Annotated in this window: 53 protein-coding genes (2 of these 53 running past the window's edge); 31 read left to right on the top strand and 22 right to left on the bottom strand. The window is 69.1% G+C overall.

The window, feature by feature from the left end:
• The 5 genes from FHX50_RS06875 to FHX50_RS06855 all read right to left on the bottom strand — a co-directional run.
• Positions 1-977, bottom strand: partial view of a THUMP-like domain-containing protein gene (locus tag FHX50_RS06875; protein ID WP_183375900.1) — the 5' portion only. Its footprint begins 253 nt before the window's first position; only the first 977 of its 1,230 coding nucleotides appear in the window; it begins with the start codon at positions 975-977; the stop codon falls past the left edge of the window.
• A 20-nt stretch (positions 978-997) separates the two neighbouring features.
• Positions 998-1,930, bottom strand: coding sequence for a carbohydrate ABC transporter permease (locus FHX50_RS06870; RefSeq protein WP_183375898.1), 933 nt, complete (start codon positions 1,928-1,930; stop codon positions 998-1,000).
• A complete protein-coding gene (locus FHX50_RS06865) occupies positions 1,927-2,910 on the bottom strand; it encodes a carbohydrate ABC transporter permease (protein ID WP_343064055.1) in 984 nt (327 codons plus the stop codon). Before FHX50_RS06865 ends, FHX50_RS06870 begins: the two co-directional genes overlap by 4 nt.
• A gap of 81 nt (positions 2,911-2,991) precedes the next feature.
• Positions 2,992-4,311: an ABC transporter substrate-binding protein gene (locus tag FHX50_RS06860; RefSeq protein ID WP_183375896.1), complete on the bottom strand. Its 1,320-nt coding sequence runs from the start codon at positions 4,309-4,311 to the stop codon at positions 2,992-2,994.
• A 96-nt stretch (positions 4,312-4,407) separates the two neighbouring features.
• Positions 4,408-5,727: an ABC transporter substrate-binding protein gene (locus FHX50_RS06855; protein ID WP_183375894.1), complete on the bottom strand. Its 1,320-nt coding sequence runs from the start codon at positions 5,725-5,727 to the stop codon at positions 4,408-4,410.
• Between the two features lie 68 nt (positions 5,728-5,795).
• Between FHX50_RS06855 and FHX50_RS06850 the strand changes: the two genes are divergently transcribed.
• The 3 genes from FHX50_RS06850 to FHX50_RS06840 are packed head-to-tail and all read left to right on the top strand — an operon-like array spanning position 5,796 to position 8,039.
• On the top strand, positions 5,796-7,094 hold the full coding sequence (locus FHX50_RS06850; protein WP_183375892.1) for a molybdopterin molybdotransferase MoeA: 1,299 nt from the start codon (positions 5,796-5,798) through the stop codon (positions 7,092-7,094).
• A 20-nt stretch (positions 7,095-7,114) separates the two neighbouring features.
• Entirely contained in the window at positions 7,115-7,405 is a 291-nt protein-coding gene (locus FHX50_RS06845; protein WP_183375890.1) for a DUF6457 domain-containing protein, read from the top strand.
• Positions 7,395-8,039 (top strand): hypothetical protein, encoded by a 645-nt coding sequence (locus FHX50_RS06840; protein ID WP_183375889.1) that lies wholly within the window; start codon positions 7,395-7,397, stop codon positions 8,037-8,039. The genes FHX50_RS06845 and FHX50_RS06840 overlap by 11 nt, the downstream gene beginning before the upstream one ends.
• 96 nt (positions 8,040-8,135) lie before the next feature.
• On the opposite strand, the gene FHX50_RS06835 is transcribed toward FHX50_RS06840, so the two are convergent.
• Genes FHX50_RS06835 through FHX50_RS06820 form a run of 4 tightly spaced genes read right to left on the bottom strand, consistent with a single transcriptional unit; the run spans position 8,136 to position 13,925 of the window.
• On the bottom strand, positions 8,136-9,851 hold the full coding sequence (locus FHX50_RS06835) for an ABC transporter family substrate-binding protein (protein ID WP_183375888.1): 1,716 nt from the start codon (positions 9,849-9,851) through the stop codon (positions 8,136-8,138).
• A 23-nt stretch (positions 9,852-9,874) separates the two neighbouring features.
• A complete protein-coding gene (locus tag FHX50_RS06830; protein ID WP_183375887.1) occupies positions 9,875-11,974 on the bottom strand; it encodes a dipeptide ABC transporter ATP-binding protein in 2,100 nt (699 codons plus the stop codon).
• Positions 11,967-12,932 (bottom strand): ABC transporter permease, encoded by a 966-nt coding sequence (locus FHX50_RS06825; RefSeq protein ID WP_183375886.1) that lies wholly within the window; start codon positions 12,930-12,932, stop codon positions 11,967-11,969. Before FHX50_RS06825 ends, FHX50_RS06830 begins: the two co-directional genes overlap by 8 nt.
• Positions 12,933-12,935: 3 nt before the next feature.
• Positions 12,936-13,925 (bottom strand): ABC transporter permease, encoded by a 990-nt coding sequence (locus FHX50_RS06820; protein WP_183375885.1) that lies wholly within the window; start codon positions 13,923-13,925, stop codon positions 12,936-12,938.
• A gap of 325 nt (positions 13,926-14,250) precedes the next feature.
• Between FHX50_RS06820 and FHX50_RS06815 the strand changes: the two genes are divergently transcribed.
• A complete protein-coding gene (locus FHX50_RS06815) occupies positions 14,251-15,459 on the top strand; it encodes a HesA/MoeB/ThiF family protein (protein WP_246370830.1) in 1,209 nt (402 codons plus the stop codon).
• Here the strand turns inward: FHX50_RS06815 and FHX50_RS06810 are convergent, their stop codons facing one another.
• On the bottom strand, positions 15,460-15,714 hold the full coding sequence (locus tag FHX50_RS06810; protein WP_221187236.1) for a MoaD/ThiS family protein: 255 nt from the start codon (positions 15,712-15,714) through the stop codon (positions 15,460-15,462).
• A gap of 2 nt (positions 15,715-15,716) precedes the next feature.
• A complete protein-coding gene (gene moaA / locus FHX50_RS06805) occupies positions 15,717-16,814 on the bottom strand; it encodes a GTP 3',8-cyclase MoaA (RefSeq protein WP_375544863.1) in 1,098 nt (365 codons plus the stop codon).
• A 124-nt stretch (positions 16,815-16,938) separates the two neighbouring features.
• Here moaA and FHX50_RS06800 point away from each other — a divergent pair, with 124 nt between their 5' ends.
• The 6 genes from FHX50_RS06800 (at position 16,939) to FHX50_RS06775 (ending at position 21,252) form a co-directional block, all read left to right on the top strand.
• On the top strand, positions 16,939-18,270 hold the full coding sequence (locus FHX50_RS06800; protein ID WP_183375880.1) for a molybdopterin molybdotransferase MoeA: 1,332 nt from the start codon (positions 16,939-16,941) through the stop codon (positions 18,268-18,270).
• A complete protein-coding gene (gene moaC, locus FHX50_RS06795; RefSeq protein ID WP_183375878.1) occupies positions 18,267-18,818 on the top strand; it encodes a cyclic pyranopterin monophosphate synthase MoaC in 552 nt (183 codons plus the stop codon). Before FHX50_RS06800 ends, moaC begins: the two co-directional genes overlap by 4 nt.
• Positions 18,815-19,300 carry a MogA/MoaB family molybdenum cofactor biosynthesis protein gene (locus FHX50_RS06790; RefSeq protein ID WP_183375876.1) on the top strand — a complete coding sequence of 162 codons (486 nt, stop codon included), beginning with the start codon at positions 18,815-18,817 and terminating at the stop codon, positions 19,298-19,300. The genes moaC and FHX50_RS06790 overlap by 4 nt, the downstream gene beginning before the upstream one ends.
• Positions 19,297-19,800: a molybdenum cofactor biosynthesis protein MoaE gene (locus FHX50_RS06785; protein ID WP_415829872.1), complete on the top strand. Its 504-nt coding sequence runs from the start codon at positions 19,297-19,299 to the stop codon at positions 19,798-19,800. The genes FHX50_RS06790 and FHX50_RS06785 overlap by 4 nt, the downstream gene beginning before the upstream one ends.
• Before the next feature lie 147 nt (positions 19,801-19,947).
• The gene (locus FHX50_RS06780; RefSeq protein ID WP_183375874.1) at positions 19,948-20,385 is read left to right on the top strand and encodes a hypothetical protein; all 438 of its coding nucleotides are present in this window, start codon (positions 19,948-19,950) and stop codon (positions 20,383-20,385) included.
• Between the two features lie 9 nt (positions 20,386-20,394).
• Entirely contained in the window at positions 20,395-21,252 is an 858-nt protein-coding gene (locus FHX50_RS06775) for a metallophosphoesterase family protein (RefSeq protein ID WP_183375873.1), read from the top strand.
• A 187-nt stretch (positions 21,253-21,439) separates the two neighbouring features.
• Here FHX50_RS06775 and FHX50_RS06770 read toward each other — a convergent pair whose 3' ends face one another.
• The gene (locus FHX50_RS06770; protein ID WP_183375872.1) at positions 21,440-21,634 is read right to left on the bottom strand and encodes a hypothetical protein; all 195 of its coding nucleotides are present in this window, start codon (positions 21,632-21,634) and stop codon (positions 21,440-21,442) included.
• Positions 21,635-22,065: 431 nt separating this feature from the next.
• Between FHX50_RS06770 and groES the strand changes: the two genes are divergently transcribed.
• From groES to guaB, 7 genes are all read left to right on the top strand, one after another.
• Positions 22,066-22,362: a co-chaperone GroES gene (gene groES / locus FHX50_RS06765; RefSeq protein WP_183375871.1), complete on the top strand. Its 297-nt coding sequence runs from the start codon at positions 22,066-22,068 to the stop codon at positions 22,360-22,362.
• Between the two features lie 8 nt (positions 22,363-22,370).
• On the top strand, positions 22,371-23,960 hold the full coding sequence (gene groL, locus FHX50_RS06760) for a chaperonin GroEL (RefSeq protein WP_183375870.1): 1,590 nt from the start codon (positions 22,371-22,373) through the stop codon (positions 23,958-23,960).
• A 337-nt stretch (positions 23,961-24,297) separates the two neighbouring features.
• Positions 24,298-26,547, top strand: a complete 2,250-nt coding sequence (betT, locus tag FHX50_RS06755; RefSeq protein ID WP_183375869.1) for a choline BCCT transporter BetT — start codon at positions 24,298-24,300, stop codon at positions 26,545-26,547.
• A 143-nt stretch (positions 26,548-26,690) separates the two neighbouring features.
• The gene (locus FHX50_RS06750; RefSeq protein WP_183375868.1) at positions 26,691-27,353 is read left to right on the top strand and encodes a hypothetical protein; all 663 of its coding nucleotides are present in this window, start codon (positions 26,691-26,693) and stop codon (positions 27,351-27,353) included.
• Positions 27,354-27,371: 18 nt separating this feature from the next.
• On the top strand, positions 27,372-28,394 hold the full coding sequence (locus FHX50_RS06745; RefSeq protein WP_183375867.1) for a pseudouridine synthase: 1,023 nt from the start codon (positions 27,372-27,374) through the stop codon (positions 28,392-28,394).
• Positions 28,391-29,209 (top strand): hypothetical protein, encoded by an 819-nt coding sequence (locus FHX50_RS06740; RefSeq protein WP_183375866.1) that lies wholly within the window; start codon positions 28,391-28,393, stop codon positions 29,207-29,209. Before FHX50_RS06745 ends, FHX50_RS06740 begins: the two co-directional genes overlap by 4 nt.
• A 114-nt stretch (positions 29,210-29,323) precedes the next feature.
• A complete protein-coding gene (guaB, locus tag FHX50_RS06735; RefSeq protein ID WP_183375864.1) occupies positions 29,324-30,820 on the top strand; it encodes an IMP dehydrogenase in 1,497 nt (498 codons plus the stop codon).
• Between the two features lie 4 nt (positions 30,821-30,824).
• Here the strand turns inward: guaB and FHX50_RS06730 are convergent, their stop codons facing one another.
• Positions 30,825-31,553 carry an SRPBCC domain-containing protein gene (locus FHX50_RS06730; RefSeq protein ID WP_183375862.1) on the bottom strand — a complete coding sequence of 243 codons (729 nt, stop codon included), beginning with the start codon at positions 31,551-31,553 and terminating at the stop codon, positions 30,825-30,827.
• Between the two features lie 14 nt (positions 31,554-31,567).
• Between FHX50_RS06730 and FHX50_RS06725 the strand changes: the two genes are divergently transcribed.
• Positions 31,568-31,708 carry a hypothetical protein gene (locus tag FHX50_RS06725; protein WP_183375860.1) on the top strand — a complete coding sequence of 47 codons (141 nt, stop codon included), beginning with the start codon at positions 31,568-31,570 and terminating at the stop codon, positions 31,706-31,708.
• Positions 31,709-31,730: 22 nt separating this feature from the next.
• Here FHX50_RS06725 and FHX50_RS06720 read toward each other — a convergent pair whose 3' ends face one another.
• Positions 31,731-32,687: a hypothetical protein gene (locus FHX50_RS06720; RefSeq protein WP_183375858.1), complete on the bottom strand. Its 957-nt coding sequence runs from the start codon at positions 32,685-32,687 to the stop codon at positions 31,731-31,733.
• 357 nt (positions 32,688-33,044) lie between these two features.
• On the opposite strand from FHX50_RS06720, the gene FHX50_RS06715 reads away from it, so the two are divergent.
• Together FHX50_RS06715 and FHX50_RS06710 are read left to right on the top strand one after the other, a co-directional pair.
• Positions 33,045-33,746, top strand: a complete 702-nt coding sequence (locus FHX50_RS06715) for an exonuclease domain-containing protein (protein ID WP_183375856.1) — start codon at positions 33,045-33,047, stop codon at positions 33,744-33,746.
• A 135-nt stretch (positions 33,747-33,881) separates the two neighbouring features.
• Positions 33,882-34,994 carry a GuaB3 family IMP dehydrogenase-related protein gene (locus FHX50_RS06710; RefSeq protein ID WP_183375854.1) on the top strand — a complete coding sequence of 371 codons (1,113 nt, stop codon included), beginning with the start codon at positions 33,882-33,884 and terminating at the stop codon, positions 34,992-34,994.
• A gap of 102 nt (positions 34,995-35,096) precedes the next feature.
• Here the strand turns inward: FHX50_RS06710 and FHX50_RS06705 are convergent, their stop codons facing one another.
• Positions 35,097-36,308, bottom strand: a complete 1,212-nt coding sequence (locus tag FHX50_RS06705) for an acetate kinase (RefSeq protein WP_183375852.1) — start codon at positions 36,306-36,308, stop codon at positions 35,097-35,099.
• A 9-nt stretch (positions 36,309-36,317) separates the two neighbouring features.
• Positions 36,318-38,429, bottom strand: a complete 2,112-nt coding sequence (gene pta, locus FHX50_RS06700) for a phosphate acetyltransferase (RefSeq protein WP_183375850.1) — start codon at positions 38,427-38,429, stop codon at positions 36,318-36,320.
• 144 nt (positions 38,430-38,573) lie between these two features.
• On the opposite strand from pta, the gene FHX50_RS06695 reads away from it, so the two are divergent.
• The 4 genes from FHX50_RS06695 to FHX50_RS12355 all read left to right on the top strand — a co-directional run bounded on the left by FHX50_RS06695 (position 38,574) and on the right by FHX50_RS12355 (position 42,797).
• Positions 38,574-39,542, top strand: coding sequence for an SURF1 family protein (locus FHX50_RS06695; RefSeq protein WP_183375848.1), 969 nt, complete (start codon positions 38,574-38,576; stop codon positions 39,540-39,542).
• Positions 39,529-39,945, top strand: a complete 417-nt coding sequence (locus tag FHX50_RS06690) for a DUF3817 domain-containing protein (RefSeq protein ID WP_183375846.1) — start codon at positions 39,529-39,531, stop codon at positions 39,943-39,945. Before FHX50_RS06695 ends, FHX50_RS06690 begins: the two co-directional genes overlap by 14 nt.
• A 1-nt stretch (position 39,946) precedes the next feature.
• Complete coding sequence (gene guaA / locus FHX50_RS06685; RefSeq protein WP_183375844.1) at positions 39,947-41,581, top strand: glutamine-hydrolyzing GMP synthase; 1,635 nt, start codon at positions 39,947-39,949, stop codon at positions 41,579-41,581.
• Between the two features lie 286 nt (positions 41,582-41,867).
• Positions 41,868-42,797: a DUF559 domain-containing protein gene (locus tag FHX50_RS12355; RefSeq protein WP_183375842.1), complete on the top strand. Its 930-nt coding sequence runs from the start codon at positions 41,868-41,870 to the stop codon at positions 42,795-42,797.
• A gap of 112 nt (positions 42,798-42,909) precedes the next feature.
• On the opposite strand, the gene FHX50_RS06675 is transcribed toward FHX50_RS12355, so the two are convergent.
• Together FHX50_RS06675 and FHX50_RS06670 are read right to left on the bottom strand one after the other, a co-directional pair.
• Positions 42,910-43,944, bottom strand: a complete 1,035-nt coding sequence (locus FHX50_RS06675; RefSeq protein WP_183375840.1) for a GNAT family N-acetyltransferase — start codon at positions 43,942-43,944, stop codon at positions 42,910-42,912.
• A 161-nt stretch (positions 43,945-44,105) separates the two neighbouring features.
• A complete protein-coding gene (locus FHX50_RS06670) occupies positions 44,106-45,767 on the bottom strand; it encodes an MDR family MFS transporter (protein ID WP_246370828.1) in 1,662 nt (553 codons plus the stop codon).
• A gap of 132 nt (positions 45,768-45,899) precedes the next feature.
• On the opposite strand from FHX50_RS06670, the gene FHX50_RS06665 reads away from it, so the two are divergent.
• On the top strand, positions 45,900-46,553 hold the full coding sequence (locus FHX50_RS06665) for a TetR/AcrR family transcriptional regulator (RefSeq protein WP_183375838.1): 654 nt from the start codon (positions 45,900-45,902) through the stop codon (positions 46,551-46,553).
• A 432-nt stretch (positions 46,554-46,985) separates the two neighbouring features.
• Positions 46,986-47,891, top strand: coding sequence for a DUF2382 domain-containing protein (locus tag FHX50_RS06660; RefSeq protein WP_183375837.1), 906 nt, complete (start codon positions 46,986-46,988; stop codon positions 47,889-47,891).
• An 84-nt stretch (positions 47,892-47,975) separates the two neighbouring features.
• Here FHX50_RS06660 and FHX50_RS06655 read toward each other — a convergent pair whose 3' ends face one another.
• From FHX50_RS06655 to FHX50_RS06640, 4 genes are all read right to left on the bottom strand, one after another.
• The gene (locus FHX50_RS06655; RefSeq protein WP_183375836.1) at positions 47,976-48,704 is read right to left on the bottom strand and encodes a hypothetical protein; all 729 of its coding nucleotides are present in this window, start codon (positions 48,702-48,704) and stop codon (positions 47,976-47,978) included.
• Positions 48,705-48,991: 287 nt separating this feature from the next.
• Positions 48,992-49,738 carry a phosphoglyceromutase gene (locus FHX50_RS06650; protein ID WP_183375835.1) on the bottom strand — a complete coding sequence of 249 codons (747 nt, stop codon included), beginning with the start codon at positions 49,736-49,738 and terminating at the stop codon, positions 48,992-48,994.
• A 24-nt stretch (positions 49,739-49,762) separates the two neighbouring features.
• The gene (gene dtd, locus FHX50_RS06645) at positions 49,763-50,206 is read right to left on the bottom strand and encodes a D-aminoacyl-tRNA deacylase (RefSeq protein WP_183375834.1); all 444 of its coding nucleotides are present in this window, start codon (positions 50,204-50,206) and stop codon (positions 49,763-49,765) included.
• 13 nt (positions 50,207-50,219) lie between these two features.
• Entirely contained in the window at positions 50,220-51,914 is a 1,695-nt protein-coding gene (locus FHX50_RS06640) for a phosphotransferase (protein ID WP_183375833.1), read from the bottom strand.
• A gap of 48 nt (positions 51,915-51,962) precedes the next feature.
• On the opposite strand from FHX50_RS06640, the gene FHX50_RS06635 reads away from it, so the two are divergent.
• From FHX50_RS06635 to FHX50_RS06615, 5 genes are all read left to right on the top strand, one after another.
• Positions 51,963-52,451: a DUF3151 domain-containing protein gene (locus FHX50_RS06635; RefSeq protein ID WP_183375832.1), complete on the top strand. Its 489-nt coding sequence runs from the start codon at positions 51,963-51,965 to the stop codon at positions 52,449-52,451.
• Between the two features lie 149 nt (positions 52,452-52,600).
• Positions 52,601-53,038, top strand: coding sequence for a PadR family transcriptional regulator (locus FHX50_RS06630; protein WP_343064054.1), 438 nt, complete (start codon positions 52,601-52,603; stop codon positions 53,036-53,038).
• Entirely contained in the window at positions 53,035-54,114 is a 1,080-nt protein-coding gene (locus FHX50_RS06625; protein ID WP_183375831.1) for a hypothetical protein, read from the top strand. The genes FHX50_RS06630 and FHX50_RS06625 overlap by 4 nt, the downstream gene beginning before the upstream one ends.
• A 75-nt stretch (positions 54,115-54,189) precedes the next feature.
• Positions 54,190-55,497 (top strand): adenylosuccinate synthase, encoded by a 1,308-nt coding sequence (locus tag FHX50_RS06620; protein WP_183375829.1) that lies wholly within the window; start codon positions 54,190-54,192, stop codon positions 55,495-55,497.
• Positions 55,498-55,602, top strand: the beginning of a protein-coding gene (locus tag FHX50_RS06615) for a sterol carrier family protein (protein ID WP_183375827.1). 363 nt of this gene lie beyond the right edge of the window; only the first 105 of its 468 coding nucleotides appear in the window; the start codon lies at positions 55,498-55,500; the stop codon falls past the right edge of the window. It abuts the gene before it with no gap.

Below are 55,602 nucleotides of genomic sequence, written 5' to 3'. Positions count from 1 at the left end.
TCCACCCGCGCATCCGCCGTCAGGTAGGCGATGGACTCATCGATCAGGTCCGCATCGAGCCGGCGGGCGAGGGTGCCGATCAGGCCGGCGCGGATCACGGCTCCGTCCGGCTCGTACAGGTGGTCGCGGACCCCGTCGGCGGAGAGGTCGGGGTCGTCCGCGGCGTGGGGGCTGTCGGGGGAGGGGCCGACGGAGTCCGGATCGAGCCGGTGCACCTGGGACCCGTCGGCCCCCGTGAACAGCAGGGCGGAGCGGGCCACGCCCTCACGGGCGAGCGGCCCCAGATGCAGCACCGCCTCCAGCACCTGGCCCCGCCAGGAGATCCACTGTGTTTCGGAGCCCGTCGGCAGGTGGGCGTGGTCGATCGCGGGCGCCAGCTTCGCCGCGGTCGCGGGGGTGCGGCGAGCGAAGTCGAGGATGGTGGACAGCGGCGGAAGCGCCTGCTCCGGATCGTGGAGGCGGGCGCGGCCGGCCCGGCGCGCCGGGTCGAACCAGAGGCCCTGCACCCGCGCGGGGTCGAACGCCGTCAGGTCGCCCAGTTCGATGCGGGCGGTGGGGAACAGGCGCAGGTTCGCGGTAGCGACCGCGGCTGTCTCCTCGTCCTTCTCCACGCCGATCACCTCGAGCCCGAGGCCGGCCTTCGCGAGGGTGTCCCCGCCGATGCCGCAGCCGAGGTCCGCGACGCTGTCGATGCCGGCGTCGCGGAACCTCTGCGCGTGGTGGGCTGCGATCGGCAGGCGGGTGGCCTGCTCCAGGCCGTCCGGGGTGAACAGCATCTGGTCCGCGAACTCGCCGAACTTCTCGTGCGCCTTCGCCCGCAGACGCGACTGCGTCATCACCGCGGCCACCGTCTCCGCGCTGTGTCCGTCCCGCCGCAGCGCCTCGCCGAGCTGCAGGACGCGGGACTCGTCGTAGGCGGGCAGGGAGTTCAGCAGGGCGAACCCCTCGGGCGTGAGGACGGGGGCGAGAGCGGACATACCCGCAGTCTAGCGGCGCCTCACTTCAGCGAACCGGCGCTCAGACCGCCCACGATGCGGCGCTGGAACACCAGCACCATCACGATCAGCGGCACCGTCACGATCAGACCCGCCGCCATCTTCGTGCCGTACGGGGTGTCGAACTGCGAGGAGCCGGTGAACTTCGAGATCGCCACGTTCGCGGTGGTCATCTCCGGGGAGTTCACCATCGTCAGGGCGATGAGGAACTCGTTCCACGCCGCGATGAACGTGATGATCGCGGTGGTGAACACGCCGGGGGCGCTCAGCGGCAGGATGACGCGGAAGAACGCTCCCATGCGGGTGGTGCCGTCCACCATCGCGGCCTGTTCCAGCTCCACCGGCAGTTGGCGGAAGAACGCGTTGAGGTTCCACACCGCCAGCGGCAGCGCGAAGCTCATCGTGGGCACGATCATCGCCTGGTACGTGTTGATCCAGTTGAACGGGAACCAGTCGAAACCGCCGGAGAACATCTTCAGCAGCGGCACCACGAGCGTGATCACGGGGAACATCGACGTGGCGACGATCGCGAACATCACCAGCACCTTGCCCCAGAACTCCAGCCGCGCCAGTGCGTACGCACCGGCGATGCCGAGGATCAGCACGAGGATGGTGGTGCCGCCGGCGACCACCAGGGAGTTCAGCAGCGCCCGAATGAAGTTGTTCGACGGGTCGAACACGGCGCGGAAGTTCTCGAAGGAGACGGGGTTGGGGATGAGGTCGGTGGAGCGGCCCTGCGTGGGCAGGCGCAGCGCCGAGACGGTCATCCAGTAGAACGGCGCGAGGCAGTAGATGAGGATGAACGCGATTCCGAGGCCCACGATGATCTTCGCGCCGCGCTCGCCCTTGCGCTTCTCGGGTCGGGCGGGGGCGGCGGGGCGGCCGGAGGAGGCCGACGGGTTCTGCGCGGACGCGGTCGAAGCGGCGGTGCTCATGCCATGCTCCCTTCACTGGTGGTGACCAGGCGCTTCGGCTTCGAGCCCTTCGCGCGCTTCTTCTTCGTGCGGGTGGACGACTCGCCGAGGACATCGGCGCCGAGCAGCCTGATGAACAGGAACGCCACCAGGCAGATGTAGCAGAACAGCACCATCGAATACGCCGATGCCATGCCGTAGTCGGTCTTCGTGGCGGCGTCCTGCGCGAGCATCGACAGGGTCTGGCCGCTGCGGAGCTTGCCGAGCAGCACGTAGGGCAGGTCGAACATGCGCATCGCGTCCAGCAGGCGGAACAGGACCGCGACCACGAGGACGGGACGGATCAGCGGCAGGGTGATCGACCAGAAGGTGCGCCAGCGTCCGGCGCCGTCCACCTTCGCGGCCTCGTACACCTGCTCGTCGATGGTCTGCAGGCCCGCGAGGGTCAGCAGGCCGATGTAGGGCGCGGTCTTCCAGATGTCCGCGATGAGCACCGCGGCCTTCGCCTGCCAGCCCTCCGTGGTCCACAGGACCTGGTAGTTCAGCAGGCGGTTCGCGATGCCGTTCGCATCGAAGATCAGCTGCCACATGAGGGCGGACACCACGGTGGGGATGGCCCACGGGATGAGGATGGAGGCGCGGATCAGGCCGGTGGCGCGCAGGGCGCGGGCCATGATCAGGGCCATCGCCACACCGAGCACCGTCTCGATGCTGACGCCGACCACGGTGAACAGGGTTGTGTTCCAGAACGCGTTCCAGAACCCGGCTCCGGCGCCGGAGGAGGTGAACGCGTCGGCGTAGTTCTGCAGGCCCACGAAGGTGTCGCCCTGCTGCAGCAGGCCGGTCTCGGGGTCCACGCCGTCGTCGGCGCGGAAGAACGACTGCCAGATCGACAGCACCAGCGGGAAGCCCACCACAACGGCGAGCAGGATCAGGGTGGGCAGGAGCAGCAGGTACGCCATTCTGCTCTCCGCCCCGAACAGACGGGACTTCACAGCCACATCGGGCCTTCTTTCATCGGGGGAGGGGAGAGGAGGGCGGGGTGCCGGCCGCTCTGCCGGCGTCCCCGCCCTCCGTCACGGTCAGGACTCGAGGGATTCGAGCTGCTTCTGCAGCTCGTCCATCGCGGCCTTCGCTTCCTTCTCACCGGAGAACACGGCGTAGCCGGCCTCCTGGATCGCCTGGGTGACATCCCCGTACTTCACGACCTGCGGGCGCGGCGTGCCGCCGTCGATCGCTTCCTTCAGGGTCGGGAAGAACGGGAACTTCTTCAGCACTTCCTCGTCCTCGTAGACCGCGGCCGACGCCGGGGCCTGAGCGGTCGCGATCGCCCACTCCTTCTGCTGCTCTTCGGCGGCCATGAAGGCGATGAAGTCCACCGCCGTGCCCTGGTTCTTGCCGAACGCGGAGATGGCGTAGTTGAGGCCGCCGAGGGTGGAGGATCCGGGCTTGTCGCCGACGCCGGGGATCGGGGCGACGTCGATCTTGCCGTTCACCGAGGAGGAGCCGTCCTCGTTCTGGGCGAGCTCCCACACGTACGGCCAGTTCTGCAGGAACGCGAGCTTGCCGTCCTGGAACGCCTGGCGGGACTCCTCCTCCTTGTAGGTGAGGGCCTCCTTCGGAATGTGCTTGGAGTCGAAGCCGTCGCGGACTGCCTGCACACCGGCGATCACGTCGGGGGTGTTGACGGTGGGCTTGCCCTGGTCGTCGAACAGGGCGCCGCCGGCGGACTTCGCCAGGCCGGTCAGCTGCACGGTCAGGCCCTCGTACTTGGAGTACTGGGAGCCGAAGCCGAGGGTGTCCTTGCCGTCGGGGGACTTCCTGATCTCGTCGATCAGCTGGTACATCTCCTCGAAGGACTTCGGCGCCTCTTCGGTGCCGGCGGCGGACAGGAGGTCCTTGCGGTAGAAGAGGAGCTCGGCGTTGGTGGTGAACGGGACGGCGTACAGCTTCTTGAAGTACCTGCCGGTCTCCACGGTGGCGGGGATGAGCTCCTTCAGCGGGAACTTGTCCTCCGGCAGCTCCACCACCCACTGCTGGGCGGCGAACTCGGCGGTCCACACCACGTCGAGGCCGAGCACGGTGAAGGCATCGGACTTCGCCTGCGCGTTGTTGATGAACTGGGCGCGCTGCTCATCGGCGGACTCCGGCAGCTCCGAGAGGGTGACCTTCTCGTCGGGGTGCTGGGAGTTCCACTTCTCGAGGAACTCCTTCAGCTTGCCGGAGGTGTCCTTGCCGGTCGCGAAGGTGATGGGGCCGCGCTCGTCGAAATTGCCCTGGGCGGGCTCGGCGCCGCCGGAGGAGGACTTGTCGCCTCCGCAGGCAGCGAGACCGAGAGCTGCTGCGCCGGCAGTGCCAGCGGCGAGCACACCGCGGCGGGAAGGGGTGAAGCCAGATGACATTGGGGTTCCTCCTTGAATCCAGGCGCCGAACAGCGCCTCTGTGACCATACTGTAATACGTGTGATCTGCTGCATCCGGAGCCTTTCGCCCGCTGGATCAGGGCGCGAGCTTCACCAGCGCCTTCTGCAGTGCCTTCATCTCCGGCTCCACCTCGGCCTCGCCCGAGATGATGCGGTACGCCGACTCCTGGATCGCCTGCGTCACCTCTGCGTAGCGCACGGTCGGCGGACGCGAGACGCCTGCGTCGATGCCCTCCTTCAGTGCCGTCCAGAACGCGTACCTGTTGATCAGATCCTTGTCCTCGTACAGGGAGGTGAGGGTCGGTGCCTGCGCGGTCGCCATTGCGAACTCCTTCTGCGACTCCTCCTTCACCAGGTAGGAGATGAAGTCCGCGGCTGTGCCGTGATTGCCGGCGAACGCGGAGATCGACCAGTTGAGACCGCCGAGAGTGGAGGCGCCCTTCTTCCCGCCGATGCCCGGCAGCGGCACGAGGCCCACCTTTCCGGTGACCTTCGAGGATCCGTCCGTCTTGTTCACCAGTTCCCAGATGTACGGCCAGTTCTGCATGAACACCAGCCGGCCGTCCTGAAACGCCTGGCGGGACTCCTCCTCCTTGTAGGTGAGCGCCTCCTTCGGGATGACTCCGGAATCGAACGCCGACCGCAGCTCGGTCATGGCGCGGATCGCTTCGGGGGAGTCGGCGTGGGGTGTTCCCTCGTCGTCGAAGAGCACACCGCCGGCGGAGGCGATCAGGCCGGTGATCTGCACTGTCAGCCCCTCGTACTTCGCGAACTGGGAGCCGAACCCGAAGACTGACTCCTCCTTGCCGGTGATGGCCTCGGCGATCTCGAACATCTCCTCCACCGAGGTGGGGGCGCTGTCAGCACCTGCCTTCTCCAGCAGGTCCTTGCGGTAGAACAGCAGCTCCGCGTTCGATGCCCACGGCACGCCGTAGAGGCGGTCGAAGTAGGTGGCGGTGGTGACGGTGGACGGGACCATGTCGTCGAAGGGGAAGCGGTCCTTCGGCAGCTCCACCACCCACTTGTTGGCGGCGAACTCCGCCATCCACACCACGTCCATGCCGAGGACCGTGTACGCGTCGGACTTCGAGCGAGCGTTGTTGACGAGCTGCACACGCTGCTCGTCGGCGCTTTCGGACAGTTCCAGGAATGTCACCTCTTCGTCCGGGTGCTCCTTGTTCCACGCCTCCACCTGGCTGCGCAGATGCCCGGTGGTGTCCTTTCCCTTCGCGAGGGTGATGGGGCCCCGCTCGCTGAAGTCCGCCTTCGCGGGCTCGCCCGGATCGGAGCCGCTGCCCGGCTTCGCGGAGCCGCAGGCGGTGACGGCACCGGCGGCGAGGGCGGCAGCGGTCCTCGCCATCACGGTGCGGCGACTGGGGGAGGTCCAGGTGCTCATCGGAGGGTCCTCTCATCGGAGCCGGATGTGGTGCGCATCACTGTAGCCCACCCGGATACAGTGGCCCCATGCCCATCCACTCGTCCATCGGCCCTGTGCAGTGGCGCGCCGTCGTCCAGCAGATCGCCCAGCTGCCCGATGCGCGCACCCGCACCCTGCCCACCGTCCAGGCCGAGGGGTTCATCCTCGCCGAGCCGCTGCTCGCCGCCCGCCCGGCGCCCCAGTTCCCGCAGAGCGCGATGGACGGCTTCGCGATCCGCAGCATCGACGCCCCGCACCGCACCTACCGCGTCATCGGCGACATCCCCGCCGGAGTCACCGGCGGAATCCTGACGGCCGACGGGGATCGACTCGACCTGGACCACTCCACGCTCGATGAGCACCCGTCGGCCCTGAGGATCATGACCGGCGCGCGCGTCCCCGACGGCTTCGACATCGTCGTCCCCGTGGAGCACACCGACGCGGAGCAGACCGGCCCCTTGCCCGCGTCCATCACCATCCATCCCGACGCCGCCGCCGAACCGACCACGTTCACGCCGGGCCGCCACATCCGCGACATCGGAGAGGAGATCCCGCGCGGCGCCGAACTCGCCGAGGCCGGCCGCCGCCTCACCCCCACCCTGATCGCGGTTGCTCTTGCCGCCGGCACCAGCGAGGTGACGGTGCAGGAGCCGCGCCGCGTCGCGATCATCATGACCGGAGACGAGCTGGTCTCCGCGCACTCCGCGGACGCGGGTGACAGCGGTGAGGTCCTGGAGTCGAACGGGCCGGCGCTCGCGGCATCGCTGCGGCACTTCGGTGTCCGTTCGAGCGTGGAGCACATCAGCGATGAGCCGGCCGCCCTGATCGCCGCCGTGGCCCGCCGCGCCGCGGACAGCGACCTCATCATCACCACCGGCGGCGTCGGCTCCGGCGCGTACGACGTCGTCAAGGCCGCGTTCGCCGCCGGCACGGACTCCCCAGCGGCGGGCGCCTCCCGATTCGAGCACCTGGCGATGCGCCCCGGCGGACCGCAGGGCGTCGGCACGTACAGCGGGGTGCCGATGGTGCACCTGCCGGGCACACCCGTCGGCGCGATCGTCGGGTTCCACCTGTTCATCCGGCCCCTGTTCGAAACGGTCCCCTCGGACATCATGGTCCCCGCCGAGCAGGCGGAGGAGGCGAACACCGGGCACGGGCCGCGCACGCCCCGTCGCCGCGGCGCGGAGGTGAAGCCCGCGGTGATCGAGCACCGCGAGGGCGCCGTTGTGGTCCGGGAGGTTCCCGGCCGGCGCCTGCTGCCGTACGCCACCGCTGATGCGATGATGGTGACCGGTCTGCAGGGCACCGACGAGGTTCTCGTGATCCCCCTGCTGACCGGGAAATGACGGATCCGGAGGGAAGAACTATGGTTCGACGCGACGACCCCGCCACGATGGCGGAGCTGCAGGCGTTCATCGACTCGCTCACGGTGGAGGTGGACGGCATGCCGGCGATCGACGACGACGCCCGGGACCGCATCCTCGGCGTCACCGGTGTCACCGCGCACGGCATTGTGCGCCCCGCCGGACCGATCGCGTCGCTGCTGATCGGCTACCTCGTGGGCACCGGCCGCGCCGCCTCCTGGCAGGAGGCCGCGGACACGGTCCGCGCCGCAGTCCGCGCCCGCATGGACGAGCACCCCGCTGATGACCGCTGAGCCGAGCGGAACCACTGACCGGCCGCTGGAGACGCTGCGGGCGCGCTCCAGCCTGTGGATCGGCGTGGTTGCGCTGGCGCTGGTGATCATCCTCGTGGGCAACGCCGTCCTCACGGTGGGGGCGGCCGACGGGCTCCGACGCTTCGGCCCGGTGATGCTGCTGATCGCGGCGCTGCTGGTGGTGGTGATGATCCTGCCGGGCGTGCGTGTGTTCACCGACCGCATGGAGGTGCGGAACATTCTGCACACCTACCGGATCCCGTACAGCGCGGTGGATCGAGTGCGGATCGGGTCGATGCTGAAGATCGATGCGGTGGATGCCTGCGGCGAGAACCGGACGGTGACGGCGTGGAGCGCCCCGGCGATCCGGAAGCAGGGCCTGCTGGACGCCTTCTCGCGGACGTCCTCGAAGAAGCCGCCGACCGCGCCGATGGGGCAGACGTCCAGTGCGCAGCTGCTGGCGGAGCAGAAGGCGTCGGCGGCGTGGCCGCTGAAGGAGCGGGTGGACGGCTACCAGGACCATCATCTGGTGGACGGTGAGCTGACCGGGGCGATGCAGGTGCGGCTGAACGGCATCAGCATTGCGGTGCTGGCGGCCTCCGTCGGCCTGATCGCCCTGCAGGCGCTGGTGTAGATCGGCCTGCAGGCGCTGATATAGCGAGGAGCGGCCCCGCATCCGTGATGGATGCGGGGCCGCTCTGATCGTCAGCGCGTCAGCTGGAGACGGGCATCAGGCCTTGAAGCCGACCTTGGTCCAGTCGGTGGATTCGAACTGCGCGGCACCGATGTTGACCAGGCCCTTCTTCACGCCGACCACGATCGGGGTGGCGTAGAACGGGAGCACCGCGTAGCCTTCGGCGAGCTTCTTGGAGAACTCATTGGAGGCGTCGATGCGCTTCTGCGGGTCGAGCTCGGTCTGGACCTTCTTCGCGATGTCCTTCAGAGCCGGATCCTCGTAGCCGGAGTAGTTCTGCGCCGAGCCGGGGAGGAACAGGTTGATGCCGCCGAGCTGCGGCAGGTAGCTGCCCACCCACGAGAACGTCACAGCGGAGAAGGAGCCCTTGAGGATGTACTCGGAGAAGTACGCGTCCGGCGGAACGGTCTTCAGCTTGACCTCGAAGCCGATCGCGTTGAGGTCCTTCATCACCTGCGAGGCGCGGTCCGAGTTGGACTTCGTCTCGGCCGGGATCACGATCTCGAAGGCCAGCTTCTTGCCGTCCTTCTCGTAGACCTTGCCGTTCTTCTTGTAGCCGGCGTCCTGGAGCACCTTCTCCGCAGCAGCGGCATCAGGGGCGTCGAGGGATCCGCCGAAGGAGTCCTCGTAGCCCTCCTGGCCCGGCATGAAGATGTAGTTGTTCGCCAGGACCACCGGGGCGTCCAGCGGACCGACCACGGCGCGGCCGACGGCGTCGCGGTTGACCGCCTTGAAGATCGCCTCGCGCACCTTGATGTCACCCAGCGCACCCTCGGCGGATTTGGTGTTGATGGTCAGGTGGGTCCAGGTCAGACCGTTGGACTTCTGGATGTCGGCGTCCTTGCGGCCCTTGGCCTGGCCGTAGGTGTCGCCGTCAGCGATGTCGATCATGTCGATCTCGCCGTTGGCGAACGCCTGCGGGGCGTTCTGCTGGGTCACAACGCGGAAGATGATCTTGTCGAGCTTCGCCTTCTCGCCCCACCACTTGTCGTTGCGCTCAAGGGTGACCACGCCGCCGTTCTTGTCGAGGTTTGCGATCTTGAACGGTCCCTTGCCCGGCATGGGCTCGCTGATGTGGCCCTCGTTCCACTTCTTCGGGTCCTTGGCGACCTCTTCCTGCATGCCCGGGTAGAGGAAGGCCATCCAGTCGGGGAAGGAGCTCTCGAACTCCACCTCCATCTCGAAGTCACCCTTCGGACGGACCTCTTTGATGAGCTCCCAGCCCTGGGTGGAGGTGACGGTGTAGGCCTCGTCCTTGCCGGACATCGCCTTCGCGTACGCCGCGTAGTCCTTGGTGGTGACGGGCTTGCCGTCGTCCCACTTTGCGTCCTTGTTGTACTTCACCGTGACGATCTGCGGGTCCTCGCTGGTGATCTCGGCGGATTCGATGTACTCGGGACGGAACTCCAGCTTGCCGTCCTCGAGGACTGCGATGCCGTTGTTGTCGCCCAGCGGCCCCATGATCGTGGTCAGCGAGACCTCGTTGCCGTCCGGGTGGGAATTGTTCCAGTTCGCGGGGATCTGGGAGATCGCCATGCTGAGGGAGCCGCCGTCCTTGACGTCGGCGTACTCGACTTTCTCCCACGCGGTGGAGGGCAGCTCGGCCTGCTCCTTGGCCTTCTTCTCGTTGTCCTTCTTCGCTTCCTCAGCCTGCTGCTCGGAGGTCTTCTGCGAGCAGCCCGCAACGGCTGCGGCCACGCCGGTGACAGCGGTCCCCTGGAGGAACAGACGACGGTTCGTCGAAATCTTCATGGTGTTCTCTCTTCCTTAGAACGTCACTGGGCACCAGTGACGAGATTGGATGTGTCCACGTTGTCGAGACGTGAGATCTCATCGGCGTAGTGGCACGCCACTCGCGATGCGCCGTGGGAGACCCCGGCGGGGTCGTCCGTCCGGCACCGGGACTGCTGCTCGTCGCTGAGCAGCGGTCGAAGGGGGCACCGGGATGCGAAGTTGCAGCCGGTGATCGTCTCCGTGGGGCTCGGCAGGTCCCCTTGGAGAAGAATGCGCTGACGCGACCGCTCCGTTGCCGGGTCGGGGACCGGCACGGCCGACATCAGGGCCCGCGTATACGGGTGCTTGGGGTGCTCGAACACGTCCTTCACCGGACCGTATTCGACGATGCGGCCCAGGTACATCACCGCGATGTAGTCCGAGATCTCCCGGACGATCGCGAGGTCATGGGCCACGAACAGGTAGCTGAGGCCGAGCTCGTCGCGCAGGTCCTCCAGCAGGTTGATGACACCGGCCTGGACGGACACGTCCAGAGCGGACACGGGTTCGTCCAGCACGAGCAGCTTCGGCTCGGTGATCAGAGCACGGGCGATGCCGATGCGCTGACGCTGACCACCGGAGAACTCGTGCGGGTAGCGGTCCGCCATCGAGGCGTACAGGCCCACGCGCTCCAGCAGTTCGCGCACCTTGCGGTGGCGCTCAGCCTTCGGCACGCCCTGCACGGTCAGCGGCTCGGCGATCAGTTCGCCGACCGGCATGCGCGGGTCCAGCGCCGCCATCGGGTCCTGGAACACGATCTGGACGTCCCGGCGCATCGCCAGACGCTGCTTCGCGGTGAGCGTGGAGACGTCCGTGCCGTCGACCACGAGGCGGCCGGCCTGCGGCTTCACCAGCTCCATGATCTCCAGGGCGGTGGTGGACTTGCCGGAACCGGACTCTCCCACGAGGCCGAGGGTCTGACCGGGGCGGATCTCGAAGTCCACGCCGTCCACGGCCTTCACAGCGCCGACCTGGCGACGGAACACCGAGCCCTTCATCAGCGGGAAGTGGCGCACGAGGCCTTCGGCCTCCACGATCGGGGCGAGGGCATCGGAGTCCTCGATCGCGTGGGGCACGTACTCGGGGCGCGGGAAGATGTCGGCACTCGTGAGGGTGCCGGCGGCGATCTCGCCGGCGCGGTGGCAGGCGGCGGTGCGGCCGGGCACGTCCTCGAAGCCGAGCAGTTCGGGCTCCTCCTGGTGGCAGATGTCGATCGCGGCCGGACAGCGATCAGCGAAGGGGCAGCCCTTCGGCAGCGCGGCCGGGCTCGGCGGGCGGCCTTCGAGGGGAACGAGGCGGTCCTTGCCGGCGGTCAGCATGTTCGGCACGGAGCGCAGCAGCCCCATCGTGTACGGCATGCGCGGCTGGGCGAAGACCTCGTCCACATCGCCCTTCTCCACGAGCTTGCCGGCGTACATGACGGCCACGCGGTCCACGTTGCCGGCGACCACGCCGAGGTCGTGGGTGATGAGGACGACGGCAGCGTCGGTCACCTCCTTCGCCTTCTGCAGCACCTCGAGGATCTGCGCCTGGATGGTGACGTCCAGAGCGGTGGTGGGCTCATCGGCGATGATCAGCTGCGGGTCGTTCGCCATGGCGATGGCGATCATGGCGCGCTGACGCATGCCGCCGGAGAACTCGTGAGGAAACGCCTTGACGCGGCGCTCCGCGCCGGGGATGCCGACGATCTTCAGCAGTTCGACCGCGCGCTTGTGCAGCGCATCGGCGGAGACGTTCTTGTTGTGGAGCGTCAGCGCCTCTTCGATCTGCTGACCGATGGTGTACACCGGCGTCAGAGCCGACAGCGGGTCCTGGAAGATCATCGAGATCTCGCGGCCGCGCAGGTCGGAGAGCTCGCGATCGCTCTTGTGGAGCAGCGATTCACCGCGGTAGGTGATGCTGCCCTCGATCTGGGCGCTGGAGGGCAGCAGGCCCATCACTGCCATCGAGGAGACGGACTTACCCGACCCGGACTCGCCCACGATGCCGAGGAACTCGCCCTCGTGGACTTCGTAGTTGACGCCGCGGACGGCGCGGACGAGCCCGTTCTGGTTGGGGAAGGAGACCGACAGGTCTTGAACGCGGAGCAGGGGCTCAGGCACGGTTCACCTCACTGGTGGGGTCGATGGCGTCGCGCAGCGCATCGCCGACGAGGTTCACGGCGGTCAGCAGGGCGACGAGGAAAGCGGCGGGGAACAGGAACAGCCACGGGCGCGTGATGGCCGCGTTCTGGCCCTGGGCGATGAGCACGCCGAGGGAGATGTCAGGCGGCTGGATGCCGAGGCCGAAGAAGGACAGGGCAGTCTCGGAGAGGACGGCGCCGCTGACGCCGATGGCGGCGTCCACGATCAGCAGGGACGCCACGTTCGGGATGATGTGGCGGTGCAGGATGGTGAACGTGCCCACGCCCATGTAGCGCGCGGCCTTGACGTACTCGCGGTCCTTCAGCGACTTGGTCTGGTTCTTCACGATCTGCGCCATGATCATCCAGCCGAACGCGCCGATCGCGACCACGAGGATCAGCCAGGACTGCGAGGCGAGCATCGGCGAGACGATCATCAGGACGTAGAACACCGGCAGCACGAGCAGCAGGTTCACGAGCCAGTTCATCAGCATCTCAACCCAGCCGCCGAGGTAGCCGGCGAGCGAGCCGAAGAACGCGGCGATGAGGGTGGCCAGCGGGGCCGCGAGGAAGCCGATCAGCAGGGACTTGCGCAGGGCGTGCACGAGCGAGACGTACAGGTCCACGCCGATCGAATCGGTGCCGAACCAGTGCTGGCTGGAGGGCGGGGAGTTGAAGTTGTAGATGTCCTGCTCATTGAGCTCGTACACGTTGATCATGCCGCCGAACGCAGCGAACAGGGCGATGCCGGCGATCACGACGCCGCCGATCCAGAAGTTCGGCTTGCGCTTGAGGCGGCGCCAGACCAGCTGCGAGCGGGAGATCGGGCGCTCGCGCTTCTTGTCGGTCGCCTCATCCGAGAGGGGTGCGGTGGGCTCCAGGTCCTGGGGGAGGTCCGGGGCGGTGTCTGCAGGAGGTGCGGGGTTGTTCGTTGACATGGGTCAGACCCTCACTCTCGGGTCGAGCGCTGCGTAGAGGATCTCCGACAGCATGGAAGAGAACAGGATGATGACGGCGGTGAAGCACACGTTGCCGGTGAGGGCGTTGACGTCGGAGACCTGCACCGCGTTGATGCCGTACTGGCCCATGCCGGCCCAGGAGAAGATGATCTCCAGGAACGCCGAGCCGGCCACCAGGGTGCCGAAGGCGTAGGCGAAGTAGGTGGACATCGGGATCAGTGCCACGCGCACGCCGTGCTTGATGAGGGCGTGGTTGCGGGTGGCGCCCTTCGCACGCGCGGTGCGGATGAAGTCCGAGCCGAGGACGTCGAGCATGACCGACCGCATGTAGCGGGAGTAGCCGGCGGCGGAGAACAGGATCAGCACGATGGTCGGCAGGATCATGTGGTTCAACCGGTCCAGCAGCTTCGGCAGTCCGTCCTCGACCCCGGGTGTGTAGGCGCCGGTGAAGCGGATCAGCTGGAAGCCGAGGGAGTTGTTCAGCCAGGTGGTGAGCACCATCAGCAGCAGACCGAGCACGAAGGTCGGGGTGGAGATCAGCACGAACGAGGCGTAGGAGACGATCTGATCGCTCGCCTTGTACTGGCGGACCGCGCCCCACACGCCGAGGGTGACGCCGAGGATCGCCCCGATGAGGACACCGGCGAACAGCAGCTGCAGGGAGACGCCGGCGCGCAGGCCGAGCTGATGCATGACCCAGTCGCCGTTGAGGTCCTCGTTGAGCTTCTGGATCCACGGCTTGGTGAACACGTCGGTGATCCACCGCCAGGTGCGCTCCAGCACGGGGGTCTTGTCGTTCATGTTGACGCGGTCGAGGATCGCGTCCACCGATGCTTCGGGGATCGGCTCGCTGGACGTCAGGTACTTCCGCCGAGGGAAGAAGAACGACGAGGCCGCGATGTACGCGAAGAGGGTCGCAATCACCGTGAGGATCAGGTAATTGACGAGCCTCCTGAGGAGGTATTTGATCACGGAAGGTCTCCGATTCGGACAGTAGGGGACGTCTTCGATGCCGCCGGGAGGGGCTGGGCTGTGCAGGACATGCATGCTCCTCTCGGGTCAGCGTCCGCTGGGTCAGCGGGCGTTCGGCGTCGGATCCGGCCGGCCATGGTGCGTGGGGTGCGCCGGTGGCGGCGAAGGTGAGTTGACCTGCTCTTTCATCGCTGAAAGACGGGGACTGTGGGCCAGCTCTCGATGAACCTTACCTCATGTGAGAGGGGGCACTCGTTGCCTAGATCACGGGCGTTACCGACTTGTTACATTTGCCCGTTCGTCATCCGGTGGCAGGATGATGAATATGAATGCAGACCCCGCTCCTCGCCGACCCGAACCCCTCAGTGCCCAGGAGGCGCGGCGCTACTCCCGTCACCTCCTGCTGCCCGAGTTCGGTGAGCCCGGACAGAGCCGGCTCCTCGGGGCGCGGGTCGCGGTGGTGGGTGTCGGAGGGCTCGGATCTCCGATCCTGCAGTACCTCGCGGCCGCCGGGGTCGGCCGGATCACGGTGTTCGACCCGGACGCGGTGGACGAGTCCAACCTGCAGCGGCAGATCCTCCACACCGAACAATCGGTCGGGCGCCCGAAGGTGGAATCGGCAGTGCGCGCGGTTTCTGCCCTGAACTCCGCGGTGGAGATCACGGCCGTGCCGGACTCCCTGCGCGCGGACACCGTCCTCGACCAACTCGCCGGCCATCACCTGGTGCTCGACGGCACCGACAACTTCCCCACCCGCTACCTCGTCTCCGACGCCTGCGAAATCCTCAACATCCCCCTCGTATGGGGGTCGATCCTGGGGTTCCACGGACAGCTGTCGGTGTTCTATAGCGATTCAGGCCGCGGCATAACCTACCGCGATATGCACCCGAATCCTCCGAAACCGGGAGAGATCCCCTCCTGCTCCGAAGCGGGGGTCATCGGCACCGTGGTCGGCGTGATCGGCACGTCCATGGCCATGGAAGCGGTCAAGGTCCTCAGCGGCGTGGGTGAGCCGCTGCTCGGGCGCGTCGGCATCTTCGATGCGCTGCGCGGCGAATGGGACTACCTGCCGCTGCGCCGCACCCTTGGCCGCGAGGCCGTCACCGAGGTCGAGGACCTGGCCCTCACCTGCGGCTTCGCCCCCGTGGAGCGCGGCACCACGACCGCACCGAACCTCACCGAACCGACCACCAAGGAGGCCGACGGAACCATGCACGCAGAGATCCTCACCCCTCAGGAGGCCCTGGCCGCAGCGGCGGCGGGGGAGCGCACTCTCATCGACATCCGCGAGGCGGATGAGGTCGCCGGCGGGATGCTGCCCGGCTCGATCCACATTCCGATGGGACGACTGCTGGAGTTCGCGCGCACAGGCGAGGGGGCACCCGTCGGCCCCTTCTCGGATCCGCGGGAGCTCAGCGGCGCGATCATCCACTGCCAGGCCGGCGGCCGCAGCGCGAAGACGCAGGCGCAGCTCGCCCAGCTCGGCATCGAGGTTGCGGACATGGCCGGCGGCTACGCGGCCGGCGCCAGCTGATCAGCCGCCGGCGAACGGGGGCAGAACGTCCACCCGGTCACCGGCGCTCAGCGCCGCCGACTCATCCGAGCAGGCGGCGGAGTTCAGCAGAAAGCTGCTGCGCGACAGAACCGTGCGCGCATCCTCGCTCGCATCCGAGCGCAGCGCCGCCAGCAGAGCACCGAACGTGTCGGCCTGCACGGTGCGCTGCTGCGTGCCGAAGGCGTGGGCGGCGCCGGCGAAGAAGCGGACATCGACCGACGGATTCTCAGACATTCTCATCCTCCGATTGCGGACATGGGGCGGTCGGGCTGCACGAAGTCGGGCCGGTTCATTCCGTGACCGGCCTGCTTGCCCCACTGGGCGGCCCGCCACCGGTCAGCGATGTCCTCATCGCTGCCGCCGCCGCGCATGAGATCCAGCAGGTCCGTCTCCTCATGGGAGAACAGGCAGGTGCGCACCCGGCCCTCGGCCGTGAGCCGCGTGCGGGTGCAGGCGGCGCAGAACGGCTGCGTGACCGAGGCGATCACACCGACGGTGCCGAGCACCTCGGAGTCCGGGCCCGCCTCGCGCAGGCGCACCTGGAAGGTCTCCGCGGGGGCGCTGCCGCGCGGTTCAGCAGTCGGGGTCAGCAGGAAGCGGCCTGAGAGGATCGCGTGCACATCGGCCGCAGTGATCATGGACGTGCGGTTCCAGGCCTTGCCGCCGTCGATCGGCATGTACTCGATGATCCGCAGTTCGAAGCCGCGGTCCAGGCACCACTGCAGCAGGTCCGGCGCTTCATGGTCGTTCACACCGGGCTGCAGGACGGCGTTCACCTTGATCGGGTCCAGGCCCGCAGCCTGCGCGCCCTCCAGCCCCGCCAGGACGCGGTGCAGCAGGGGGCGGCGGCTCATCGCCTCGAACGTCTCGGAGACCACGGAGTCCAGGGACACGTTGATGCGGTCCAGGCCCGCATCCACCAGCTCCTGGGCGCGGATGTCCAGACCGATGGCGTTGGTGGTCAGCGCAATGTTGGGGCGCGGCTCGAGCGCGGCGACCCCCGCGATGATCTCCGCGAGATCGGGGCGGGTGAGCGGCTCTCCGCCGGTGAAGCGCACCTGGTCCACGCCGAGGTGCTCCACGCCGATGCGGACGAGTCGCACGATCTCATCCACGCTCATCAGCTGGTTCTTCTTCAGGAACTCCATGCCCATCTCCGGCATGCAGTAGGTGCAGCGGAGATTGCAGAAGTCGGTGAGGGAGACCCGGAGGTCGTTCGCGGTGCGGCCGAATCGGTCGATGAGCCCCGGGACGTTCGGGCGGCCATCAGTGGAGAGGTCCGTGGTGGTCGGATCCACCGATCGCGGCCTCGGCATGCCGAGGGAGACTGCCATCAGCGCATTCACCTCTTCTCGATCGGCTCGGAGCGCGTCGGGCCCCGAGGTCCCACCAGCCTACTGGTGGTCCGCGATAACCTGAAGGGACGGTCATCCCGGCTCACACCACGAGGAGGTCACGATGTCCGCCCCCACTCGGATCGATGAGCATCAGCAGGCGGTGCGCGACCTCATCGCCCGCATCGCCCCGCCCGATCTGGCCCCGGTGGAGACGGTCGACCTCCTGGATGCGACCGGTCGCCGCCTCGCCGCCGATGTGCGTTCACCCATCGCGATCCCCGCGCGGGACAACTCCGCCATGGACGGCTTCGCGATCTCCACCGACAGCACCCGCTCCACAGCCGACGGCGACCGGATCTCCCTTAAGCTCGGCCCGATCATTGCCGCCGGCCATGACCCCGGAGTGCTCGAACCCCACACGGCGCGCGCCATCATGACCGGCGCCGCGACCCCCGAGGGGTGCGACGCGATCGTCCCCGTGGAGGAGACGGACCTCGGCCGATTCGCGCAGATCGCCGCACTCCGCCCCGAGGACACGGGAGCCGACGGAGGCCTCAACGACCACCGCACCGGCGACGCCAGCGGCATCGGCGCCGAGGCCATCACGATCACCCTCGGCCCGCAGCACCGAGAGGTCGGCCGCTTCATCCGCCGGGCCGGCTCCGACACGGAAGCGGGGGATGTCGCCGCCCGTGCCGGCACGGTGCTGACGCCGCGGCTCATCGGACACCTGGCCTCCGTCGGCCTGCAGAGCGTGGAGGTGACCGAGCGCCTGCGCGCCGTTGTCGTCTCCACCGGCGCCGAACTGGGGGAGGGCGCCGGGCAGGTGCGCGACGCCAACGGCCCCGCCCTCGTCACGGCACTGCGCGAGATGGGGGTGGACGCTGTCCGCTGCGTGCGCGTGGGCGACGACCCGCGCGCCCTGATCGACACCGTCACCATGGCGCTGCGGGAGACCGGCGCGCAGCTGATCGTCTCCTCCGGCGGCGTCAGCGCCGGCGCTGTGGAGCCGATCCGGCAGGCCGCCCGATTGGAGGGCTCCCCGCTGCGGCTGGCGTTCCACACCGTCGCCATGCAGCCCGGCGGCCCGCAGGGGCTCGGCGTGTTCACCCGCTCCAGCGGGGAGGAGGTCGCGTGGATCGCACTGCCCGGCAACCCCGTCTCCGCGCTGGTCAGCCTGGAGATGTTCGTGCGTCAGGCCGTCGGCGCGTCCGCCCGGCCGCGTGTGTGTTTGGAGGTGCGCACCCAGACCGGAGAGGATGAGGCCTCCCCGCCGGGACGCACCCAGATCCGCCGCGGCCGCATCCAGACCGATTCGACCGTCCGGCTCGTCGGCGGGCCCGGATCCCACCTGCTGGGCGCCCTCGCCCTCGCCGATGCCCTGGTGATCATCCCAGCGGACACGACCACGATCCACGACCGCGACTCCTTCGAGGTGATGGTGCTGACATGACCAGCGACAACAGTGACACCCGCGCAGCCGGCGACCCCGCCGCGGGCGCCGGCGGCCTCTCGCACGTGCGGGCCGACGGATCCAGCCACATGGTCGACGTCACCGACAAGTCCGTCACCACCCGCGAAGCGACCGCTGAAGCCACTCTCGTCACCCGCGCCGACGTCATCGAGAAGATCATGACCGGTGACCTCCCGAAGGGGGAGGCGCTGAGCGTGGCCCGCGTTGCGGGGATCATGGCGGCGAAGCGGACCAGTGAGCTCGTGCCCCTGTGCCACCCGCTGCCGATCACGAAGGTCAGCGTGGACTTCGCGCCCACCGGCACCGACGCGATCACCGTCACCGCGCAGGTGCGCACCACCGGCCGCACCGGGGTCGAGATGGAGGCGCTGACCGCCGCCAGCATCGCCGCCGTCACCCTGTTCGACATGATCAAAGCCGTGGACCACCTCGCCGTGATCCAGCAGACCCGCGTCCTCGCCAAATCCGGCGGCAAGAGCGGCGACTGGTCCCGCACCCCCGAGAACGAGGAGACCCCCCGACCATGACCGACCACCCCTTCACCGCGCAGGTCATCATCGCCTCCACCCGCGCCGCCGACGGCACCTACGAGGACCGCACCGGCCCCATCCTCACCGACTGGCTCACCGCCCTCGGCTGGACGGTGCCCGAGCGCGTCATCGTGCCCGACGGCCCCGAGGTCGGCGAGCAGATCGGCCGCGCCCTGCAGGCCGGCGCCGACGTCATCATCACCTCCGGCGGCACCGGCATCAGCCCCAGCGACGTCACCCCGGAGCAGACCGCCCCCTACCTGGAGCGGCAGCTGCCCGGCATCCCCGAAGCGATCCGCCACCGCGGCCTGGATAACACGCCGCTCGCTGCCATCAGCCGCGGTCTGGCCGGCCTCAACGGCCGCACCCTCATCGTCAACCTGCCCGGTTCCCGCGGGGGCGTGCGCGACGGCATGGTGGTGCTGGAGCCGATGCTCGCCCACCTGATGGAGCAGCGCGACGGAGGCGGCCACGAATGAGCAGCGACTCCTCCGTGCTGCCCGAGGACATGGTCCGGCCGCAGGATCCGCGCGACCCCAGCCTCGGACCCGTTGAGCACCGCATGCGCCTCGCCCTCGTCACCGAGGAGGCCGTGAGCGTGCAGGAGATGGCGCGGCTCGTCGCGGATGAGCGCTGCGGCGCCGTGGTCACGTTCGACGGCGTGGTCCGCAACCACGACGAGGGCCGCGGGGTTCAGCGCCTGGCCTACACGGCGCACCCGTCGGCCCAGCAGGTGATGGACGAGGTGCTGGCGGACGTCACCGGGCGGTTCCCGGACGTCATCATCGCGGCGGCGCACCGCTACGGCCCCCTCAGCATCGGCGACTGCGCGCTCGCCTGCGCCGTCGCCGCCCCGCATCGCAAGCGCGCGTTCGAGGCGTGCGACGTGCTCGTCGACGTGGTGAAGGCGCGGCTTCCGATCTGGAAGGAGCAGCACTTCGACGACGGCACCCAGGAATGGGTCGCGGCCCTTGGCTGATCTGAACCTCGATCACGTCCGCGCGGTCCTGTTCGCGATGGACGTGCCCCCGAGCAGCTGAGCAGCCTGCCGCTCGCCCGAGCCGTCCTCGACGCACTCGAGGCCCACCGCATCCGCCTGGGGGTCGTCGGCCTCTCCGAGCGCGGGGTGAAGCGCCTGCTCGCGGACCTCGAACGCTGGCGGGCCAGGGAGGCCTGGCGCGGAGCCGACGGAGCCGCGATCGAACAGGACCTGCGACGAATGGTGGACGAGCAGCGGCTGCGCCGCCGAGCCTCGGCGCCCCGCCGCCTCGCGCTGCTGTTCGACGGGCACCATCTGCTCACCAGCCAGGTCAGGGCATTGGTGCTGATGGGACTCGGCCTGCCCCTCGCCAGCCTCGCGGTGGATCCCGAGATCATGGACTCCCGCCTGCAGAACGGCGGCCTCGGCATCTGGTTCGCCGCCGGGCTCGCCATAGTGCTCTCCTGCGCCATGGCCGGGGTGGGCAGCCTGGTGCGCCGCGCGGGGGGAGCGGGCCCTGCGAGAAGCGCGGCGCCGCGCGCGCCTCGCGCAGCGTCGATAGTCCGCCCCTGGCAGCGTCGATAGTCTGGGCCCATGCGCATCCTGCACCTCACCGACACGCACATCAGCGCGGCGGACCCCAGTGGAGGACCGGTCCTCCACCAGGGGCGGATCGACGCCCGCGCCGCCCTCGACGGCGTTCTGACCAGGCTCGCGGACATCGGCCCGCTCGATGCGGTCGTCCACTCCGGTGATGCCTCCGATGACGGCTCCGAGGACTCCTACCGCCACCTCGAGCGCGTGATCGGCGACTTCGCCCGGGCCCACGGCGCCGAGCACACCATCGCGATGGGCAACCACGATGTGCCCGCGGGCTGGAATGCCGCGACGGGGCTGCCCACGGTGCGCTGCCAACGGGTCGGCGACGGCCGCATCATCACTCTGGACACCTCAGTTCCGCGCGCGGGATACGGCCACGTGGGCGCCGAGCAGCGGGAGGAGGTCGCAGCGATCCTCGCCGAGAGCGTCGACGGGCCGACCATCGCCGTGCTGCACCACCCGCCCTTCCCCGTCACCTCCCGACTGTTCCAGGCGCTCAGCCTCGACGGCCTGGACGAGCTGCGCGAGCTGCTGGAGAGCCGCGTGGACCTGATCCTCTCCGGCCATCTGCACGCCGCGACCAGCGGCCGGCTGGGGAGCGTGCCGGTGCACGTGGCGCCGGGCATCGTCAACGTCACGGATCCGTCGGCCGCGCTCGCCGGCGAGGCGGGGGAGAAGGAGGTCGCGCTCGGCCTCAGCGGCGCCAGCCTCGTGGATGTTGGGGCCGACGGGTGCCGCATTCAGTCGTTCCACTGGCCGAACGCGGGGGACACCGGTGAGGTGACCGAGCCGGTCTACTCGTTCGATGCCGACACGATCACCCGGATCGTGGAAGCAGCGGGCCGGAAGTGAATTCCCGAACCACACGGTTCGCATTCCCGCAGCGAAGATCTGCTCACTCAGATGAATGAATGATGAATGGGAAGGATCTCTGCGGCGAATAGTCGGTGCGGCGGATTGGTTCGGCCGGGCTTCGGGCATGAAGAACGCCACCTGGGTCAACCAGGTGGCGCTGCAGCGTACTGACGGGGAGGGCGGCTCAGCGACCGATGCCGAGAGCGGTAACGCCCTGTGCGGTGTGGCTGTGGGCGATGGCCGCGACGTTCGAGTTGTGGCGCGAACCGGGGACCACGCTGCCGCGCTCCACGTCCTGGCCGACCATCTTGCGGCTCAGGTTGCCGAAGAAGCGCTCGGTCCAGCGGGCGGACTTGGTGGATGCTGCTGCGTTCTGCATAATGAATGCCCCTTCCTCGCCGATTCCCCATCGGCCTCTGCCAAAGCTTGTGACTCCATTCTAAAGAGGCCGAGTCGCCCGCCCCAAGCGAATTGTGAGCCGCAGAACCCTGTGATCCCCGTCTGTGGCGCAGCTCTATGAAACGAGTCTCCCCGGGTGGGACCAGGGTCCCCATTCGGGCCCTGCCGGAGCGCAGGTCGGGAGTGCTGAGCATCTCGCAGGGGCAGTCGGTTCACCGTTGGCGAACGGGTGCGGGCGCAGTTGGCACTCGTGTTGCATGAGTGCCAACTGCGCCACTAGGCTGACCGCATTGGCAGTCTCCGCCGGAGAGTGCCAGCCAGTGGATTCGGGCCGGTCGGCACCGCGACGACGACCGCCCACCGATGGATCCGCTGATCTCTGATCATCAAGAGTCAAAGGAGAGAGGTCGCATGTCGGTCTCCATTAAGCCCCTCGAGGACCGTGTCGTCGTCAAGCCGCTCGAAGCCGAGCAGGTCACTGCATCGGGCCTGATCATTCCGGACACCGCGAAGGAGAAGCCCCAGGAGGGCGAGGTCGTCGCCGTCGGCGAGGGCCGCTTCGACGACAAGGGCCAGCGCGTCCCCATGGACGTCAAGCTCGGCGACAAGGTCGTGTTCTCCAAGTACGGCGGCACCGAGCTCAAGTACGGCTCCGAGGAGTACCTCGTTCTGAGCCAGCGTGACATCCTCGCAATCATCGAAGGCTGATTCCATCCATGGCTAAAGACATCATCTACGACGAGGACGCACGCCGCGCGCTCGAGCGCGGCGTCGACCGCCTCGCCGACACCGTCAAGGTGACCCTCGGCCCCAAGGGCCGCAACGTCGTCCTCGACAAGAAGTGGGGCGCCCCCACCATCACCAACGACGGCGTGACCATCGCCCGCGAGGTGGAGCTCGAGGACCCGTTCGAGGATCTCGGCGCTCAGCTCGCCAAGGAGGTCGCCACCAAGACCAACGACGTCGCCGGTGACGGCACCACCACCGCAACGGTCCTCGCCCAGGCGCTCGTCCACGAGGGCCTGCGCAACGTGGCCTCCGGCGCTGCCCCGGCCGGCCTCAAGCGCGGCATGGAGAAGGCCGTCCAGGCGCTCTCCGACCGCCTCGCTGAGAACGCCATCGAGATCTCCTCGAAGGACCAGATCGCGAGCGTGGCCGCCGTGTCCTCCCAGGACCGCGAGATCGGCGAGCTGCTCGCCGAAGCGTTCGAGAAGGTCGGCAAGGACGGCGTCATCACCGTGGAGGAGTCCTCCACCACGGCGCTGGAGCTGGACTTCACCGAGGGCATGCAGTTCGACAAGGGCTTCATCTCCCCGCACTTCGTCACCGATGCGGACCGCCAGGAAGTCGTCCTCGAGGACGCCTACGTCCTGATCAACCAGGGCAAGATCTCCAACGTGCAGGACGTCCTGCCGCTGCTGGAGAAGGTCGTCGAGACCGGCAAGCCGCTGTTCATCATCTCCGAGGACGTCGAGGGCGAAGCCCTCGCCACCCTCGTGGTCTCCAAGCTGCGCGGCTCCTTCAAGGGCGCCGCCGTGAAGGCCCCGGCCTTCGGCGACCGCCGCAAGGCCATGATGCAGGACATCGCCACCCTCACCGGTGCGCAGGTCATCACCCCGGACCTCGGTCTGGACCTGAAGACCGCCACCCTGGCTGATCTCGGCACCGCCTCGCGCGTCGTCATCACCAAGGACGCCACCACCATCGTCGGCGGCGCCGGCGATGACGAGGCCGTGGCCGACCGCGTCGCCCAGATCAAGTCGGAGATCCAGAACACCGACTCCGACTGGGACCGCGAGAAGCTGCAGGAGCGCCTCGCGAAGCTGTCCGGCGGCGTGTCCGTCATCAAGGTCGGCGCTCACACCGAGGTGGAGCTCAAAGAGAAGAAGATGCGCATCGAGGATGCTGTTGCGGCCACCCGCGCAGCGATCGAAGAGGGCATCGTCTCCGGCGGCGGCTCCGCCATCGTGCAGGCAGCCACCGTGCTCGAGGACGACCTCGGCCTCGAAGGCGATGAAGCAGTCGGCGTGCGCGCTGTCGCCAAGGCCGTTGTGGAGCCGCTGCGCTGGATCGCCGAGAACGCCGGCCTCGAAGGCTACGTCGTGGTGGAGAAGGTCAAGCAGGCGCCGATCGGCACCGGCCTGAACGCCGCCACCGAAGAGTACGAGGATCTGGCGGCAGCCGGCATCATCGACCCGGTGAAGGTGACCCGCAACGCCCTGCGCAATGCGGCCTCCATCGCCGGTCTCGTGCTCACCACCGAGACCCTCGTGGTCGACAAGCGCGAGGACGAGGACGAGGACTGATCCCCGCCCCCGCTGCACAGGCGCCTGAGGCGCTCGTGTGAGACCCCTATCCGAACCCCCGGCAGAAGATGCCGGGGGTTCGGTTCTTCTGTAGCCTGGGTCAGTCATCGGGCGAGCAGCGACGACGCGCCGCCCCCAGTGAACCAACCCCCTCACTGCTGACCGTGGGAGCCGGTCCGCGCTTCAGTGCGCCCACCGACTCACCACCGCGCCCCACCACTGCGCCGCCGTCCCGGAAGGCGCACGGGCGCCCGACCTGAGACGGCTGCGCACCCGCGCGCCAGCAGTGACCGAGTGCGCTGCGGCCCCTCCTCGCGGCGCTGAAGTCAGGAGTCGAATGAGAAGCACAGATCCCGAGGACCACGACGCTGCGGTGCCGCCCGAGAACGACCCCCACGTCATCGAGCGTGAGTCCTACGGCGGCACCCGTCGGAGCCCCGAGCGCGAGGCCCGCCTCGCCCGCCGGGACGCCGAGCGCCCGCCCCGCGACCAGGAGGAGCTGCAGCACCGCGGCCCCACCGACCTCGCCGAGTCCGGTCCCCGCCTGAACCGCCTCGTGTTCGGGGTGTCCTCCGCCGTGATCCTGGCGTTCAGCCTGTGGGCGATCTTCCTGCCGGACAACGCGCAGAACACCATGGCGGCGATCGTCGACTGGATCGCGGAGAACGTCGGCTGGTTCTACGTCCTCACCGTCACCGTCGTCATCGGCTTCGTGATCAAGGTGGCCGTGTCGAAGGAGGGCTCGGTCCGCATCGGGCCCGACCACTCCCGCCCCGAGTACAAGCTCTTCACCTGGGTGGCGATGCTGTTCGCCGCCGGTGTCGGCATCGACATGCTCTTCTACTCGGTGACCGGCCCCATCACGCAGTACGTCGAGCCCGTCAACGAGGCGCCCCGCTCGCTGGAGGCGCTGCGCGAAGCCGTGGTGTGGACGATGTTCCACTACGGCATCGTCGGCTGGTCCATGTACTCCCTGCTCGGCATGGCCATGGGGTACTTCGCGTACCGCTGGGGCATGCCGCTGTCGATCCGCGCGGCCCTCTATCCCCTGTTCGGCAAGCGCATCCGCGGTGTCGCGGGCGACGTCATCGACATCTTCGCCCTGGTCGGCACCGTGATGGGCGTGGCCACTTCGATGGGCATCGGCGTGGTGCTGCTGTCCACCGGCATCGCCACCCTCATCCCCGGCCTGTCCGACGGGATCGGCCTGCAGGTCTCGCTGGTGATCGTGGCGGTGGTGCTGACCGTGGCCGCCACCCGTTCCGGTGTGGACAAGGGCATCCGCATCGTGTCCGAGCTCAACCTCTGGAGCGCCGGCGCGATGATGCTGTACATCCTGGTCTTCGGCCACACCTCGTTCCTGCTCAACGGCTTCGTGGAGAACGTGGGCCGCTTCCTGTGGACCACCCCGCAGCGACTCATGCAGACCATGGTGTACGAGGACGGCGGCTCCGCCTGGATGGGCAAGTGGACGCTGTTCTTCTGGGCGTTCTGGCTGGCATGGGGCCCGTTCGTGGGCCTGTTCCTGGCGCGCATCTCCCGCGGCCGCACCCTGCGCGAGTTCGTCATCGCGGCGATCACCGTGCCGGTGCTGTGCGACTTCGTGATCGTGTCCCTGTTCGGCAACTCCGCGATCTTCGAGGTGCTCAGCGGCAATGAGAAGTTCGCGCAGCTGGCGATGGAGTTCCCGGAGCGCGGCTGGTACGCGCTGCTGGAGATGTTCCCCGGCGCCACGATCCTCATCATTCTGGCGACCATTTCGGGTCTGCTGTTCTACCTGACGTCCGCGAACTCCGGCGCGATGGTGATGTCGAACTTCTCCTCCTCCATTCCGGATCCGTCGGAGGACGGCGCCAAGTGGCTGCGCGTGTTCTGGTCGCTGCTGACTGCGCTGCTGACCTGCGCGATGCTGCTGGCCGGCGGCGTCACCACGATGGAGTACGCGACGCTGATCTTCGCGCTGCCGGTGACGATCATCGCGTGGCTGGTGATGGCATCGTTCTCGAAGGCGCTGGCGATGGAGCGGGCCGCGCGGGAGGGCGGTGCCCTGCCGCGCACTCCCCGGTCCAGCGCGCCGGGCGGTCGGGAGCCGGAGAGGTCGTGGCGTCAGCGGCTGGCGTCCATGCGCGCCTACCCGTCGAAGCAGACCGTGCGGAAGTTCGTGGACTCCACCGTGGAGCCCGCTCTGGACGAGGTGGCCGCGGAGTTCCGTCGTCACGGCCTGACCGCTGAGCTCGCCACCGCGACCGGGTCGACGGCGGGATCCGTCGACCCCGCGGCGGTCACCTCCCGCACCCTCGTGGTGACGATGCAGGACGACCGCAGCTTCCACTACCAGGTGGCGGCCGTGCAACGGCCGGTGCCGACGTTCGGCGGCCGACAGAGTCAGGAGGAGCACTATTACCGCCTCGAAGTGTTCACCCAGACCGGGTCCGCGGGCTACGACGTGTTCGGCCTGACCGCTCAGCAGATCATCGATGACGTCCTCGACCACTACGAGGGCCACCTGATGTTCCTGCAGCACGCGAGTGCGACCGAGGCGTCCACGGTGCTGACGCCCCCGGCGGACGGGGCCGCAGCGGTCTGACCCTTCTCTGACCTGCCGGTCCGTTCCGCGGCGTTTCGCGACTGGGGCCCCGCCCGTCCACGTAGGATGGGCGGGGCCCCATCACTGCTGGATGGCGCTTCCGCCGATGCCGGGTGACCTGTGAGAGACGAGGAGGGATCAGGGTGAGGAAAGAGGGCCAGATCCGTCTGCGACCGACTCGTTCCGCCCGCGCAGCGTTCCTCGCCGCTGCTCTCGTGTTCGTCATCGTGCTGGACTTCCTGGTGGTGATCAGCTTCCTCGGCCAGAAGCTGTGGCGCGATGAGCGGCTCTTCCACGACCTGTGGTTCTCCGCTCCCGCGCTCGTGTGGCTGGGCATGCTGGTCATCGCGCTGTTCTACCTGATCCGCGCGACCACGCAGTCGGTGCTGGTGGACTCCCGTGGGATCCGGGTGCGGGGCCTGCTGCGCTGGCCGCGCCGCATCGACTGGGAGGATGTCTCCGCGGTGTGGGCGTTCACCGATATTGTGCGCCGCGCCCCCGCCGAAGCGGTGGACGGCGCCCCGGACGCGCACGACGCCGTGATCGTGATGGCGACCGGCATCCGCCGCATCGCGAACATCTCCGGCCGCCTGTACGGCGGCGCCAACCAGGAGCAGATGCTGGATGCCGCTGCCGCCGCGCAGGTGCGGGTGGAGCGGGTCGAGCAGATCACCTCCGCTGAGCTGCACCGCATGCTGCCCGGATCGTTGAAGATCGTGGACCGCTTTCCGAACGTTCTGCTGGGGATGGCGGCGCTGTTCTACGTGGCGCACAATGTGCTGACGTTCGTGATCTGGGGTCTGTGATCGCCCGGTGACCGAGTCATGAGCAGGCGCCGCCTGGCGCGCCGCCTCCCCTCACCCCTGCCCCAGCGGCACGGCCTGGATGCGGTGCGGGTGGTGCCGTCGGCCGACGAGGCGGGCCGCAGCGTCCGCGATGTCCTCACCGCCCGCTTCCCCGCGCTGGTCTCCGCTGAGGCTCAGGACCTGGGGGAGCGGTTCGCGCGCGGGGACGTGGTGGACCGCTCCGGCGCCCCCTACCGGCCGACGGATGCCGTCACCCGCGCCTCGGAGATCTTCTTCCACCGCGAGATCGCACCCGAACCGGTGGACGAGGTCGACATCCCGGTGGTGTTCGAGGATGAGCACCTGCTGGTGGTGGACAAGCCCGCCGGCGTTGCGTCGATCCCGCGGGGAGAGCATGTGCTGCGCTCCGCGCTGGTGCGGCTGCGGGTGCGGCACGGGATCCAGGAGCTGTCGCCGCTGCACCGGCTCGACAAGCAAACGGCAGGCCTGCTGGCGCTGTCGAAGGTGCGCGCCGAGCGCGGCGCCTACCAGCAGATGTTCGCGGAGGCGGGCCGGGTGACGAAGCGGTACCGCGCGGTCTGCTGGGATGCGGGCGCGCACGGGCACGCACGCGAGCGCCTCCTCGCCGGGGAGGCGGTGGATGTGCGCGAAGCGATCCGCAAGGACCACGGCGACATCTGGGCGCATTCGGATGCAGGCGGCCGGGCCGCGCACTCCACGATGCGCCTCGTGGACCGATGGGAGAGCGCGGCGCCCGGTGCCGGCGAGGGCGGGGCCGCGCGGTTCCTGTTGGACCTGGTGCCGCACACGGGCCGCACCCACCAGCTGCGTCTGCACTGCACGCATGTGGGCCTGCCGATCCTCGGCGACGAGCTCTACCCGCAGCCCGCCCCCGACCCGGTCACCGGACAGCGGCAGCGCCGCGACACCGGCGGGATCGACCTGCAGCTGCAGGCGGTGCATCTGGCCTTCACCGACCCGCTCACGGGGGAGGAGCGGTCCTTCACCACCCCGACCCGGCTCACGGAGGCACCGCGATGACGACCGCACCGGACCCGCGCTCTGACGCGTCGCGCCCCAGCACGAACGCCCCGCGCTCTCGCCCTGATGCAGTGCGCGCCCGGACTGACGCGTCCGGCCGCATCATCCTCGGACCCACCGTGCTCGCGCACTGGCGCCCCGCCGCCTCGATGGGCCTGCCGCTGCTCGCCGTACCGCTCAGCACCATGGTCGCGGCATCCGCGCCCGGCATCCGCACGCTCAGCTGGGAGCTCAGCGCCCACCTGCCGTTCTGGGCAGCACAGCTGATCGAATTCGCCGCCGCCTGGGCAGTCACCTGGGCCGTGACGGCCCTCCTGGCGCTCGCGGTGCTCGCCCTGACCAACCCCCACGCCCGATTCGCCCCGGCCTCCGGCACGGTGTCCCTCCGGCCCGGGCCGTTCGCGCGTGGGCAGCGGGTTCCGCTGGAGCAGATCCTGCGGATCGATGCCGATCCGCGCCGCCAGGGAAGCACCGACATCTGGTACCGCCCGGCCGACGCCGCGGCCGAACCGGCGCGCATCACGGTGCCGTTCTCCGGCTGGGACGACGCCTCGTTCGACGGCATCCGGGCCCTCGCCGCGGCGGCCTCCGTCGGCCCCGTCCCGGGCCCACGCGCGCAGGAGATGGCGGCGCTGCTGCGCGCCTCCCGCACCCGCGACAACCGGGCGATGGCGCGCTCCCTCGGCATGGGGTGGCGGCCGGAATGGCAGGACCCGTCGGCCTTCGAAGCAGCGCTGGACGACGCCCGCCGCAGCGCCGGTCGCACCACCGGCCGCGGCGCAGACCGCACCGCCCGCCGAGAGCCCCGAGGCTGACGGCGCCCCGTGCCTCCCCGTGCGCCCGGGGGAGCGGACCGCAGCACCCCGGATGCCCGATGGATCACGTCACGCACGCCTGCTGCGCCTGCTCAGGGCCGGTACCATAGGTGCATGACGAGTGCAGATCCCTTCGGCTTTGTTGGCCTGACGTACGACGATGTTCTTCTGCTGCCCGGCGAGACGGATGTGATCCCGTCGGATGCGGACACCACCGCCCACCTCACCCGGGAGATCTCGCTGCGGATTCCGCTGGCCTCCGCCGCTATGGACACGGTGACCGAGGCGCGCATGGCGATCGCAATGGCCCGCCACGGCGGCATCGGCATCCTCCACCGCAACCTCTCCATCGACGACCAGGCCCACCAGGTGGACCTCGTCAAGCGCACTCAGACCGGGCGCATCACCAACCCCGTCACCATCAGCCCCGACGCCACCCTCGACGACTTCGACGCCCGCTGCGGCGAATTCCGCGTCTCCGGCCTGCCCGTGGTCGATGAGCAGGACATGCTGCTGGGCATCTGCACCAACCGCGACCTGCGGTTCATCCCCGTCGCCGAATGGAAGACCACCAAGGTGCGCGACGTCATGACCACCGACGTGTTCACCGCCCCCAGCGACGTCTCCAGCGAGGACGCCACCGCGATGCTGCGCCGCAACAAGCGCGAGCGCCTCCCGCTGGTCGACCCCTCCGGCAAGCTCACCGGCCTGATCACCGTGAAGGACTTCGTGAAGTCCGAGCAGTTCCCGAACGCGTCGAAGGACGGGCAGGGCCGCCTGCTCGTCGGCGCCGGCGTCGGCTTCTTCGGCGACTCGCTGGAGCGCGCCGGTGCGCTGCGCGACGCCGGTGTGGACGTCCTCGTGGTCGACACCGCGAACGGCCACGCCCGCCTCGCCCGCGAGATGATCCAGACCATCAAGAAGGACTCCTACTTCCGGGACGTCCAGGTGATCGGCGGCAACGTCGCCACCCGCGAGGGCGCGCAGGCGCTGGTCGACGCAGGCGCTGACGGCGTCAAGGTCGGCGTGGGCCCGGGCTCCATCTGCACCACCCGCGTGGTCGCCGGTGTGGGCGTTCCGCAGGTCACCGCGATCTACGAAGCATCCAAGGCGTGCAGGCCCGCCGGTGTTCCCCTCATCGGCGACGGCGGCCTCCAGTACTCCGGTGACATCGCCAAGGCCCTCGTGGCCGGCGCCGACACCGTCATGCTCGGCTCCCTCCTCGCCGGCACGAAGGAGTCCCCGGGCGAGGTGGTGCTCGTCAACGGCAAGCAGTTCAAGTCCTACCGCGGTATGGGATCGCTGGGCGCGATGGCGTCCCGCGGCAAGCAGTCCTTCTCCAAGGACCGCTATTTCCAGGCCGACGTGGACACCGACGACAAGATCGTCCCCGAAGGCATTGAGGGCCGCGTGGCGTACAAGGGTGCGCTCGGCGGTGTGATCCACCAGCTCACCGGCGGCCTGCACCAGTCGATGTTCTACGTGGGTGCCCACACCATCGACGAGCTGAAGGAGCGTGGGAAGTTCGTCCGCATCACCCCGGCCGGGCTGAAGGAATCGCACCCGCACCACATGGCCGCGATCATGGAGGCGCCGAACTACACGGCGTGAGCGGTCAGCTGCCGGAGGGGTCCTCCAGGTGCCCGAAGAGGGCCTCTTCGCAGCCGCGCAGCTGAGCATCCACCACCGGCGCGGGGGTGCCGGCGGTGAGCGTGGCCGTCGCCCAGCGGGCCGCGCAGCTGCGCATGAACTCGTGGGCTTCACGGCTCTGCGTCCACGCGTCCAGCTCCGCCCGGACGGACTCGGCGGGCCGGCTGAACGCGCCCTTCTCGATCTCGACGATGCCCTGCTGCAGGTACTGCTTCAGGCGCAGCAGCGTCAGGTCCCACGCGACGCCCACACCGATCACACCGAAGCTCTGCCAGTCCTCATCGGACAGCTCGGAACTGTGCGACAGGGATAGGTCGCAGGCGCCGCGGCCGTGCGAGTCGTCGAACGGGGGAGTGAGGTCCAGGTCCACGATGCTCGTGCGGTCGTCGAAGTTCCACGACATCCGCAGGTGCTGCTCCGGGATCCGTGCGAGGACCGCGCCCCAGGCGCTGCCGGGGATGACGTAGCCGCCGGCCGTCCCCTCAGACGGCAGGACGCGGCCGAACCAGCGGTTCAGCTGCTGGAAAGTGGAGATCGCGTCCCAGACGGCTCCGGCCGGGGCGTGGATCGTGGTCTCCAGGAGGACAGCGGCACGGTGAGCGGCGCGGCTGGTCGCGGGGGCAGGCTCGATGGAGACGGTGCGGGCGGCGTCGTCGACATGGTCCAGAGCGTTCAGGAGCTCGTTGCTGGGCATGGCCTCAGTGTCTCATGAGTCACCCCGCCGCACCGGCCCATCGCCGCGCACTGCTGTGCGCCTGCCCCGAATGCAAGGGCGCCGCCATCATCTGCATCCGCATCGGTCAGCCCGTCACCGCTGAGTCGCTGCAGGAGCACACGGCGCGGATCTGACGCTCGGCACCCGTCGGCCGGTCTAGTCCGGCCACCTCCACCGCAGGCCCACCATGCCCGGCCCGTAATCGGTGGCGAAGGTGCGCGCCCGCATCGAGGCGTTCACCATCGCCGGCCGCACCTGCACGTCCGTGTCCTTCTCGCCGCGCAGCTGCTCCACCTGGTCCGGCCAGTCGTGCTCTTCGAACTGCACTTCCAGCAGCACCTGCTTCGCGCGCCGCGCCACCGAGTAGAGCACTTCGGGCACCTGGTGCGGTGGGGTCGACAGGATCACGCGGAAATGGCAGGAGGCGAGATCGCCGGGGTGCAGGTCGTCGTCGATGATCACCTGGGCGCCGAACACCCGCTGCTGCGGCCAGTCGATCGCCTCGCCGATGCGGCAGCCGCCTACGGGGATGATCTCCGGGCGGATCACCGGCTCATCCTCGGCGAACATGTGGATCGACGGCATCATGCACGGCCCTGCCTTCAGTGCCCGCACGATCAGGTGGATGTCGATCCGCAGCTGCTCCTGGGCGCTGTCCAGGACGGCCCGCTCCACCACGGACATCTCGTGCGGCTGGTCCGTCGGGTCGGTGAAGCCCAGTTCCCGCATCATCCGTTCGAGGACTTCGCGCTGCGGTAGATCCTCATCGAGGGTGAGGAAGCGCATGGGCCGGCCGGGGAAGCGCGGGTGGACCAGTTCGTTGGAGAGGGCGCCGGTGTCCAGACCGAGGATCTCCTCCAGGGCCGGCAGTGCGGCGATGGAGCCGGGATGTTCGGGGGAGCGGGAGCCGCTCTGCCACATGCTGAGCGCGGCGACGCTGACGGAGTGGCCGCGCGCCGCGAGCTGCTGCTGGAGGGCGCGCAGGGAGAGTCGCCGACGGGTGATCGCCGTCCGCAGGGCCGTGGAGAACGAACTGGGCTCGGGCGGGCGCGGCCCGGACGGGGCGGGCCCGCTTGTCGGGCGGTGTTCCTCGCCCGCAGAGGTGTCGTTCACGTGTCACAGTGTGCCACGCTCACCGGGCGAAGGACTGCGGAGGAATCGGACTTTTCACAGTCGCAGTGGAGGTGTTCACGCTGGGCGCCGCGGGTGTTCACACAGGGGGCGGAAACGGTGAACACCGGAATTCTACACTTGTGGAAGTCGCACAGAGCGGCCCCGTGACGAGGCCGCTGCGGCACACAGATTTCCTCAGCACTGCGTTCCTGCCGAACACATGCGGAGGAGAGCGCGATGGTCCATCGATCGGGGGGTCGGTGGGCCATTCGCTTTTCCCGGCCCCGTCGGCCCGTCCACACCGCCACTCCTCCCCAGCGGCGCGCCGCCCCGAACCCGCCGGCGTAGGCTGGGGCCATGAGCTGGATCAACGGGCCCCTCCTCGGCTTCGACACCGAGACCACAGGCACCAACACGGACACCGACCGCATCGTCACCGCCGCCCTCGTGTTCTCCACCGGGCCCGGCCGCGCCGGCGAAACGGTCGCCACCTGGCTGATCGACCCCGGTGTGGAGATCCCCGAAGCCGCCGCCCGCGTCCACGGCATCTCCACCGCTCACGCCCAGCAGTACGGCGTGCCCAGTCGTCCCGCTCTCGAAGAGATCGCCGCGCGCCTGACCGAGGCGCTGCAGCAGGGCACCCCGATCGTCGCGTTCAACGGCAGCTTCGACCTGCGCATCATCGAAGCCGAGCTCACCCGCCACGACCTGCCCACCCTCGCGGACCGGCTCGGCCACGACATCGCGCCCGTCATCGACCCTCTCGTGCTGGACCGCGGCCTCGACCGCTTCCGCAAGGGCAAGCGCACCCTGTCCGCGGTGATGGAGCACTACGGCGTCCAGGCCGACGGCACTATGCACACCGCCGATGTCGATGTCTCGATGACCCTGGATGTTCTGCGCGCCATGGCGGAGAAGTTCCCGGAGGTGGGCGGCACGGAGCTGCCGGAGCTGCACAAGAAGCAGATCGAACTGCACCGCGCGTGGGCGGAGAACTTCAACGAGTTCCTGAAGAAGAAGGGGAAGACCCCGGACGCGTCCACCACCTGGCCCCTCTGAGCCGCGCTCCGCGCACCCGTCGGCCAGCCCCGGCCCACTCCTCGGCCCGCCCGCGCCGCCGTGCGCACCCGTCGGCCGCCGCGCCGGTGCCGCCGTCCTGCCCGGGAGCCCAGGGGCCCCGGATAGGATGGGGCCGTGCTCAACGAAATCGAAATCGGCCGGAACAAGCGCGGGCGCCGCACCTACAGCCTCGATGAGGTCGCGGTCGTCCCCAGCCGCCGCACCCGCGACCCCGAAGACGTCTCCCTGTCCTGGCAGGTCGACGCCTACAACTTCGACATCCCCCTGTTCGCCGCACCGATGGACTCGGTGATGAGCCCGGACACCGCCATCCAGCTCGGCAGGTTCGGCGGCCTCGGCGTCCTCGACCTCGAAGGCCTCTGGACCCGCTACCAGGACCCCACCTCCCTGCTGAGGGAGATCGCCGAATTCGACCGCGCGGATGTCACCCGCCGCATGCGCGAGATCTACTCCGCCCCCATCCAGCCGGAGCTGATCCGCGAACGCATCCAGCAGCTGCGCGACGCCGGCGTCGTCGCCGCCGGCTCCCTGTCCCCGCAGCGCACCCAGGAGTACTGGAAGCACGTGGTGGACGCCGGCGTGGACCTCTTCTTCATCCGCGGCACCACGGTCAGCGCCGAGCACGTCTCCGGCAACCGCGAACCGCTGAACCTCAAGCGCTTCATCTACGAACTCGACGTCCCCGTCATCGTCGGCGGCTGCGCCACCTACTCCGCGGCCCTGCACCTGATGCGCACCGGCGCGGCCGGCGTCCTCGTCGGCTTCGGCGGCGGCGCCTCCCAGACCACGTGGGAGACCCTCGGCATCTCCGTGCCCCTCGCCACTGCGGTGGCGGACGTTGCCGCTGCGCGCCGCGACTACATGGACGAGTCCGGCGGCCGCTACGTCCACGTCATCGCCGACGGCGGCCTCGGCCGCTCCGGCGACCTCGTCAAGGCACTCGCCTGCGGGGCCGACGGCCTCATGGTCGGCGCCGCCCTCGCCCGCGCCACGGACGCCCCCGGCGGCGGATTCCACTGGGGCAGCGAAGCGCACCACCCCACCCTGCCGCGCGGTCACCGCGTGGAGGTGGGCCGCGTGGCGCCCCTGGAGCAGATCCTCTTCGGTCCCGGTCTGGAGGCCGACGGCACCACCAATCTCATGGGGGCGCTGCGGCACGCGATGGCGACGACCGGCTACACGGAGCTGAAGGACTTCCAGCGCGTCGAGGTCGTCACCAGCGCCTGAGACGCGATCCGTCTGCGCATTCGGGGACGTCCGGGCTCGGATTCCCGAATGCGTCGACGGATCGTCGCCGCCGCGGGGCCGGGCTGCGCCCCGCTGCGGCGCTCAGCCCTCCACGAGGCTGAGGGTCTGCTGCGCGATCGCGAGCTCCTCGTTCGTCGGGTACACCACCACGGTGACGGCGGAGTCATCCGTGGAGATGATCCGCGGCTCCTTCACCCGGCCCGCATTGCGCTGCGGATCCACCTCGATGCCGAACGCCTCCAGGCCCTTCAGCGCCTCAGCGCGGGCGAAATCAGCGTTCTCCCCGATGCCGGCGGTGAACGCGATGATGTCCACCCCGCCCATCACGAACGCGTACGACCCCACATACTTGCGCACCCGGTGCGCCCACACGGCGAACGCCCGCTGCGCGTCCTCGTCACCGGCGTCGAGAGCGGCCTCGAGGTCGCGGAAATCGGAGTAGCCGAGCATACCGACCAGGCCGGACTTCTTGTTGAGCAGGGTGTCCACCTCGGTGGGGGACATGCCGGCGCGGCGATGCAGATGCACGTACACACTGGCGTCGACGTCGCCGGAGCGGGTGCCCATCACCAGGCCCTCCAGCGGGGTCAGCCCCATGGAGGTGTCCACCGGAGCGCCGTCGACCACGGCCGACGCGGACGCGCCGTTGCCCAGGTGCAGAACGATCTGACGCAGGGGCCCGTCGGCCCCCTCCAGCAGGTCCTGCTCGCGCAGGAACTGCGGGACGCGCTCAGAGATGAAGCGGTGACTGGTGCCGTGCGCCCCGTAGCGGCGGATCCGGTGCTCCTCGGCGACCTCCTTGTTGAGCGCGTAGGTCGCAGCTGAGTCCGGCAGGGCGGTGAAGAAAGCGGTGTCGAACACGGCCACGTGCGGAATGGACGGCAGCAGCGCCTTCGCACCGTCGATGCCGTCCACCGCGGGGTAGTTGTGCAGCGGGGCGAGTGCGCCGAGCGCGTAGATCGCGCCGCGGACCTCATCGTCGATCAGGGTGGGTTCGGCGAACTGGGCGCCGCCCTGCACCACCCGGTGGCCGACGGCGCGGACCGTCGACTCGTTCAGCTCCACACCCATCTTCGCGAACAGGTTCTGGATGACCTCCATGCCCGCCACGTGGTTCGGGACGGGCCCCTCATAGGTCTCCGTGCGGCCGTCGGCCTCGATGCGGGCGGTGCCGTTGCGCTGCCCGACCCGCTCCACGATGCCCACTGCGGTGGTGTGCTCGGAGACGGGGTCCACCAGCTCGAACTTGATCGAGGAGGAGCCGGAGTTGATCACGAGGATGGTCGAGGTCATGGGGAGTCCTTACTTCTGGTCGCCGACGGGTGCCGCCGGAGCATCGGCCTGGGCCTGGATCGCGGTGATCACGACAGTGTTGATGATGTCCTCGACGAGGGCGCCGCGGGAGAGGTCGTTGACCGGCTTGTTCAGGCCCTGCAGGATCGGGCCGATCGCGACGGCGCCGGCGGAGCGCTGCACCGCCTTGTACGTGTTGTTGCCGGTGTTGAGATCGGGGAACACGAACACGGTGGCACGACCCGCCACGGCGGAGTCCGGCAGCTTCGTCTTCGCGACGGACGCGTCCACAGCGGCGTCGTACTGGATCGGGCCCTCCACGTTCAGGTCCGGGTGGTTCTCGTGGACGATGCGGGTGGCTTCGCGCACCTTGTCCACATCGGCGCCGGACCCGGACGAACCGGTGGAGTAGGACAGCATCGCCACGCGAGGCTCCACCCCGAACTGCTGGGCGGTGGCGGCGGACTGGGCGGCGATGTCGGCGAGCTGCTCCGCCGACGGGTCCGGGTTGACGGCGCAGTCGCCGTAGACGAGGACCCTGTCCTCCAGTGCCATGAGGAATACGGAGGAGACGATCTTCGCGTCCGGGCGGGTCCGGATGATCTCGAAGGAGGGGCGGATGGTGTGCGCCGTGGAGTTCACGGACCCGGACACCATGCCGTCGGCGAGTCCCATGTGGACGAGCATCGTGCCGAAGTAGGAGACGTCCTGCACCTTCTCGCGGGCCTGGTCCACGGTGACGCCCTTGTGGGCGCGAAGCCGCGCGTACTCCTCGGCGAACCTCTCCACCAGCTCGGGGTCGGTGGGGGAGATGATGCGGGCTTCGGAGATGTCGTGGCCGAGCTGCGATGCGGTGGAGCGGATGGCGTTCTCGTCCCCGATGAGGATGAGGTTCGCGACTCCGCGGGCGAGGATCGCCTCAGCGGCGGCGAGGATGCGCGGCTCATCGCCTTCGGGCAGCACGATGGTCTTCTTCGCGCCGCGGGCGCGGGCGAACAGTTCGAACTGGAACATCATGGGGGTGACCACCTCGGACTTGGCGACGTCGATGACGCCGAGCAGCTCGTCCAGATCGAGGTTCTCCGACACGTTGCGCCGCGCCGCATCCAGCTTCTGCGGCGAGTTCGCCGTGAGGCGGCCGGATGCGCCGGCCACGCGGATCGCGGCATCGAACGTGGACAGTTCGGTGGAGAGGATCGGCAGGTCCTGCTGCACACCCTCGGTGAGGCGCTTGACCTCGTCGGGCAGGTCGTAGCCGCCGGTGAGGACGATGGAGGACAGCGACGGGAACGTGCCGGACTGCTGAGCGAGCAGCAGACCCGGCAGCAGGTCGTACCGGTCACCGGGGGCGATGACCGTGCAGTTCTCGGTGAGGCGGCGCAGCACGTTCGGCAGGCTCATCGCGGCGACCACGTTGCCGAGGCTGGGGCGGGACAGCCATTCGTGGGCGCCCTGGATCAGCTGGCCGTCGATCGCGTCGCGCAGACCGGCGACCGTCGGCGCCATGATGATGGGGCTCTCCGGCAGCGCCCCCACGGCGATGCCCTCCGGCACGCGGGCGCGCAGGGCGGTGCGGACGTCGGCGAGGCGGTCCTGGCTGCAGCGGTTCGCGATGACGGCGACGGGCTGCGCATGGTGGGAGTCGAACTCCTGGACCGACAGCGCCGCGACGGTCGCGACCTCCTCCGCGGTGCGGTCCAGCCCGGAGACCACGAGCACCACGGAGGCGCCGAGGTTCGCGGCGGCGGTGGCGTTGAACTGCAGCTCAACGGGGTTGGCGACCTCGTCGTAGTCGGAGCCGAGGATCACCAGGGTGGTGAAGCGCTCCTGCAGCTCCTGGGCGCGCTGCAGCACGCGGGACTGCGCGGCGGCGGGGTCGGAGAACACGAGGTCGTAGTCCACGCCGAGCGCGTCCTCGTAGGTCTGGTCCACGGCGGGATGGCCGGTCAGCAGCTCCACCGCGTGGTCGGGTTCGCTGCTCTTCTTGGAGACGGGGCGGAACACGCCCACGCTCTCCGAGGTGGGGATGAGGGCTTCGAGCAGACCGAGAGCGACGGACGACTTCCCGGTTCTGCCTTCGGGCGATGCAATGTAGACGCAGTGACTCACGGCATCCAGCATAGGCGGGGCCGCGCCGCCGCGAGCTGGGCGGAACGTCCCCTGCTGTGAGGTGGGCGGCGCTGCCCGGCGGTGCCGTGTGAGGGGCGGCTCAGGCCGGGCCGGGGGAGCGGCACGTCCCGGCGGCTCGGCAGTAGCATGGCTGGCATGCTCCGTGTCGCTCTTCGGCCCCGCTTCCTGGGGCTGCTCGCCCTGATGGTCGTTGCGACCATTGTGTGCGGCCTGCTGGCGAACTGGCAGTGGGACCGCGCGAACCGGGCCCGCGACACGTCCGAACAGGTGCAGGCGGCGGCACCCGTCGGCCTCGAGGAGGTCCTCCAGGACGGGGACGTGGTGACGAACGCCGACCAGGGGCGCCTCATCACCGTCACCGGCCGGTTCGACCCGCAGCGCGAAGTGATCGTCCCCAACCGCTTCCTCGACGGCGAGGACGCCGCCGTCATCGTCACCGACTTCGAGGTCACCGACGGTCCGCTCGCCGGCACGCACATCCCGATCGCGCGCGGCTGGATCCCGCAGGACAGCATCGACGGCACCGCCCCCGCCACCGGCGGTGAGGCCGGCTCGCACGTCGGCGACGGCGTCGGCGGGCAGGAGCAGGAGACCGGCGGAGACGCTGTCCCGCAGCCCATTGACCCGCGCACCCTCGACCCCGCCGCCGTTGACGTGACCCCTGCGCCGGAGGGCACCGTCACGTTCGTCGGCCGCCTGGAGGCGTCCGAAGCGGCGGCCGACGGGTTCGTGCGCGACGGGGTCCTCGCCGAGATCTCCACCCCGCTGCTGGTGAACGAGTGGGGCGGCCCCATGGCCGGCGGCTACCTCGCGGTGACCGACGAGGCCGCCGACCACAACCAGAAGGCCGGTGCTGCGCAGCCGAAGGATCTGCGCACCCTGCCGGCGGCCCGCAGCCAGTTCCGGGAGGGACTGGATCTGCAGAATGTGTCGTACATGCTGCAGTGGGTCGCGTTCGGTCTCTTCTTCCTCTACATCTGGTACCGCTCCGTGCGCACCCAGTACCTCGATGAGCGCGCCGCGCGCCGCGAGGAGCTGGAGGCGATGCTCGGCGGGACCGAGCCCACCACCCCTCGCCAAGAAAAGGACAATGCCGGTGACTGAACCCCGTCCGCTCGATGAGACCCAGGTCCGCACTTCGCTCGCGCGCTTCAAAGTGGCGTCGATCGTGGAGGGCGTCGCCCTGCTGATCCTCGTGGTCATCATGATCTTCCGCTACCTCGTGTTCGGCGGGGCTGACGCGAGCGCGTCGGATGTGCAGCTGTGGGAGTCGATCTCGAAGACCTGGAGCCCGATCCACGGCCTCATCTACATGCTGTACGTGGTGCTGTGCTTCGACCTGTGGCTGAAGATGCGCTGGCAGATCGGCCGGCTCCTGCTGCTCATGCTGTTCGGCGTGGTCCCGGTGCTGTCGTTCTTCGGTGAGAAGTGGACCAGCCAGAAGGTCGAGACGGAGCTGCGCGAACGCCCCACCCTCGGCGACAGTGAGCGCTCCGCGAAGCGATAGGATGAGTACCGTGAACCAGACAGACGCAGCACCCGCCAGCCAGACGGCTCAGAACCCCGTCCTCGTGCTCGACTTCGGGGCCCAGTACGCGCAGCTGATCGCGCGCCGGGTCCGCGAGGCGAACGTCTACTCCGAGGTCGTCCCCAACTCGATGCCCGCCCAGGAGATCCTCGCGAAGAACCCCCGCGCCCTGATCCTCTCCGGCGGCCCCTCCAGCGTGTACGCCGACGGCGCACCCCGGCTCGACCCCGCCATCCTCGAGGCCGGCATCCCCGTGCTGGGCCTCTGCTACGGCTTCCAGGCGATGGCCGATGCGCTCGGCGGCCGCGTCGCCGAGACCGGTGTCCGCGAATACGGCGCCACCCGCCTCACCAGCGTGGACGGCGACTCCGTGCTCCTCGCCGGCCAGGACCTCGACCAGAACGTGTGGATGAGCCACGGCGACTCCGTCCACGAAGCGCCCGACGGGTTCACCGTCATCGCTGAGTCCGCCGGCTCCCCGGTCGCCGCGTTCGAGGACGCGCAGCGCCGCCTGTTCGGTGTGCAGTGGCACCCCGAAGTGGGGCACAGCGACCGCGGGCAGGAGATCATCGAGAACTTCCTGGTGCGCGGCGCCGGCATCGAACCCGAATGGACCACCCGCAGCGTCATCGAGGAGCAGGTGGAGCTGATCCGCGAACAGATCGGTGACGGCTCCGCGATCTGCGGCCTGTCCGGCGGCGTCGACTCCGCCGTGGCGGCGGCCCTTGTGCAGCGCGCCATCGGTGAGCGCCTCACTTGCGTGTACGTGAACCACGGCCTGATGCGCAAGAACGAGTCCGAGGAGATCGAGAAGGCGTTCGGCGCCTCCACCGGCGGCGCGAAGCTCGTCATGGTGGATGCTGAGGAGCGCTTCCTGACCGCGCTCGCGGGCATCACCGACCCGGAGGAGAAGCGCAAGACCATCGGCCGCGAATTCATCCGCGTGTTCGAGCAGGCGCAGGAGGACATCCTCCGCGAGCAGGGCGTGGTGGCCGGCACCGGTGACGACGCCCACGCCGAAGCGAAGGCGTTCCTCGTGCAGGGCACCCTCTACCCGGATGTGGTGGAGTCCGGCGGCGGCGACGGCACCTCCAACATCAAGAGCCACCACAATGTGGGCGGCCTGCCCGATGACCTTCAGTTCGAGCTGGTGGAGCCGCTGCGCGCCCTGTTCAAGGACGAGGTCCGCGCCGTGGGCACGGAGCTGGGCCTGCCGGATGAGATCGTGCACCGCCAGCCGTTCCCGGGGCCGGGACTGGGGATCCGCATCATCGGCGAGGTCACGAAGGAGCGCCTGGACGTTCTCCGCGAGGCCGACGCGATCGTGCGCGCCGAACTCACCGCCGCCGGCCTGGACCGGTCCATCTGGCAGTGCCCCGTGGTGCTGCTGGCGGATGTCCGATCGGTGGGTGTGCAGGGTGATCACCGTACCTACGGCCACCCGGTGGTCCTGCGGCCCGTCACCAGTGAGGATGCGATGACGGCGGACTGGGCGAAGGTCCCGTACGACGTCCTGTCCCGCATCTCCAACCGCATCACCAATGAGGTCCGCGAGATCAACCGCGTCACCCTAGACATCACCAGCAAGCCGCCGGGCACCATCGAGTGGGAGTGAGTCGCTAACCCGACTCCGGTCCGGGCTTTCCCGGGGTCCGGCCCCGGTCCCGCTGGCCCGGCACCGCCAGCCCGGCCCCGGTTCCATGCGTTTCAGCGCTCTTGATTCCGATCGAGGGCGCTGAAACGCATTAACCGTGCCGCCGGCCCATTGTGCTGGCGCCGTTTGTCCACACCCCCAGCCGTCCCCACATCCGCGGAGCCCGTCGGCCGGCCGCCGGGGACCGGCGAGGCTGTGGACATGTCGATCCGCTCTGCCCCCGCTGCCGCCCACCCTCGCCCACCGCGTGTTCCACCGGTCCGATGCCGAGGCGCACGGCCTCGGCCCCCACCGGGTGAAGGCCGTGGACCTGCGGTCACTCGGATGCGGCTTCTATGCGCACCGCGACATCGAGGTCACCGAATCGATGCTCGCGAGTGCGGTGGTCGAGCACTACCCGGGAGCGGCGATCACGGGACCGACGGCGGCGCGCATTCACCGGTTGCCGCTGCCGCGGGAGCTGCAGACCTGGCAGGTCGGCCAGCCGATCCACCTGAACGCGCCGGCGGGCACGCGCCGGCGGGACAGCGGTCTCGTGTCATGGAGCCATCGCCGTGTGGACATCGGGACCGCGTTCGTGTCGGGCCGGGTGGTGCTGGCGTCCCGGGTGGACACGTGGCTGGATCCCTGTCCCATGCTTCCGCTGGATGCGCGGGTCGTCATTGCGGATCATCTGGTTCGGCATCCGCGGCGGGGACTGGAGCGTCGGGCGCTGCCGTATGCGTCCGTGGAGGATCTGCGTGCCGCAGTGGAGTCCCGAGTACGCCAGCATGGGATCGCCGCTGCGCGGTCGGCGCTGGCGTTGACGCGGGTCGGGTCGGACTCGCCCCAGGAGACGCGGTGCCGGCTCGGTTGCCACTTCGGCAGGCTGGATGAGCCGGAGCTGAACCCGGTCCTGAGAGGGGCAGGCGGCCGGTGGCTGTTCCAACCGGATTTTCTGTGGCGACACGCTCGGCTGCTCGTGGCGTACGACGGGCAGCCGCACTTCACCAGCGACCGTGCAGTCCATGATCAGGATCGGGCGCTGGACCTGCAGGCGCTCGGTTTCACGGTGCTGCGTCTGTTCCGAGATCACCTGCCTGCGCCGCGGTTGCATGCGTCCGACGACCAGGTCCGAGCGGCACTCGCGAACAGCCCGGCGGTGGCGCTGGTGCGACGCGCGCTCGAAGCGGCGTGACCGGCCCGTCAGGGGCCCGGCGCCGGGCGACCCCGGTTCCATGCGTTTCAGCGCACTCGTTCACGATCGAGCGCGCTGAAACGCATGCAACGCGGAAAGGGGGCCGCCGCCCTCAGCCCTGCGGCGCTGACACGGGATGGTGGTAGGTGAACTGCTGCGCGGTCGGGGTGTAGCCGAGCTTGCGGTACAGCTTGTCGGCGCCGGTGGGGGAGTCGGCATCGACCTGCAGCTCTGCGGTGGTGAACCCGGCGGCGCGGTACGTCTCCTGGAACACGGTCAGCAGGCTGGAAGCGGCGCCGAGGCCGCGCGCGTCCCCGCTGACCCCGAGGTATTCGGCGTGCGCCGTGGTCCCGTCGGCCGAGGACCCCGTGATGAGGGCGCCGACGATGCCGCGCTCCGGGTGCTCCGCAACGAAATCGAGGTCCCATGCGTGGCCGGCGAGCATCTCGACCCGCTCCTCGAACTCCTCGAACGTCTCCCGGTAGTAGTTGAAGTGATCGCGGAACGCGAGCTCGAGGACCCGGTGCAGCTCCTCCTTGTCCTCCTGCGACTCGACCGTGCGGATCACGAGGTCGCCCGAATCGGCGGTGTTCGTGGCGGCGTAGCGCGGGTCGTCCCGCTCGGACTCGGTGGTCGCAGCGGGGCTCAGCGGGATCTGCATGGTCAGCCAGGTGCGGACCTTCTCGAACCCCGCGCGCTCCAGTGCTGCCATGCGCACCGCGTGCTCAGCCTCGACCTCCGCCACCAGCATCGACTCGGCGAGGCCGCGCTCCGCGGAGATCTCCCCGGCGGTCTGCATCAGCCACTGCACCATGACGTCGGCGACCGCGTCGGCCGACGGGTGCGTCGGATCGATGGCCCACACCGCGTTGATGCGACCGGCCGCGCGGTCCTGCGCGATCGCCCAGCCGACGGGGTCCGGTCCCGCCTGGATCGACGCTTCGTCCGCGACCTCCGGGGCATCGCCGGCGTACACGAACATCGTGTGGTGGCGGGATTCGAACTTGTTGAGGCTCTCGGTGACGTCGATGGTGTGCGAGCCGGCGCTCAGTCGTGCGACGCGGGCGCAGGCCTCGCGGGCGGCGTCAGTGCCGGCGGTGTCAGGATCGATCGGTCGGACAGTGATGGCCGGTGCAGCGTTGGTCATGGTCTCCAGGGTACCGAGAAGGGTGCCCGGGCAGTCCGGGAGGGCGGTCGGCCGGGACCGAATTCGGGCAGCGGTGTCCGACGACCCGGTCGGTCCCCCGCGGCTCAGCCCGCTGCCACCACGGACCCCGTCGGCCCCGTTCCGGCGCCGCTGAGCTGGCGTCAGTTGTGGGTGCGCAGCGGCAGCTGCTTGACGAACAGCGACAGGATCAGTGCCAGCACCGCGAACGGGACGGCAGCCATGAACACGGAGTGCATTGCATCGCCCATGCCGGCCTGGATGGCCTCCACCAGCGGCGCCGGCATGTGGGACAGCGCCCCCGGGTCCAGCACGGCGTTGGATTCGCCGCCGGCGGGCACACCACCGGATGCGGCGAGCTTCTCCTTCAGCGGTGCGGGCAGCTCCGCGATCCGCTTCTGAATCGACGGTTCGGTGTTCGCGGCGAGGACGGAGCCGAGCACGGCGATGCCGACCGTGGATCCGACATTGCGGAAGAACTGCACCGACGAGGTCGCCACGCCGAGGTCCGTCTGCGCGACCGCGTTCTGCACCACCAGCATGTAGGTCTGCATCGACATGCCCAGTCCGATGCCGATCACGCTCATCGCGCCGGTCAGGGCCCACGAGGACGACTGGTGGTCCAGCAGGGTCAGCAGGATGTAGCCGACGAGCATGGTTGCCGCGCCGCCGATGAGGATCATCTTGTAGCGGCCGATCTTCGTGATCACGAGGCCCATCACGATGGAGGACAGCACGAGGGCGATGTTCAGCGGGATCAGGATCGCGCCGGACTCGGTCGCGGACACCCCGAGGGATGCCTGCGCGAACACGGGGATGTAGATGATGGCGCCGAACATGGCGACAGCGATCGCGAAGCTCGCCAGGATCGACACCGCCACCACCCGGTTCGCGAGGATCCTCAGCGGGATCAGCGGGGAGGGCACGCGCAGCTCGATGAGGACGAACACGATCAGCAGGGCCGCAGCCGCGGCGTACATGCCGAGGATGACGGGGCTGGTCCACGGATGCTGCGAGCCGCCCCAGGAGGTGGCGAGCAGGGCGAGTACGAGGCCTGGAATCAGGGTCGCCATGCCCCAGTAGTCGATGGGGGAGCGGTCACCGCGGTGGTCGAGGTGCATGTAGCGGATGATGAACCAGAGGGCGAGAGCGCCGAGTGGCAGCGTCATGTAGAACAGCCAGCGCCAGCCGAGGGCGTCGGTGATGACGCCGCCGAGCAGTGGGCCGGCGATGGAGGAGATGCCGAAGGTGGCGCCCATCAGGCCCTGGTACTTGCCGCGCTGGCGCGGCGGGATGATGTCGCCGATGATCGTCTGCGACAGCGGCATGAGGGTGCCCATGCCGATGCCCTGTACGGCGCGCGCGAAGACGAGGAACCAGAAGTTCTGGGATGCGCCGGCGAGGATCGAGCCCAGCAGGAACACTACGAGCCCGCCGATGTAGAAGGCGCGGCGGCCGAAGATGTCGGAGAACTTGCCGACGATCGGCACCGCGACCGCGCTCGCCAGCATGGCGGAGGTCGCGATCCACGAGTAGTGCTCCATGCCGTGCAGCTCAGCGACGATCCGGGGGAGGGCGGGGCCCACGATGGTCTGGGAGATCGACGCCACGAACATGCCGAGCATGAGGCCGGCGAAGATGAGCTTGCCGCTGCGGTCCAGGCCGGTGAACTCCACGGGCGCCGGGGCGTGTTCGATCTGTTCGGGGGTCAGCGCCGGCATGTCCGAGGTGGTGGTGCCGCTGATGGTGCCGCTCGCGCGGACGGCGCTGCCGGTGACGGCGCCCCTGTCCATAGGTGCGTTCATCGAAGTCCTTCTGTTAGGGGGGGGATCGGCGGAGGGTCTGAGTGAACGTGCGATCCGAACGCCTCCAACCCTACGGTTATTGCAGTCACTGCACAATTGCACTGTGTGCAGGCCTTGTGTGACACTGACCAAATGGACGCCCAGAACCCGTCGGCCGACGGATGCCGCCCCACCCCGAGCCTGCGGGAGCGGAAGAAGGAGCAGGCGCGCGCAGCGATGCACCGCGCCGCCCTTGAGCTCACCTGTGAGCACGGCAGCACCTGCATCACCGTGGAGCAGATCGCCGACCGGGCAGGGGTGTCCCCGCGCACCTTCTTCAACTACTGGCACACGAAGGAACAGGCGATCCTCGGGCACGACCCGCACCGCATCGCCCACCTCGGCACGCTGCTGCGGGAGCGCCCGGGCGACGAGGCTCCCGAGGACTCCATGATCGTGCTCAGCCGTGCGTATATCGACACGGCACCGAACGATCCGGAGCTGCAGGAGATGCGCCGCGCGGTGCTCAAGCGCGAGCCCGCGCTCGGTCATCTCTCCATGGATGCCGCCAATGAGGTCCAGTGGGAGCTGATCCAGATCATGCATGAGCGACTGCTGGAGCAGTCGCCTGACCTGGGTGATGACGAAGCGTGGCAGCGCTCGGCTCTGGTGGTGCTGCATGCGTTCGCTTCTATCCGGGCGGCGTTCGTGACCGCGATGCGGCAGAACGTGTCGGTCGCTGAGGCGCTGGAGTCGATCGAGGCGGTGCGCGCGGCCATCATTCAGGAGCGCGGCGCGCGCGCCTGAGGGGGCCGACGGGTCTTCGTCCTGCACCGGTGCCGCGCTGCGGCAGCGCCGCACCCAGTGGTGCGCAACAATTGTCTGGCCTCGACGCCGTGATACTCCCGTGATCTGATGTTCATCCGAGTGAGGCCCATTTGTTGCAGAAGCGTGACAATGTGTGAGCGGCCATAGTGTCCGGCGATGCCTCGAGCGGGTGCCCGCTATATGCCGTTATGTCCGTCCTGAGAGCGGTCTGATTGACTGCGTGCGACCATCTCGCCCGCTTCATGTTCGGATAACAATGAACCGAGAAAGTGTTCTCGCATCCTGAATGATTCCAGGTCGTGATCAGGAAGCGGTGTGTACATTCTTTTTCGGAAGCGCCGGTTGGTGCTGGGCCGCGGTGTCGCACCGATCGGCGCCGGGCCGCCACGATTACCGAGGGAAGGAATCCTCATGACTTTCAAGGGCAACATCAACGAACTGCAGAGCGCCGAGGTCGTCGACTCCACCGGCGACAAGCTGGGCAAGGTCGGCCAGCTGTACCTCACCGATGGTTCACAGGAGCCGTCGTGGGTGACCGTGAACCTGGGTCTCTTCGGCAGCAAGGAGACCTTCATTCCGCTGGCTGACGCCAAGTTCGACAACGGCGTCATCACCGTTCCCTACGAGAAGTCCTTCATCAAGGATGCTCCGAACGTGGAGGACGACGGCAAGATCGACCACAAGGAAGAGGAAGAGCTCTACCGCTACTACGGCGTCGCCGGTCACGGCGCTGCCGGCCAGGGCGGTCGCCGCGACAACGACCTCGATCGCGAAGCCGGTGTCGCCGGCGGCGCCGGCCATGATCGCCGCGACAACGACCTCGACCGCGAAGCCGGTGTCGACGGCGGCGTCGGCCACGACCGCCGCGATGCTGCTGACCAGGACCGTCGCGATGTCGCTGACCGCGACCGCACCGACGTCGACGACGCCGACGGTGTCACCCTGCACGCCGAGCGCGCTGAGGTCGGCACCGAGCGCAAGGAGACCGGCCAGGCACGCCTGCGCAAGTACGTGGTCGAGGAGACCGAGCAGGTCGAAGTCCCGGTTCGTCGCGAAGAGGTCGTCCTCGAGCGCGAGCCCGGCAGCGGCAAGACCGGCGGCACCATCGGCGGCGGCACCGACGAGGATATCACCGTGACCCTCCACGAGGAGCGCCCGGTCGTCTCCAAGGAGACCGTGGAGACCGAAAAGGTCCGCCTCGGCACCAAGACCGTTGAGGACACCGAGACCGTCAGCACCACCGTTGCTCACGAAGAGGTCGACCTCGAGACCGGCGAGCAGCGCGGCGACGTCACGGGCGACAAGCGCGACATCTGATGGCACTGACGCGCCCCTGAGCGCACATGAAGAAGCGCCCCACCGGACGGGAAGTCCGGTGGGGCGCTTCGTGTGGTCGGGGAATCACCAGTTGCCGGGCGTCATGACCTGTCTCTGCGGATTGGCGGTGACAGTGGCGGACCAGCCGTTGGTCGTTGTGAACGTGCCGGTGTGTGCGACCCACCAGGTGACCGAGTTTCCGGGGCAGTAGCGGTTGCTGGGGCTGAAGTGCACGCGCAGACTGGTGGTCGCCCAACTGGGAACCCGCTGGCCCCTGGTTGCGGTCACCGTCTTCTGCGTGGCGGTGCCGCGCCAGGAGAAGGTGAAGGCGCTGTAGCGGCGCCCGTCTGACAGGGTCACGGTCCTCAGGTCGGTGAGTCGCCAGTAGGGGGCGTCCCGGGAATCGATGGTCACCCCGTAGTTCCGGGCGGAGGTGTTCACCATGCCGAGCGGGTAGTACAGGATAGTGGTCACGTTCGTTGCGGTGGCGTCCACGGTGGGGGAGAGGTCGGTGGTCTCCGTGCCGTCGATGACCATTCTCCGGTTGAATACGGAGAAGCCGTACGCGGCCGTGTTCTCGTTGTTGACCATGTTGGAGTATCGCAGCTGGGTGGCACAGCAATTGCCGTAGTTGTCCCAGGTGTAGCTGTACATGCTCGACCAGGAGGTGGACAGGTCGTACCTGGGCTGGGCGCCGCTTTTGGCATATGCCGGCGCGGCAGTCGCGACGGCGACGACGGGGCTGGCCCACGCCGCACCTCGCATGAGTGCCCGGCGGCGGATTCGTGGCTCAGTGGTCGGGGGTGTGGACATGGTGCCTCCTGGCGGGAATGGTGGTGCGGTGCAACGCCCTCACCATATTCACCGACCGACCGGAAAAGAAGGTTACCCGCCTTGGTGGTCGGGCGCTCGGTGGTCAGCAGAGCGGAACCCCAGGTCAGAGGGGTAGGACGATCGCATGAAGGTTTTGAGTTCGGTCGAAGGAGACTCCCGTGGGCTCCAGGCGCGAGGAGGGCCCGCACTGCCTCAGCAGCACGGGCCCTCTGTTGCGGGGAGTCCGTCGGACTCGCCCCACCGCAGCCGGCGGGACGGTCACACGATCACTTGCGCCCCTGGTTCGCCACCGCTTCGGCGGCCTTGCGGGCGGCTTCGGCGTCGAGGTACTCGCCGCCGCGGACCGTCGGCCGGAAGTCCTCATCCAGCGTGTACACCAGCGGCTGGCCGGTGGGGATGTTGAGGCCGGCGATGTCCTCATCGGAGATGTCGTCCAGGTACTTCACGAGGGCGCGCAGGGAGTTGCCGTGCGCGGCGACCAGCACGGTCTTCCCGTCGGCGAGGTCCGGCTTGATGCTGGACTCCCAATACGGCAGGAAGCGGTCGATGACCTGCTTGAGCGCCTCCGCGTGAGGCATCTCGTCACCGAGGCCCTGGTAGCGGGGGTCGTTGTCCTGCGCGAACTCGCTGTCCGCTTCGATGTTCGGCGGGGGAGTGTCGAAGGAGCGGCGCCATGCCATGAACTGCTCCTCGCCGTACTTCTCCAGCGTCTCCGCCTTGTCCAGGCCCTGCAGGGCGCCGTAGTGGCGCTCGTTGAGGCGCCAGTCGCGCTTCACGGGGATCCAGTGGCGGTCGGCCTCATTGAGCGCCAGGTTCGCGGTGGAGATGGCGCGGCGCAGCAGGGAGGTGTGCACAACGTCCGGGAGCAGGCCGGCCTCCTTGATGAGGCGGCCGCCGTTGACGGCCTCCTTCTCACCCTGGGCGGTGAGGGGGACGTCCACCCAACCGGTGAACAGGTTCTTCTCGTTCCAGTCGCTCTGGCCGTGGCGGAGCAGAATCAATGTGTGGGTCATGCCCCGCAGTCTACCGGCGCACCCTCAAGCCTCCACGAGGATCGTCACCGGTCCGTCGTTCACCAGGGACACCTGCATATGTGCCCCGAACTCGCCCTCCGCCACGGTGAGGCCCCGGGAGCGAAGCTCCTCGACCACCCGCGCCACCAGCGGCTCGGCGACCGGGCCGGGCGCCGCCTGGTTCCACGACGGCCGGCGGCCCTTGCGGACGTCCGCGTACAGGGTGAACTGTGAGACCACCAGGATCGGGGCGTCCAGATCGGTCGCGGACTTCTCACCGGAGAGGATCCGCAGCTCCGCGATCTTCCGGGCAATGGTCTGCACCTGCTCCTCGCCGTCGTCATGGGTGACGCCGAGCAGGACCAGCAGGCCTTCGGAGTCGATCCGGGAGTGGTCGCGGCGCTCTCCGGTGTCGTCGTCGAGCACGGCGACGGACGCGGAGCTCACTCGCTGCAGAACTGCGCGCATCGGTGGTCCTTCCTCAGCCCTGGCGGTGCTGGTCGAACGTGGTGGGGTTCGGCAGGTGGGACGGCTGTGGCACCCGTCGGCGGTTCCACGGCGCCCTGACCGGCGTCGGCGGGGACAGTGTGGGGCGCCGCCACAGAGAGTGCTCGTCCTGTTCGTCGGCGCGGTTGGCGGTGGCCGCGAGGTGGATCTCCATCGCGCTGGGCTGGGGGACCGGCGCCATCGGGATTGTGGGGTCGTGGTGGAAGTCCGCGGCCGACGGGCCCTGCCCGTCCGCCGATTCCTGCACGCCCTCGTCCATCGCCTGCCGGGTGTCGGTGGTCGGCGCACCGGAGGACAGCACCTCCGATTCGAGCTCCGCGGGTGGTTCGACCGGTGGGACGGCGGTGGAGGGGTCGATGATGAGACCTCCCGGCATGGGGCCGGTGTAGCGGCGGCCCTGTTCGGAGACCTCCACCCAGGTCTCCGCCACGCGCACCATCGCTTCGGTGGCGACCTCCCAGTCGCGCTCCTGCTGGCGGTGCGGGCCGGTGGCCAGCGACAGCACCACGCCGGCGGCGCGCAGCGCCAACTCCTGCGGGTCCACGCGGCGCGCGAACACCGGATACCACTGGCGGATCACCCCGGCGACGCGCTCGTGCACGTCCAGCGGGATGCGCTTGAGGTTCGCGTAGTCGGCGAGCACGGAGATGTGGGCGAACATGCAGGCGAGGTCGTCCGCGCGGCGGCCGGGGCCGATGGTGTCGATGTCCAGGACGCCGACCACGCGGCCGCGGTCCACGAACACCTGCGCTTCGTAGAAGTCGCCGTGGACCACATCGGTGGGCTGCTGCCCGATGCGGGACTCAACGCGCGCCAGGCCCGTGGTGATGCGGTGCACGAGCACGTCGAGGCGGTCCTGCAGCTGCGGCATCGAGCTGGCGACCACACCGGCGTAGAAGCCGGCGGACTCGGTCCAGGCCGGGCGGTGGGTGCCGGCGAACATGTGCGAGGGGAACCGGTCGAGCAGGGCGATGAGGTCCTCCGCAGAGCAGGCCTCGGGGCCGTCCTCCACGAGGGCCTGCGCGAGGACGGTGCCGGGCAGTTCGGCGAGGACCACGAGACCGGAGCGGTGGGCGAGGACCTGCGGGACCGGGACGCCGGCGCGCAGCAGCTCGTTGTGCTGGGCGACCACTTCGCCGGAGGTGTGCGGCTGCATCACCTTGAGGTACACGGTGCGGTCCGCGAGCGCGGCCTTGAGGACTGCGCGGCGGCCGGGCCGGTAGGAGACGACCTCCACGGGGATGGGGGTGCCCGGGGCGTAACCGGTGGGGATGCCGAGGTCGATGAGGGTGCGGTGCAGTACGTCGGGGTAGCAGACGTGCTGGAGGGCGGGCAGCCACGGGTCGTTCGGGTAGCGCCAGACGCGGACGTTCATGTCGCCGTCGGTCATGACGAGGGACTGCTCGGGGCTGAGGACGTTCTTCTCCGCTTCGCCGATGTGGGCGGCGACGCCGAACAGTTCGTCGCGGGGTTCGGCGTCGGGGCCGTCGAGCTTCGGCCAGCGCACGCGGGTGCGGAACAGGGCCTTGGTGGAGCGGGAGGGTCGGTGGTCCACCTGGTCGAGGGACCAGGAGTCGAGGATGCCGCCGGCGTTGGTGACGGCCGCCTCCAGAACGCTGCCGGCCTGGGGACTCGTCAGCAGTTCCGAACCGTCCAGAGAGAGAACCATGGGGGCTATTCTGGCAGGCTTTCATCCGTGCCGCCTACGATGGCGGGCATGAGCTCTGACAATGACCTGAAGCTGTCCGCGCCGAAGCCGGAGCTGGGCGGCAATCTGCTCGGCCCCGAGCCCACGCTGCTGCCCGAGGACGGCCCCGATGAGGCCGTGTCACAGGCGTTCGGTGAGGGCCGTGACCTGCGCGCCATCGCCGCGGAGCATCCGACCTCGTCGCTCGCGTGGGCGATGCTGGCCGATGAGTCCATGCTCGATGGTGACGTGGTCGCCGCCTACGCCTTCGCCCGTGTGGGCTACCACCGTGGGCTGGATGCGCTGCGCCGCGCTGGGTGGCGGGGGCAGGGCCCGGTGCCGGCGGACCATGCCCCGAACCGCGGGTTCCTGCAGTGCCTGGTGATCCTCGGCCGCGCCGCCGAGATGATCGGTGAGGACGATGAAGTGGCCCGCATCAACGACTTCATCCGTGACTGCGACCCGAGCCTGGTGGCTCCTGCGGAGGGCGGCTGCTGCGGCGGCGCCTGCTGCTCCTGACCGCTGCCTGCGCGGCGTCCCTGCCGCCTGACCCTGTGCCGACGGCCGTTCACCCTGTGGGGTGGGCGGCCGTTCGTCGTCCCGGCGGGCCGACGGATGCCGGGCCATGATGGTTGCGTTCCTATCTAGATAGGTTTCATACTGAGTGGGTGAACCAATCCGTCCGCCCCTCGAAGCGGGCAGCAGAGCCCGCAGCTCCCGCAGCCCCTGCCGCACCGGGCGCCGCGGCGCCCCCCGTGGTCCCGCAGGCCTGGGCGCGCGCCGTCATGCCCACCGCGATCCTCGCGTGCCTCACCGCCGAGGACCTCCACGGGTACGCCCTCGCGCTGCGGCTGGACGAGCGGGGTCTCGGCAAGCCGAAGGGCGGTTCGCTCTACCCCGTCCTCGCCCGCCTGGAGGCCGACGGGTGCATCACCGCCACCTGGGTCGACGGCGACGCCGGCCCCGGCCGCAAGCAGTACGCCATCACCGCGGCAGGCCGCGACCGGCTCGCCGATGAGCGCGCCGCCTGGACCGCGGTCCGATCCGCCATCGCCCCGCACAGCACAGGGCAGGACAGCGATCAGCACGAAGGAGAGGACTCATGAGCACCAGTGGCGACGACCGCAGCCCCGAGGGCGCCGGGTGGGCCGCACGCGCCGAATTCGCCCTCGTCATGCGCCACGAAGCGGACGCTGATGCCGCTGACGCGGCGATTCAGCGAGCCCTGCGCGACATCGACGGCTCCGGCCAGAGCGCTGACGACGCCCTCGGCGATCCCGACGAGTGGGCGGACGCCCAAGCAGCGCAGTGGCGGGAGGACGCCGCCCCCGTGTTCGAAACCGGCCCCACCGTGGACCTGCGCACCTTCCTCATCGGCGTCCCCGCCGGTGCGACCGTGCTGTCCGTCCTCTTCTTCGTGGTGGAGCTGATCCAGGACGGACTGCGCATGCAGCACTCCCTGATGTCGGTGCTGTTCCCCCTCCTGCTGTCCGTGCTCATGCTCATCCTCATCGCCGTGTACGAACGGATCGAAGCGAGGGCCGGGATGCTGATCGCGGGCGCGGTCTGCGTGGTGCTGGGCCTCGCAGGCGCGAGTCTCATCGCCCTGGCCGCCGCGTTCGGCAACATCGGCTTCGGTGAGGCCTCCACTTTCTGGGGCCTGGCGCTGGTCGCCGGATACGCCCTGCTCACCGCGGTGGTCTCCGCCGTTGTGCTCACCCTCATCCCTGCGCCGGAGAGCCGATCCGCGGCAGCGGCGCCCGTCGGCCCCCTCAGCGATGCCGATTGGGAGAAGCGCTTCCTCGCCGCTGCCCGCCGGCGCCGCTCCGTGCGGGAGGCGCAGCGCACGCAGGCGCTCGCGGAGGCCCGCACCCACGTTGCCGAGACCGGGGCATCGATGCAGGAGGAGTTCGGCAGCCCGGAGGGCTACGCGCAGCGTCTGATCGAAGAGCCCGGCCTCGCGAAGCGGCGCACATCCCTGATCCGGTTCATCGCGCTGCTCGGCATCGGCGGGGTCCTCATCTCCACGGCGTTCAGCGACGGTTCCCCGTCGGTGGGGGAGTGGGTCTTCATCGGACTGTGGGTGCTGCTGGTGGTGCTGGGCGTCGGGGAGCAGATCCGTCACCGTCGGGAGGCTCGTGAGGGAAAGGACAAGGGAGCGACCGGTAGACTGCAGGAGTGAGCGGGGCTCGCAGCACAGTGCCGGTGCACGTGCAGCGGTCGGCCCCGCCGTTTCGTGTGTGCGTTAGGAGTTCTCATGCCCGCCATTGTGATCGTCGGAGCCCAGTGGGGCGACGAAGGAAAGGGCAAGGCCACCGACCTGCTCGGTGAGCGCGTCGACTACGTCGTCAAACCCAACGGCGGCAACAACGCCGGCCACACCGTGGTGGTGGGCGGTGAGAAGTTCGAGCTGAAGCTCCTGCCCGCCGGCATCCTCTCCGAGAACGCCACCCCCGTCATCGGCAACGGCGTGGTGGTCAACCTCGAAGCGCTCTTCGAGGAGATCGACGCCCTCCAGTCCCGCGGCGTGGACACCTCCCGCCTGCGCATCAGCGCCAACGCCCACATCGTGGCGCCCTACCACCAGACCATCGACAAGGTCAGCGAACGGTTCCTCGGCAAGCGCGCCATCGGCACCACCGGCCGCGGCATCGGCCCCACCTACATGGACAAAGTGGGGCGCCTCGGCATCCGCGTGCAGGACCTCTTCGACGCCTCGATCCTCCGCCAGAAGGTCGAAGGCGCCCTTCACCAGAAGAACGAACTGCTGGTGAAGCTGTTCAACCGCCGCGCGGTGGACGCCGATGAGATCACCGAGCAGCTGCTGAGCTACGCCGAGCGCCTGCGTCCCATGGTCGTGGACACCACCATCATGCTCAACGACGCCCTCGACAAGGGCGAGGTGGTGCTGATGGAGGGCGGCCAGGCCACGTACCTGGACGTCGACCACGGCACCTACCCGTTCGTGACGTCCTCGAACCCGACCTCCGGCGGCGCCTGCGTCGGCTCCGGAGTGGGCCCCACCCGCGTGGACCGCGTCATCGGCATCGTCAAGGCGTACACCACCCGCGTGGGCGCCGGCCCGTTCCCCACCGAACTGTTCGATGAGTGGGGTGAGTTCCTTCAGACCACCGGCGGTGAGGTGGGCGTCAACACCGGTCGCCCCCGCCGCTGCGGCTGGTACGACTCCCTCATGATCCGCCACGCCGTCCGCATCAACGGCTTCACCGACATCGTCCTCACCAAGCTCGACGTCCTCACCGGCATCGAGGAGATCCCCCTGTGCATCGGCTACGAGGTCGACGGGGAGGTCCACCACGACATGCCGATGACCCAGACTGAGTTCCACCACGCCCAGCCCGTGTACGAGACGATGCCGGGCTGGACTGAGGACATCACCGGCGCCCTCACCTTCGAGGACCTGCCCCAGAACGCGCAGAACTACGTCAAGCGCCTCGAAGAGCTCGCCGGCTGCCGCATCTCCGCCATCGGTGTGGGGCCCGGCCGCGAAGCCACCATCCAGGTGCACCCGCTGCTGCCGGAACCCGTCGGCGAAGGGAGCTGAGTGGCACCCCCTCGCCCCATCCCCATCGACACCGGCACAGCCGCCCTGCGCAGCTGGCTGACCGAGCGCGAGAATGCGACCCGCACCGATCGCGCCACCGCGGTC

This window comes from Helcobacillus massiliensis (genome assembly GCF_014191425.1).
Classification (GTDB): Bacteria; Actinomycetota; Actinomycetes; order Actinomycetales; family Dermabacteraceae; genus Helcobacillus; species Helcobacillus massiliensis.
This window is presented reverse-complemented; position numbering and strand designations above follow the sequence as displayed.

Excerpts from the sequence above, each read along its gene's own strand:
- FHX50_RS06770 (WP_183375872.1), bottom strand. The coding sequence starts at position 21,634 with ATGCAGAACGCAGCAGCATCCACCAAGTCCGCCCGCTGGACCGAGCGC.
- FHX50_RS06675 (WP_183375840.1), bottom strand. The coding sequence starts at position 43,944 with ATGACCAACGCTGCACCGGCCATCACTGTCCGACCGATCGATCCTGAC.
- moaC (WP_183375878.1), top strand. The coding sequence starts at position 18,267 with ATGACCAGCGACAACAGTGACACCCGCGCAGCCGGCGACCCCGCCGCG.
- FHX50_RS06860 (WP_183375896.1), bottom strand. The coding sequence starts at position 4,311 with ATGTCATCTGGCTTCACCCCTTCCCGCCGCGGTGTGCTCGCCGCTGGC.
- FHX50_RS06695 (WP_183375848.1), top strand. The coding sequence starts at position 38,574 with ATGCTCCGTGTCGCTCTTCGGCCCCGCTTCCTGGGGCTGCTCGCCCTG.
- moaA (WP_375544863.1), bottom strand. The coding sequence starts at position 16,814 with ATGGCAGTCTCCCTCGGCATGCCGAGGCCGCGATCGGTGGATCCGACC.
- FHX50_RS06665 (WP_183375838.1), top strand. The coding sequence starts at position 45,900 with ATGGACGCCCAGAACCCGTCGGCCGACGGATGCCGCCCCACCCCGAGC.
- FHX50_RS06660 (WP_183375837.1), top strand. The coding sequence starts at position 46,986 with ATGACTTTCAAGGGCAACATCAACGAACTGCAGAGCGCCGAGGTCGTC.
- FHX50_RS06690 (WP_183375846.1), top strand. The coding sequence starts at position 39,529 with ATGCCGGTGACTGAACCCCGTCCGCTCGATGAGACCCAGGTCCGCACT.
- FHX50_RS06655 (WP_183375836.1), bottom strand. The coding sequence starts at position 48,704 with ATGTCCACACCCCCGACCACTGAGCCACGAATCCGCCGCCGGGCACTC.
- guaB (WP_183375864.1), top strand. The coding sequence starts at position 29,324 with ATGACGAGTGCAGATCCCTTCGGCTTTGTTGGCCTGACGTACGACGAT.
- FHX50_RS06815 (WP_246370830.1), top strand. The coding sequence starts at position 14,251 with ATGAATGCAGACCCCGCTCCTCGCCGACCCGAACCCCTCAGTGCCCAG.
- FHX50_RS06855 (WP_183375894.1), bottom strand. The coding sequence starts at position 5,727 with ATGAGCACCTGGACCTCCCCCAGTCGCCGCACCGTGATGGCGAGGACC.
- FHX50_RS06740 (WP_183375866.1), top strand. The coding sequence starts at position 28,391 with ATGACGACCGCACCGGACCCGCGCTCTGACGCGTCGCGCCCCAGCACG.
- FHX50_RS06785 (WP_415829872.1), top strand. The coding sequence starts at position 19,297 with ATGAGCAGCGACTCCTCCGTGCTGCCCGAGGACATGGTCCGGCCGCAG.
- FHX50_RS06650 (WP_183375835.1), bottom strand. The coding sequence starts at position 49,738 with ATGACCCACACATTGATTCTGCTCCGCCACGGCCAGAGCGACTGGAAC.
- groES (WP_183375871.1), top strand. The coding sequence starts at position 22,066 with ATGTCGGTCTCCATTAAGCCCCTCGAGGACCGTGTCGTCGTCAAGCCG.
- FHX50_RS06640 (WP_183375833.1), bottom strand. The coding sequence starts at position 51,914 with ATGGTTCTCTCTCTGGACGGTTCGGAACTGCTGACGAGTCCCCAGGCC.
- FHX50_RS06715 (WP_183375856.1), top strand. The coding sequence starts at position 33,045 with ATGAGCTGGATCAACGGGCCCCTCCTCGGCTTCGACACCGAGACCACA.
- FHX50_RS06670 (WP_246370828.1), bottom strand. The coding sequence starts at position 45,767 with ATGAACGCACCTATGGACAGGGGCGCCGTCACCGGCAGCGCCGTCCGC.
- pta (WP_183375850.1), bottom strand. The coding sequence starts at position 38,429 with ATGCTGGATGCCGTGAGTCACTGCGTCTACATTGCATCGCCCGAAGGC.
- FHX50_RS06850 (WP_183375892.1), top strand. The coding sequence starts at position 5,796 with ATGCCCATCCACTCGTCCATCGGCCCTGTGCAGTGGCGCGCCGTCGTC.
- FHX50_RS06625 (WP_183375831.1), top strand. The coding sequence starts at position 53,035 with ATGAGCACCAGTGGCGACGACCGCAGCCCCGAGGGCGCCGGGTGGGCC.
- FHX50_RS06800 (WP_183375880.1), top strand. The coding sequence starts at position 16,939 with ATGTCCGCCCCCACTCGGATCGATGAGCATCAGCAGGCGGTGCGCGAC.
- FHX50_RS06775 (WP_183375873.1), top strand. The coding sequence starts at position 20,395 with ATGCGCATCCTGCACCTCACCGACACGCACATCAGCGCGGCGGACCCC.
- betT (WP_183375869.1), top strand. The coding sequence starts at position 24,298 with ATGAGAAGCACAGATCCCGAGGACCACGACGCTGCGGTGCCGCCCGAG.
- FHX50_RS06810 (WP_221187236.1), bottom strand. The coding sequence starts at position 15,714 with ATGTCTGAGAATCCGTCGGTCGATGTCCGCTTCTTCGCCGGCGCCGCC.
- FHX50_RS06745 (WP_183375867.1), top strand. The coding sequence starts at position 27,372 with ATGAGCAGGCGCCGCCTGGCGCGCCGCCTCCCCTCACCCCTGCCCCAG.
- groL (WP_183375870.1), top strand. The coding sequence starts at position 22,371 with ATGGCTAAAGACATCATCTACGACGAGGACGCACGCCGCGCGCTCGAG.
- guaA (WP_183375844.1), top strand. The coding sequence starts at position 39,947 with ATGAGTACCGTGAACCAGACAGACGCAGCACCCGCCAGCCAGACGGCT.
- FHX50_RS06790 (WP_183375876.1), top strand. The coding sequence starts at position 18,815 with ATGACCGACCACCCCTTCACCGCGCAGGTCATCATCGCCTCCACCCGC.
- FHX50_RS06620 (WP_183375829.1), top strand. The coding sequence starts at position 54,190 with ATGCCCGCCATTGTGATCGTCGGAGCCCAGTGGGGCGACGAAGGAAAG.
- FHX50_RS06825 (WP_183375886.1), bottom strand. The coding sequence starts at position 12,932 with ATGTCAACGAACAACCCCGCACCTCCTGCAGACACCGCCCCGGACCTC.
- FHX50_RS06635 (WP_183375832.1), top strand. The coding sequence starts at position 51,963 with ATGAGCTCTGACAATGACCTGAAGCTGTCCGCGCCGAAGCCGGAGCTG.
- FHX50_RS06870 (WP_183375898.1), bottom strand. The coding sequence starts at position 1,930 with ATGAGCACCGCCGCTTCGACCGCGTCCGCGCAGAACCCGTCGGCCTCC.
- FHX50_RS06840 (WP_183375889.1), top strand. The coding sequence starts at position 7,395 with ATGACCGCTGAGCCGAGCGGAACCACTGACCGGCCGCTGGAGACGCTG.
- dtd (WP_183375834.1), bottom strand. The coding sequence starts at position 50,206 with ATGCGCGCAGTTCTGCAGCGAGTGAGCTCCGCGTCCGTCGCCGTGCTC.
- FHX50_RS06705 (WP_183375852.1), bottom strand. The coding sequence starts at position 36,308 with ATGACCTCGACCATCCTCGTGATCAACTCCGGCTCCTCCTCGATCAAG.
- FHX50_RS06730 (WP_183375862.1), bottom strand. The coding sequence starts at position 31,553 with ATGCCCAGCAACGAGCTCCTGAACGCTCTGGACCATGTCGACGACGCC.
- FHX50_RS06845 (WP_183375890.1), top strand. The coding sequence starts at position 7,115 with ATGGTTCGACGCGACGACCCCGCCACGATGGCGGAGCTGCAGGCGTTC.
- FHX50_RS06835 (WP_183375888.1), bottom strand. The coding sequence starts at position 9,851 with ATGAAGATTTCGACGAACCGTCGTCTGTTCCTCCAGGGGACCGCTGTC.
- FHX50_RS06725 (WP_183375860.1), top strand. The coding sequence starts at position 31,568 with ATGAGTCACCCCGCCGCACCGGCCCATCGCCGCGCACTGCTGTGCGCC.